Origin of the sequence: Nocardia sp. NBC_00403 (assembly GCF_036046055.1) — a bacterium.
Lineage (GTDB): Bacteria > Actinomycetota > Actinomycetes > Mycobacteriales > Mycobacteriaceae > Nocardia.
In genome coordinates, this window is the sequence record NZ_CP107939.1 from 7,629,526 (window position 1) to 7,687,196 (window position 57,671).

Below are 57,671 nucleotides of genomic sequence, written 5' to 3' on the forward strand. Positions count from 1 at the left end.
CCCTCGGCATGGTTGCCTCTTGACTTGAACTGCGCTTCAAGTCCGAAGCTGGTGTCATGACCGAAACACAAAACGACCAGATCTCACTCCACCCGCAGGTCCAGGCCTATCTGGCGCGCCTGGCCGGCTTCAACTTCGGTGCGCTGCACACCTTCCCGCCGGAGCAGGCGCGCGAAGGTCTCCGCCGACAGATTGCTCTGCTCGGCGAGCCGGAACCCATCGCACAGGTCGAGGACCGCACCATCCCGGGCGCGAGCAGCCGGATTCCGATCCGTATCTACACCCCGGATGGCAGCGGCCCCTTCCCCGTGCTCGTCTTCTTCCACGGTGGCGGCTTCATGCTCGGCGATCTGGACACCCACGACGGCTTGGCGCGCAGCCTTGCCAACGGCGCACAGTGCATCGTCGTCTCGGTCGACTACCCGAGGGCTCCCGAACACACTTTCCCCGCGGCGCCCGAGGCCTGCTACACCGCGACACAGTGGGTGGCCGACAACGCGGCGAGCATCAATGCCGATGCCGCGCGGATCGCCGTCGGCGGTGACAGTGCGGGCGGCAATCTGGCGACCGTTGTCGCGCAGATGGCACGAGACAACGACGGCCCGGCGCTGGTCTTCCAGCTGCTGATCTACCCCGATCTCGATTTCCGCAGAACGAATTTCAGCATCCGCGAGTACGCGGGCAAGTACGGCAACATCGGCCGCGAAACCCAGCACTGGTTCATGGACAACTACCTCAACAGCGCCGAGGAGAAGCTCGATCCACGCGTCTCGCCACTGCTGGCCCCCGACTTGGCCCAGCTCCCTGCCACACTCATCATCACCGCCCAATACGACGCACTGCGCGATGAAGGCGAACAGTACGGCGAACGCCTCGAAGCAGCGGGCGTGCCGGTCACGGTCACCCGCTATCCGGGCATGATCCACGAGTTCCTTCGGCACCCCTTCGACGACAGCAAACAAGCACGAGCCGAGGCCGCGGCGGCGCTCGCGCAGGCCTTCACCCGTTGAGGATCGAACAAGGAACCCGGCCGTATCGGCAAGCAATCACGGGCGGGTTCCGCTCATCCGATACACGCGCATGGCATCGGTCGATGCTCACGCCGACGCCATCGGCAGCTTCGCCACCGACGATTGGATACTGACCGGTCCCGAAGGCGGGCCAGGCAACCACCGCCGGCAGCAGCCAGCGCCTACGCGCCGACTTCGGCCGTCTTCTTGCCTTCCTTCGCGCCACGCTTCCGTTCCCGTTCCGCGACAGCTGGGGTGTCCCGCTTACTCCGTGCGGGTGGCGGCACCCGCGGTGCGTCTTGCGCTGCGCGGTATGCGGCCATCACCTCCGCCGAGATACGGCCGCGGTTCGATACCTGGTGGCCGTTCTCGGCAGCCCATGCGCGGATGGCGGCGAGTTGCTCGCCACCGGTTGCGGCCCGCTTCCGGCCACCGCCGGAAGACACCCGGCCCGTCTTGCGAGCCTTCTCCGCCCACGGCTCGAGTGCCGCCCGCAGCCTGGCGGCATTCGCGGCCGACAGATCGATGTCGTACACGCGGCCGTCGACTGCGAAGGACACCGTTTCGTCACCCTGTGAACCGTCGATGTCGTCGACCAGCGCCTCAATGATTCGCCTTGCCACTGTAGATTCCTTTCCGGTGACGCCCGTGCAGATCGCTGGCGACGCTAACACGGCAACCGTCGAAAACTCAGGACAGCGCACGCGCGATTCCCGTGTGTCGATCACGTTGTCAGATGTGCTTCGCAGGACGGCTATTGATCGACGTGCCTGCGGTATAGCGCTGCCACCATTGTTCGAGTAGCGCTGCCATATCAAGGCTCGGATCGATCAACCACCGGGCCTGCAGGCCGTCTGCGAGGGCGAAGAACATTGTCGCCGCGGCATCGGTGTCGAGGTCCTCCGACAGCTCACCCGCTTTCTGCATCTCGCGCAGTGCGCGCGAAAAACCCTCGGTGCCCAGCCGATAGCGCTCCAGCATGTAGTGGTGGGCAGGGTGGCGTGGATCCGCGGCGGCCGCCTGCATGTGGGTGAACAGCTCGATCAGTCCGGGCACCGTCGTGTTTCGGCGGACGATCTCCACGAATGCCGCGGGCGCGGGGCCGTGCACGGCGGCGAGGTCGGATTCGTCGCGCTTGCGCAGCACAGCGACGAACAATTCCTCTTTCGTCCCGAAATAGTGCAGCAGACCGCCCTGGCTCAACCCGACCGCCTCCGCGAGTTCAGCAATGGATGTGGCCAGGTATCCGCGCTCGGCGATGGTGCGCAGCGCGGCGTCGAGGATCTGTTCCCGCCGTTCGATGCCTTTTCCATAGGGACCCCGTTTCACCACGGGGTCAGTGTAGGCACGGACCCGACACACCTTGCCAGCAAAAACCGAGCACTGTACGGTTTTCGTTCAGACGCACTCCTCGCACCTGCCGTGCCTGCACAGAATGAACAGGAGCACCTCGATGCGACTCCGCCTCAGCAGCCTCTGCGTGGCCGCACTTGCCGCCGTCACCACGTTCGCGCAAGGCGCACCGGCCGCCGCACGACCGGAGCCGCCCGCGCGGGTCGCGCCGCTCGGCGAGGACTTTCTGTGGGGTGTCGCCGCCTCGGGATTCCAGTCGGAAGGGCATGCGCCCGACAGCAATTGGACCCGCTACATCGCGGCGGGCAAGACCGACGATCAATACCAGAACTCGGTCGACTTCTTCTCGCGGTACCGGTCCGACATCCAACTGGCCGAGCAGTTGGGCGCGCGGGTGTACCGAATCGGCATCGAATGGGCGCGCATACAGCCGCAGCCCGGCGTGTGGGACGAGAACGGACTTCGCTTCTACGACAACGTGATCGCCGCCATCACCGCCGCCGGGATGCGCCCGATGCTGACCCTGGACCACTGGGTCTACCCCGGCTGGGAAGTCGACCGCGGCGGCTGGAACAACCCCGACATCGTCGATGACTGGCTCGCCAACGCACGCAAGGTCGTCGATCGCTACGCCGCGGTCGATCCATTGTGGGTCACCTTCAACGAGCCCACGATGTATGTCCTCAACGAAACGCGCCACGGCGGCATCCCACCGCTCGCCGCCCCCGCTATGTTCGATCGGATCGCCCGAGCGCACAACAGCATCTACGACTACATCCACCACACCCAGCCGGCTGCGATGGTCACCAGCAATGTCGCCTACATTCCCGCCGCCGAGGACGCCGTCAACGGTTCGACGATCATCTCCCGTATCGCGGCAAAACTGGACTACATCGGCATCGACTACTACTACGGCACCTCCCCCGACACTCTCGCCGGGATGACCAACTTCACCGAACTCTGGAAGAACCCGCTCCAGCCAGAAGGCATCTACTACGCCCTCCAGCACTACGCCCGCCTCTTCCCTGGTAAGCCGCTCTACATTGTCGAAAACGGCATGCCCACCGAGAACGGCCTCCCCCGCGCCGACGGCTACACCCGCGCCGACGACCTCAATGACACCGTCTACTGGCTCCAACGCGCCAAAGCCGACGGCATGAACCTCATCGGCTACAACTACTGGAGCCTCACCGACAACTACGAATGGGGCTCCTACACACCCCGATTCGGCCTCTACACCGTCGACGTCCGCACCGACCCCACCCTCACCCGTCGCCCCACCGACGCCGTCCCCGCCTATACCGCCATCACCCGCGACAACGGCGTCACCCCCGACTACCGCCTCACCCGTGCCCCGAAATCCTGCTCCCTCGTCGACGCCGTCGCCAGCTGCACCGACCCGGTAGCCGTTCCCCGCTGATTTCTCCGTCACGCGCGTGATGATCACGCGGCACCCGCCGTGCGGCCGATCCGGCTCTCGCCGAACCGAAGCCGATTTCCGTTGGCACACATCGCGATACGGTCGCCGAGTTCACCGGTTGATGGCGTTGTCCTGCAGGTCCAACCATGACCTCCTCTCAACCCTGGGAACCGATGCGCATTCGTCGAGCATTCGCCCTTTTCGCTAAATCGATTGCAGGACAACACTTTTAGTCTTCACTCTGGCTGATCCCCACGACATTCCACCGACCCTTCGGCCCCGACATCTCCACCTCCGCCCACTAGCATCGAACTCCGGTCAACGTTCGAAGCGCCCGAGCAAACGACCGCGACATCGCTACCGCCGGATGAATGACAGGTCGGCCGTTGACCTTTGGGCGATTACGCATGGGAGACGATTCGTTCGACAGCGGAACCAATCTTCTGGGCCCTGCTCGGCAAGGGCACGCATGTTCACTCTGTACAGCTCTAGGATCGATAGGACGGTATTGATGAAATCGCGCACGTATTCGGGGTTACTGCCGGGGATCGCGGCCATCTCATGCATCTCCGCGGTGACAGTCGGCTATGCACCCACCGCATTCGCGGCACCGAACGCTCCATCGGATCCACTGTGCACGATCACATACCCCACTCCGGACGACTTTTCCGTCCAGGCATCCAGCGACGCGTTCGCCACCTCGGTCAACAGCGGGTCCATGGAACTGAAGCTGCACACCGACTCTCGGTCGCAGACCGGATATGATCAAAAATTCGCGGTTACCTGGGCGAACATCACTACCGGTCGCAATGGACAGGCCGATACTTCCGCTTTTGTGAAAGGCTCCGAGAACACTCTGTCCATCCCCGGCACTGTCACGAAAACGGGACGGATTGCCCTGGTACTGAGCGTGACGAACCACGGAACGGGCGATAACTACACCTACGGCGACTGTAGCGTGGAATACACGGTGCCCTAGTCGATCCGAAGCCTCCGGCCCGGCTCATCGAATCCTCGGATTCGATGAGCCGGTGCAGCAAGGCCGTTACGCGCAGGATTCAGCGCAGGTGTGTCTTCAAGAAATCGAGGGCATCGGGCAGCGAGGCCAAGAACGCGCCACTATGGTTCTTGCCCGGATACTTCCGCACGGTGATTCGAACGCCGGTATTCAATTCCTGCAGCCGGTTTCCGTAACTGTCGGTCTCCGCAGGAGGTACGTCGATGTCCGCGGTCCCGTAGCCGATCATGACATCACTGGCGAAGCGGTCCTCGGGGTATCCGGCCAACGCGGTGATATCCGCTTCGAATGTCGGCGTCGGCTCGTCGGGGTCGGCGACCAGTGCCGCGGGGCGACGGCCGTCGGCGCGGGCGACCAGATCGGCAAGGCATTCCGACGCCGCCTCTTCCACATAGTCTTTTCCGAAGTCGGAAAGGAAGGGAGTCACGCCGTCGGGGTGCAACTCCTGCAACGACGCAAGAAAGTACGCCGCGTAGCCCACCTGGTTCTCGGCGCCGGTCGAGGTTCGCTCGAACATCTCCCGCAGGCTCTTGCTCGGGTTGGTGCGCAGCCCCGTGGCTATCACCCCGTTCAGCCCTGCCGCGGAGCCGCCGCCGTTCGCGCCGTAGAGGGCGGCCGCGCTCATCGCGGCATGCGCCCCTTCCGACTGGCCGATGACCACCCATCTGCTCGACAATGGAACGGGTGTCGTGCGAATCGCTGCGACCGCGTCCAGTATCGAGCGCCCTTCGACATTCGTGTTGTAGTAACTGAACTGACCACCGGTGCCCAGCCCCTGATAGTCGGGAGCCAGGACCGCATACCCGCTGTCCAGAATCTGATTGAAGTAGGTCTTGTTGCGTTCCGATTGCGGCCTGCGCGAGGGTGCACAGGAATCGCCGATGCCCGCGGTGCCGTGCGCCCACACCACCAACGGCCACCCACCCTGTGGCGGCAGGCCTTTGGGCAGGTACAGCGCACCCGATGCCGGAGCGGGCGCGTCGCGCTGATCTTGTGTGGTGTAGACGATCTCCAACGCAACCGCGGCCTCGGCGAATGACCATGCGGGATCGAGCACTCCGATGCTGCGGAGCTGTCCAAGGTCCTGCGCCTGAGCCTGCGCCTGCGGCATAGCGATACTGGCTGCGGCGCAGATGCCCAGCGAAGCCGCAACGAGCGCTGCGCGCCGAAAAGACAAGACGGACATGCCGTCGAACCGTACCAGCACAATCCATGAATCACTTTCCCAACACGGCGATGCGATCACCGCGTCATCGACACCCCGAACCGACCATGCGGATTGCACGGCGAATCCTGCACGACGCAAGGCTCGACAAAACCCGACTATCTGTAGCCGAATATGTTCCGGCTCAACCAGTTTCGATGCGTCAACAAGGTCGTGACGGTGCCCGGGTACGCCTGGTACGTTCACCGTCATGCGTCATATACAAAGTCGCCTCATGGTTGGCCTGTGCGCAGTCGCCGCCGCTGTCACCGTCACCGCGGGGTGTTCCGCGCAGCAGGAACAGCATCACGACCCTGCCCCCGTCGCTGCGTCGTCGGCGGCGGCGCACCCGGACCACAATCCTGTCGGCGCGCAGCCCGCCGGGCAGCCACCCAGCGGGTGCCTGCCGCCCCCGATGGGGTCGGACGGCAAGCCGCTGCCCCCGCCGCTGGGATCCGACGGCAAGCCGCTGCCGCCACCGACCGGTGCCGATGGCAGGCCGTGCCCGCCCCCGATCGGTCCGGACGGCAAGCCCCTGCCCCCGCCGCCCGCCCACCCCTGACGATCCGCTCCCGCCTACGGGCGGGAGCTTCTTCTTGTGGATGTGTCCGACCCGGCAACTCAGTTGTCGGGCGGGAATTGCCCCTGCGCCTGGATCGACGTTCCATTCAGGGTGAACGTCACCACGCTCGGTCCACCCTGCGGGCAGCACAGTGCATCCTCGGGCTTCGGCCACCGATACTGCACCGAGACGGTATTCCTGGTCTTTCCGATCACCTCGGTGTAGCCGTACGGCTTGGACGTCGCTGTTCCGAGATACGTACCGTTGGTGAAGAACAGGACGTGGGTTCCGGGATGAATTCCCTGCCAGTCCACCGCCATCCATGACAAGACGCCGGAGCATCCCGCCTGGATCGGGTCGGTGCTCGCGCTCTCGATAGTCCATCCGCCCCCGGCCGGCGGCGGCGCCAGTCCGGCGATCGCGGAGTTGGCCAGTGCCGAGTTCACGTCGAAGCACATACCGTGCCCGCTGCCATTGGGAGCGGATTCCGCTGGGCCAGGCGCAGGTTCCTGCGCAGTCACGGGTTGCGGCGCGGCCTGTTCCGGTGCAACAACAGCAGGCCCCGGTGCCGTCTCGGGCTCCTGGGCAACGGGTTGCGGCGCGCCCGCGGGCTGCTGCGCGATAGGCTTCGGAGCGGCCGCCGGCACCGGTCGGTCGGCGGGCGACACTGTGGCATTCGCCGATGGGACAGGTGTTCCAGTGGTGGCCGATGGCGCCGAAGTCGCGCCACATCCAGCGGTGCCGATGACGACACTCGCGGCGATCGCTATAAAAGCCGACGTCTTGATGTTCATAGCCTCCCTTTCGACCAGTTGACCCGGATGGGGTTGTCTACATTCGATTGTTCGTCCGCAAAGAACGGCGTGGCTGCGTTCCCACCGCAGTAGCACGGTTCACATCGAGCACACGAATATCCCTGTGCCGCAATCATTTGCGACACATACCTGACATCGGATCGATGGCTGGGTGCGTTACGGATCAATCGGCGGTCACAGCGATGGACCGTGCCCCCAATTACTTGGTGGTCGACGACACCGGACCGCACGCCAACTCTAGAAGCGGCCCAACCCACGCGGTATCGGAAACATGTCCCTGTTTCGTCCTACGGCCTCAGCGCCACGGCCTCCGCCACCTAGAGCATCGCCGCCGGGATGGCGGAGATCAGGCCGCCGTCGACGAGTAGGTCCTGTCCGTTGATATAGGACGCTTCACCGGAAGCGAGGAAGGCGACCGCGGCGGCTACCTCCTCGGCAGTGCCCACACGGCCGGCGGCGACCGTCGCACCGACGGCAGCCTGGGCCTCGGCGGAAGCCTCGGCCCGGAAAGCCGGGGTGTCGATGTAGCCGGGGCTGACGGAGTTGACTCGGATACCTCTGGGCGCCAATTCGGCTGCGAGGGTGCGGGCCAGGTTGTGCACCGCCGCTTTGGTCGCCGAGTACAGAGCAGCGTCCGACACACCGCGGTGCACTGCAAAGGACGCGTTGATCACGATTGCCGCCTGGTCCGACAGCAGCGGAAGCGTCTTCTGGATGGTGAAGAACGCTGCTTTGAAGTTGATGTCCACGACGCGGTAGAACTCGGCCTCCGTGACGTCTTGGGCAGCTTGGAAAGCACCGATGCCCGCGTTGGCGAACACCACATCCAGCCGCCCGTACTGCTCGCGAATGGCTGCTGCCAGCGTTTCGAGGTCGGTGAGACTCGCCGCGTCACCAGGAATTCCGAGCGCCCGGTCGCCGAGCTGAGCGACCGCGGCGTCCAGCCGGGTTTTGTCACGCCCGGTGATGATCACTGTCGCGCCTTCGGCGACGAGCCGGTGTGCGGTGGCCAACCCCATGCCGCTGCTGCCTCCGGTGATCAGTGCGATCTTGCCGTCGAATCGGGAACTGTTCTGTGTCATGGGTTGAGCGTGCCGCCGCGCACCGGAGATATACAGTGCGCAGTTATCGTAGGAGTGGCAGTAGCACGTTCGGGACCGGTATCGAACCGCCCGTAGCTGTCAGGCGGGGGCCGCGAGGCGCAGGTGTCGTAGTCGTTCGAGTCGGCCGGCGGTATCGGTGCCGGGCTGTGGGTTGTACAGCACGAGGGACCAGTCGGGGTGGTCGGCGACTGTCAAGGTCGTCGCGTCGAAGAACAACGCACCAGCCTCGGGGTGGCGCAGCGCATTGACTGCCTGAATCGGCACGCCTACCTCATGGCGTTCCCACAGTTCGGCGAATTCGGGGCTCACCGCACTGAGATCGTCCACCACCCTTCGGAATTCGGAATCGCCGGGAAAGTGCGCCGCGTCGGCGCGATAGGCGGCAACGACAGCGGCGCAGGCCGACGCCCACACCTCGGGCATCGCGCGGTATCGCGGATTGGTGAAGAACGTGATCAGGCAGTTGTGGGCGGTGTTATCGAAGCCGAACACCGTCCGGGCGGTGTCGTTGAACGCCAGCACGTTCCAGTAGCGATCCCGCAGCACCGCAGGCCGTTGCTCCCATGCATCCAGCAGGTGCCGCATCTCGGAGGTGACCTCGGTGGCCTCCGTCCGCACGTCGGTAGACGGCGGGTTCAGACCGGCGAGCAGATACAGATGCGCACGCTCCGGCTCACTCAGGAGCAGGGCTCCGGCAATGCCGTCGAGCACTTCGGTCGAGACCGTGATGTTGCGACCCTGCTCGAGCGAGGTGTACCAGGACACCCCGACCCCGGCCAGCAGCGCGACCTCTTCGCGCCGCAGCCCGGGAGTCCGTCGCCTGCCCGCCGCCGGAATTCCGACATCCTGCGGTGCCAGCCGCGCCCGGCGGGTGCGTAGGAAGTCACGGAGCTGCTCGCGGCGGCGCTGCGTGGATTCACTGACCATAGGCCACGGTAACAACGAAAGTACGCGCGCGAGAAAACGCTGTGCGGGGGGCGGCGACGGCCGGTTCGGTAGCGAGATCGGGCGCGAGGATTATCCGAGTCGGTGCTCGTCGACGGAAGCACTCAGGCTCGTGCCGTTGAGATCCAGGTAGAGCAGGCGCTCGGTGACCGACAGCGTCATGGTGTTGCGGCGTCCGAGCGCGGCGACAGCGGCGTCGATGAAGTCGCGATCGAAGCTGTAGACGGGAATGGCTTCGGCACGATGGATCCGTTTGCCTGCGAGTTGGGCCAGTACTTTGGCCGGATCACGATGGGTATAGACGGCGGCGCGGCCGGCCAGCTTGCTGCCTCGGTGCAGACGCTCCGCGTCGGGGGCACCGACCTCGATCCAGGCGGTGAGCCGTCCGGTGAGATCGCGCACCAGCACCGCGGGCTCGTCGGTCGCGGAAATGCCGCCGTCGCTGAAGGCGATGCCGTCCTGGTATTCGAGGCAGTACGCCAGCAGTCGGGTCAGCATGTATTCGGCGGTTTCGGACGGGTGGCGCGCTATCCGCAACTCCAGGTCCTGGTAGACGTCACGGTCGACGTCGGCCAGTTGGACGGCGAAGTTGTGCAATGTTGCGCTGAGGGCCATAAGAGCAGAAGCCTAAACCTGATACGACCGCCCGGTTCCGGAGAGACCACCGCCAGTGGCCTCGACGAGCAGCTCCAGTGGCCGGTTCACCCGATGGGCGAGCAACGGGCCGCGCAGTGTGGCCCACCCGTACGGCCACCTTGACCAGGCGAAAGGGATCCCGGGGCCGAGTCGACACAGCCCCGGGGTCCGGCGACACCGATCAGATGGTTTCTGTCACGGCCGCGTCTTCGATAGCGGCATCGTCCGCATCCGTGCTGCCGTCTGCTTGCGCACCGTCCGCAGGCCTGGCTGGATCCGTCGTGCGGCGAGTGCGGGCAGCAGGTCGTGCGAACGCCGACACCGGGGTTGCGGGGAGACTCGCTTCGACGCGGCCCGGACTGGACCCGTTGATCACAGACGAAACTTGCGCGACTTGTCCCGGGATGGGCGCGGCGGCGGCGATCGGCTGTGCGGCAGGGAGTCCGGTCGGTGCGGCCACAGCCGCTGACGTTGTATTGACGTCGCGCAGTGGGATGGCGGCCTGCACACTCTCCTCGCCAGCTTCTGTGCCGTCATCCTGTTTGTCGAGCAGACCCGGCAGCGTTTGCATAAGCGGCGCCACCATCATGCCTAGCGGCATCAGCGCCTGCATCAACCCGTCCATACCGCCGCCCCCACCGGAACCGCCGGTGCCGGTGGCGGCGGTGGTGGTCGCCGCGGTGGCCGCGGTGGCCGCGGTGGCCGCGGTCGAGCTCCCGATCCCTACGGGATGTTTTTCGTCTGGGTCGGCTATGTCTTGATTGAACTGCGAGACCGAATCGACCTTGTCGAAGACGGCCTCCACCGCAGCGGCGACCAAACTCAACAAAGCCGTCTCCTGCCCGTGATTCAGCTTGCCGGTACCTACGGCTTTCAGCTCGCTGTTCAATTTGGCGACGATGGCCTTGATGTCACGCAGCGTCTTTTCCTGCTCGTCTGCCACGGCGCCGGACGCTGTGTGCACTTTACGTTCAAAGTGCAGCAACGACGCCTTCAACTTGGCGGTGAACGCCGCGAGCATCGCGTATATCTCGCTCGCCATACCCTCGCCGAAACTCCCGTCCGGCGCAGGCTTCATCAGGTCGTCCATGCGCGGCGGGAGGATCGGCCCGCCGCGGCCGAGCAGGTCGACCGCGGTTTGAATCGCCCGCTGGGCCAATAGAAGCTTCTTCTTGAAGCCGGCTTCCGCACCGGGCGGCGGCACCAGATGCACGGTCCAGCAATGTCTGTTCGGCGCGGGCTCGCCCGGCAAGATCTCGGGGTCGGCCGGATCACAGGGCGGCGCTGGGGGTGTGCTGCGCCCACGCTTGGGCGGAACGCCAGGTTTGATGTGCGGCGGCGCGGGATCGTCGGGATCTCGCGGCATCGGATCGGCGGGCCCGATGCGAGGCGGCGCGGGATCGCTGGGATCCCGCGGCATCGGATCGCCGGGCCCGGACCGGCCATACCTGGGATCAGGAAGTACCGGAGAGACCGAAGTACCGCCACCAGGCGGAACCCGACCAGGTTCAGGCAATATCGGCGAGATCAACGTACCGCCGCCAGGCGGAATCCGTCCTCGCTGGACGCCAGCCAGTTCCATACCGTATTCAGCATCGCCGTCCGCCATACCCGCCGACACCCACCTTCCGAATTTCTCGTTATCATCCCAGCTCCCCGTCACAGGGAAGGATCGCAGCGGCACGGGCGAGTCACGACACTGTTGCTGCGGCTACCAAAGCTGCGGTGGCACATACCGATCGGTCCCCGGTAGCATCCCCCAGGGAAACATGCTCGGCAAGGGGGAGGGGCGATCCGTCATGGGATCGAACGCGGTTCGGACCGCACTGGCATTGGTCGGGACCGTGGTCGTCGCGATCGGGGTCAGCGGGTGTGGGGCCGAACCGGACGTGCCGGTAGCGCCGGATCCGGTGGTCGACCTGGCGCAGCTCGACGTCGGCGGCAACGCGACCAAACCACACGCCTATGGCACGCCCAAGACGCTCGAACAGGCCAAGATCGTCGAAGCCGAGCGACTGGCGAACTTCATACCACTCGCCTCCGACATCGACCCACGCTTCGCGCACGGCTACAAGCTCACCTCGAAGGTGTTCTTCGATCCGAAGTACTCCGACCTGGGCAATGCCATCAAGCTCGAGAAATTCGCCGAGACCGCACCGAATTTCATCACCGGCTTCGCCAGCAGCGGCACCACCGACCCGAACGTCCAGGGCATGGATTTGATGAACGTGGTCATGGTTTTCCCCGACGAGCAGAAGGCCAAGGACGCGGTTGTCGCGCTGGAACGCTCCGACTTCGAGTACAGCAACCGCAACCAGGCCGTGGCGATTCCCAAATATCCTGCGGCCAAGGCCCATTGGCAGCCGCACGAGCAGTCGATCGGATCCTGGTTCGCCGCAGGCAAACTCGTCGTCTACAGCTGGGTCTACGACTATCTGCGGATCGCAGCGAGTGAAGTGGATCTGACCACCTTGGTGAGCCTGGTGGAAAAGAGCCTCGACGTGGTAGTTCCTTCGATCGCGAAGTTCACCCCGACCCCGCCCGACCAGCTGATGAATCTACCGGTCGACATCGACGGGATGCTCGGTCGCACGCTGCCCCGAATCAATGAGGAACTCTTCACCAATCCGCCCGGCGTCTACACCGGGCTCGCCGGACTGCACTTCAGCACCACACCGATCGAGGCCCGCCCAGCGCTGGAGGCCGCCGGTGTCGACCGGTACGCGCGGGACCACGCCATCATCTACCGGACCCGCGACGTGGCCGCTGCCAGGAAGCTGCTGGCGCATCAAGCCGAACTCAACAAGAAGCTCCGCAGCGTCGAGCCGCCGAATAACCTTCCACAGGCCAAGTGTCAGGAGTACATCGGCAGCGACAAATACGTGATCCGGTTCTACTGCTCGGTCTCCTACGACCGCTATGTCGCCCTGGTCTGGTCGGATCAGCTGGTCGATCTACAGCAACGAATGTCCGCCCAATACGCGCTCCTGGTGAACGCCGAATGAGGTTCTCCATGCAGAATTACCAGCGCCGAATCGGACCGGTGCGTACCTGCGCGATCGCGATGACCGCGGCTGCGCTCGTGCTGTTGGTCGCCGCGTGCGGATCCACCGTTCCCGGTGTTTCGGGGCCGGGCGAAATAGATGTCCGCAAGCTCGATGTCGGCTCGTATCCGACCGTGCCGTACCACGCGCACAACGACGACTATGCCCCGAGCTTCTTCTATCGGCGTGAAGTCGCGGCCATGCGGCTCGCCGAGTACGCCGCGACCGCCCACGACATCGACCCACGGTTGAAGACCGGATACTTCCCGTACAGCATCTTGCCGGGCGTCATGCCCGACAAACTGGGGCGTCCTGCGGATCTGGAACCGATCGCCACCCGAAACAAGCTGGTCAACGGATTCATATCGAATGGATCGGACAAGGACTTCAGCCTTTCCATCGGTGTCGCCCCCGACGATTGGCCGAAGAAGTTTACGGCGGACGAGACGATCATCACCTCGATGATCATGCAGTTCCCGGACGCGGGGCTCGCCGAGCGGGCGGCGAGAGAGTTCTACGAGGCCGACCTCGCGGTCGACCCGGACCAGAACCAAGCGGTGCCCTTGCCGAAATATGGTGAGGCGCACTCGTATTGGCATCCAGACTCGCCGTTTCTGCGGACCATGCTGGCGCGCGGCCCGTACGTGGTGGCGTTCCTGTTGTCTACTCCGGGCGTGGATCTGAACGCATTGCGCACGCTGGCCGAGAGGTCCTACGACAAACAGCTGCCGCTACTCGAGCAAGCGAAGCCGTTGTCCACCATGGAAATGCTGCAAATACCCTGGGATACCAGCCATCTCTACAGTCGCGCGTTGAACCCGAACAAGTCCCTGGTGCCGTCGTTCAGCACCCGCCAAGTACTCGTCGGCCGCCAAGGCATGCTGCACCTCAGCAAGGATCGCGAGCTGGCCGAAAATCGCCTCGCGGCGATGAACGCGGACCAATTCGCGACTGTCGAAAGCACAATGGTCGCGCACACCGCGGACGCCGCTACGGCCAGAAGGATCGTCACCGATCGCCTCACCCTGACTCCGGTCGCGCGCAACGCTACAACTCCGGCGAATCTGCCCGATTCGGCGTGCGTGGAAAACGAGCCGTCGAAGTCGTCGTATAAATTCACCTGCATCGTCGCGTATCACGAGTACGTGGGGTTCGTCTCCCACCGCAGCCTCGCCGACGCCCAGAAACAGGCGGCCGCTCAGTACGCACTTTTCGCGAACAGCTAGCCCGCGGGAAATGACAAGACCCCGCCCGAGCAATCGGCTCCTCCAGGCATCACAATCGGCCCCCACGGCCGACGCAGGAACAGGACGGCAAAGATGGCGATGAGCCCCGGCACCATCGTCGGCGGATATCGGATCCTGGGGGTACTCGGCGCAGGCGGCATGGGCACTGTGTACCTGGCCCAGCACCCCAGCCTGCCGCGGCGCGACGCGATCAAGGTGCTCGGCACCGAGCGCTCGGTAGACGACGAGTTCCGCGCGCGATTCGAGCGGGAGGCGAATCTCGCTGCTGGACTGGATCATCCGAATATCGTCTCCGTGTACAACCGTGGCGAGGAGCATGGTCGACTGTGGATCGCCATGCAGTACGTGGCGGGCACCGACGTCGCCGCGGAGATGACGCGTGACCCGCATGGCATGAATCCGCTACGCGCACTTCGGATCATCACCGAGGTAGGCAAGGGGCTGGACTATGCGCACCGAAAAGGCTTGCTGCACCGCGACATCAAGCCGGCGAACTTTCTGCTGTCCACCGCAGACGGCGACGAAGAGCGGGTCCTGCTCACCGATTTCGGCGTCGCGAAGGCTTCCGACGACACCAGCGAACTCACCCAGGCGGGCAGCTTCGTCGCGACCATCGCCTACGCGTCGCCCGAGCAGCTCTCGGGGCTGCAACTGGATCCGCGCTCGGACATCTACAGCCTGGCCTGCTCGCTCTACAAGCTGCTGACCGGGCAAAACCCGTACCCGTCGACGCAGCCGACCGTGGTGATGATGGGGCATCTGCACCAGCCGCCGCCGCTCGCCACCGCGGCCAACCCGGGCCTGCCGCCCGCCATCGACGACGTGCTCGCCCGAGCCATGGCCAAACACCCGGCCGACCGGTTCGCCAGCTGCCGCGAATTCACCGACGCTGCCGCCGACGCCATGCTCCCAGGCCGTGTCCCCGCCCTGACCAGTACCTCCCCCATTCGGGTCGGCGCACCCCTGCCACCGACCGATCCGCGAATTCCGGTGGCTCCCACGGAGCTCCGATCGATCCCCCAGCCTTCTGGCAAACGCTGGGGGGTGATCGCGGCGGCCGCAGCCGTCGTGGTCGCCCTCTCGATCAGCGCGGGCGTGCTGCTCACCGGCCGCGACAGTCCAGGTGCCGCCCCCACCGCAGGCCCCGCGACCGCGACATCCGCGCCGCCGCCGACGTCGAAAGATCAGGCCCGCGCCCAGAATCCCCGGTTCATCGGCACCCCGATCTTGATGGTCAACATCACCGGCACCGGCCGCACCGCCGAACCCGACATGGAAGTCTTCCTCGACACCACCCCGCCCACCAGTTTCCTGCACGACATCGGCCTCACCTACCACCCGTCCTTCGCCAAGCAGGGCGACGAACCATCCCCCCGACCGATCGGCAAGGACAGCCAGTACGTCGCCTTCAGCGCCGTCACCGAGGGCTACATCCTCGCCGTCCGCAGCGACGCCCGCGCAGGCGGTGGCGGCCTCCTCGGCCTCCCCGGCGCCCTCCTCGACACCCACGCGACAGTCCTTGTCGTCGACGACCCACAAACGGTCAACGCCATTCGCTATTGGAACTCCGACTCCGAACAGATCCTGCTGAACAAGCTGGTCCCGGTACTGAAGACAGGGATCAAGTAGCCGTTCGGGTGCCGACCTCCCTCGGGCATGTCAACGCCCTAACGCCGTCCATCCGCCGTTCGTGATGGGAGACATGCCGCTGATCCGCGGTGGCCGGCCGATGGCGTAGTTCTGCGCCGCAATTCGAGTAGTGCATCACTCACGCCGATGCGCGCAGTATCTGCGAATCTTCGCATTACCGCCATCACCAGGTGACGATTCCGAAGACCTCATCGATGGCGCTTGCCTGGCGGGGAAACAGAGTAGGGAGACGAAAATGTCGGTCAAATCCGATCCACGAGAAGGATGTCGCCGACGTCGCGGCGGCGGTGCTGGCCGGCGGACACGACGGCTGGATCTACGAGCTCACCGGCCCGCAGTCGCTCACCCAAGCCGAGCAGGTCGACATCCGTGGCACGGCGCTTGCGCGCCCGTTGAGCTTCGAGGAACTCGACGACGCGCCGGTCCGGGAGCAGATGGCGCAGTTCATGGACCCCGCCTTCATCAACGCCCTCTTCGACCTGATGGCCGCAACCGTTGACAAGCCCGCACCGGTCAACGCCAACGTCGAACAACTCACCGGCCACACCTCACGCGGCTACGCCCAGTGGGTCGACGACCACATTGCCGACTTCGCCTGAACGATATTGCCCTCGGGACGGATCGTGGTCGCTTGTCGACGGCGACGGGCGGGAAGTCGATGCCGACGAACTCCGGGCCGATGTGACGGCCGCGCTTGTCGCTCCCGAGCCCTAGCCGACAGCGAAATGCGTTGCCACGCAAAAGGCCAGATCCGGAAATCGACCGGACCTGGCCTTTGTTGGAGCGAAGCTGAGGCGGCTCGAACCCATGATCTCTGTCCGAGAATATGCCGGTGGCGATTACGCGGACTGCTGGATCGGCTGCCGAGGTCGCCCGTGGGCGAACCGACGCATGATCGGTAGGTCGACCCACTGATAGATGGCGGCGGCGGCCACTAGGGACAGCACGAAGCAGAGTGCGGTGCATCCGAGCCAGCCGAGGAGTCCGAATTGTCGTCCGCCGATGACCAGCCGGCTGACCAGGACCATGACGGGGAATTGGATCAGGTAGAACGCGTAGGAGACGTTGCCGAGCCACACAATGGGCCGGGATGCGGTGAACCCGGAGATTCCGCGCAGATCCCGAACCGCGACGGTGGCGATCAGGGCGCACATCGGTCCAACCACCAGGGCCGACATTTTGAAGGACACCGGCACCACGTACGTTGCGGCGTAGGTGACCGCAAGCGCGACCAGCGGCAGCGTCAGCCGGGTGTTGCGCCACCGCCCTTCGATCACCATGCGTGCTGCGATCATGCCGACGAAGAACTCCGGCAGCCGCGAGAGCGGAAAGTTGTAGCTGAACCAGTACGACCGCACGACCGGGATGTCTTGTTGGCGGAACCACGCCTGCGAGGCGTGCAGATCAGTCGACGGGGACACATCGCCGGGGACCAGGCGAGGGACGAACGGGTTGGCGGTGCTGGTGGGACCGTCGAGACCGAAGTGGTAGGCGACGTTCATCAGGATGATGAATGCCAGCAGACCGATGACCCAGGGCAGCAACCGGTCGACGCGGATGCGCCGCACCAACGGAAGAACCAGCGGGAAACTCAGATAGAACGCCAGGTCTGTCGCCAGCGACCACGACGGGACGTTGAGCCCGCCCACCGTGGTCCATTTCGGAAGCCAAGTGTGAATCAACAGCACGTTCGGCACCCAGACGACGATGCGGCTCAGTGGCACGGAGGCCACCAGGATGAACATCGCGGCTGCGACCAGATGGGTGGGATAGAGCTTGAGTATGCGGCGACGCAGGAAGGCCACCGTGGAGGTGCCGGGCCGGAAGGACCAGTAAATGATGAAACCCGACAGCACGAAGAAGAACGTGACAGCCGTTGCGCCGAACTGCATCGGCAGGAAGTTCTGATGGATCGTGCGGAACAGTTCCGACTTCTGGAACGGGTAGGTCGGTAAGAACACCAGCGCGTGCAGCAGGAAAACCGCCGCGGCTGCCCACCATCGCGCCCCGGTCAGGCCGGGCAGATTTCCGCCCGGCCGGATCGTGCTCGACGAGCCGGAGGTAGCGGGCGCCGTGGATGGAAGCGCCGAGGTGCTCGGCGCTTCCGTGTCCGAGGTCGTCACCGGGAGATCCAGTCACGCAGCCCTGCCGCCATGACCGCATCGCCCTTCGCAGTGGGGTGCAAAGGCATCCCGAGGAAGTCGGCGCGCGGATCGAACACCCCGTTGACCCACGGATCGTCCGAACATAGACCATGTCCCGCGGTGATCGGCTTGGCGTTGAAGAACTCCAGTTTCAGGATTTCCGCCGCCTCGCGCTGCGCTCGGTCGAGCCGATCCATGTACTCCACCACGGCCGCACCCCGGTCCTGGATGAAGGCACCCACGCCGAGAATGTTGACGCACAACTTCTGTGTTTGCGGGGGGACCAGTTCCGGATAGCCGACCAGCACGATCCGTGCCTGCGGCGCGTAGTAGCGAATGTAGTCGATGACGGTCTTGATGCGGTCCGCGTACTCTTTTCCGGTCACCGCCCGGTAGTCGGGGCTGCGGCCCTGCTCGGCGGCTTCGAGACCACAGCCGTCGGTCAGGTTGAGAATGCAGGGATCCATCGCGGTCCACAGCATGGTCTTGTTCGTGCCCCAGGTGTCGTTCATACCCAGCTGGATCGTCACCACTTTGGTGTTCGGACCGAACGCCCCTGCCTTGTCGGCCAGACGAGCCTCGTGCACCAGGTTGTAGGCGGTCTGGCTCTGGATCGAGGCACCCGAACACGAGACATCCATGAATTCCGGTGTCCCATGAATCCCCATCAGCTGGCTCAGCTGGGTCGGCCATGCCGACGGACCGCGCCGGCACTCCTTCTCATCACCATTGAGCCGAACACCGTTGGCGGTATAGGAATCGCCGATCACCACAAGCGACTTGCCGGCGGCCGGTGTCTTCTCCGGTTCGGCCGAGGCAACCGCCGCGCTACCGCCGAGCAGCGCGACGGTGAGTGCCGAAAGAACAACATGAAAAAGCTTGGTCGTCCGCAACGAGCCGCGGACCTTTACGCCGAACTGCATGAAAACTCGCACACCAATCTTCTCGGTCAGTAACCGGGATGCGGCTCGAAACCGGGGTCCGGCAGTGTCGGCGGCGCGGGCTTCTCCGCGGGCGCGGTCGGCTTGGGTTGCTCCTGCGGCACGGTCTGCTTGGGTTGCTCCACGACCGCGGGCGTCGTCGGCAGCGGGTTCGGCACCTCGACCTCGCTGGTCGGCGGGCTCACCGGAGGCGGCACCGCCACCGAACTCGACTGCGGCGCACTCGTCACGGGCGGGGCGACAACTGTAGTGGACGTCTTTGCAGGTTCCCCGCCATCCGAGTCGCTACACGCGGTCACACTCGACAAACCGATCACGGCAAGGGAGAGAACTGACATAACAACAGGAGATCTACTCACAAACATCCTTCATCATCGAAACAGCCTCGTAGACAGCCATGCTGAACCAGAAGAGTTGGCATCAAGTCCGGATCGGGCAACAGCCTCGAATTGGCATGCCGACTGTAGCCGAAGTTGTCGCTGTGTGCGACTGGCGACATCGACGGCGGACCGGACAGAGTGGTCCTGTCGACACCGCGCACCGCCGTTGCGCTGCACCATAGCCCACGACACCACAGGACGTCGCTCCGGAACAGCTCTTGTCCCGCGACACAGGAAACCGTCGCCGGGATAAGTCTTGCCTGCCCGGTACAACGCGTGCGGCAAAGTCTCGGCCGGATCCAGCGGACCGCGGTTCTGGGGTTGACCGGCGTCGCCTCCTCCACACCTGTTGATGCGCGCCGCCCCGATGACCGTGTCGACATCGCGCACGAGCAGGTTTCCGGTGCGTGTTCGTGAATTCCGGCGGCATCCACCGCTCGAAGCGTGAGTGAGGGGCATCACATTCTCCCACCTTGCTACATACCCCCTAGGGGTATACATTTTCCATGGGTCGAACGAACAAGATCGGAGCGTCCAGGGCGATGACCACGCAGACTCACACCAATGCGGGCGCGGACCGCACCATCACCGATATCACCCCGCGAGACCTCGACAAGACCATCACCCTCGGCGCGAATCTCTCGGTAGCAGACACAGGCGAACCGCGCCCCACCCTGGAGCCCACGCGCACCGCGATCGTGGACGGGTACGAGGCGACCCTGGATGACGAACTCGCGCCGAGCGAGGACCGGCTGCTCACCCTCACCGCGCGCAAGGACGGCGAAACGTTCATGGACCGGCAGCCCCACCCCGCCCGTCCATGGCCACTCGGTGATCCTGCGCGCGGGCGATCCGACCTCGCCCACATCCGCCCGAACGGCGAACCTGGTGACGGATCGACCGCACCCGATCCGGATGTCGCTTTCCAGACGGCCGCGCCCGGCTCCGGAACTTACTGTCTGCACTTGACTTCCAGCACGGTGACGTCCTCCGCAGCGCCGCCTCACCCAGCACACCACCAATTCCTGATCACTGAAACCTGCTGAGCGTGTGCATGTTCCACCGCTGCGCCGCCTTTTCCCGAAAGGAGCCCGACGTGTCCGAATGCCGCTGTCCCAGGACCCGTGATCCGCCCAACTCATTCCAAGGATGTGTTTCCGATGCGTTCCATGCCCATGATCACCACACTCTTCGGCCACCGTGACTACCTGCGACTGTTCACCGCTCAGGTGTCGGCTCTGTTCGGCACCGGGCTGACTACCGTCGCACTCGGGCTGCTCGCGTACGAACTCGCCGGAGCCGACGCAGGCGCTGTCCTCGGCACCGCTCTGACCATCAAGATGCTCGTCTACGTGACGATCGCGCCAATCGTGGCAGCCTACGCCGACCGACTCCCCCGCAGGCTTTTCCTGGTGGCGCTCAACGTGATTCGAGCCGTCATCGTGCTGACACTGCCGTTCATCGACCAGGCGTGGCAGATCTACGTTCTGATCGCGGTGCTGCAAACCGCCTCGGCCGCTTTCACCCCCACCTACCAGGCGATCATCCCCGACATCTTGCCCGATGAGCGCGAATACACCAGAGCGCTGTCGGCCGCGCAACTGGCCGCCACCATGGAAACGCTGCTGAGCCCGATGCTCGCCGCGGCGGCACTGACCGTCATGAGCTTCCACTGGCTGTTCCTCGGCACCGCAATCGGATTCGCCGTCTCGGCCGCCTTGGTGATCACCACCCGCATCCCGAACGCGACAACCGCCACGCAGGGCTCCTTCCGGCAACGGATCACAGTGGGCATGCGGATCTTCGCCGCGACACCGCGGTTGCGCGGCCTGCTCGGATTGAACCTTGTGGTCGCCGCCGCCGGATCGGTGATCATGGTCAACACCGTCAATTACGTGCGCGACATCCTCGGCGGCACGCAGTCCGGAGTGGCGATGCTCTTGGCCGCCAACGGGTTCGGCACCATGATCATCGCTCTCGCGTTACCCCGGGTCCTCGATCGAGTCGGTGCCCGACCGGTGATGTTCGCTGGTGCGGCCACGCTGATTGCCGGACTCGGCTCGGCCACCGCGCTGTCCACCGCCGATGCCGGTGACTGGCGGTGGGGCGCCGCTATCGCGGTGTGGGCCCTGACCGGTTCGGGCACCGCGGCGGTGCTGACGCCGACCGGGCAGGTCCTGCGGCGCTCGTCGCAACCCGCCGACCGACCCGCGCTCTTCGCGGCGCAGTTCTCGCTGTCACACCTCGCCTGGTTGATCACCTATCCGATCGCCGGATGGCTGACCACCGCCGCCGGTTTCACCACCACCTGGATAACGCTCGTGGTGTTCGCGGGCGCGGGAATCACTGCAGCACTGCGGATGTGGCCACGCCACGACCCTGAGGAGCTGACTCATCTGCATGAAGTCGGCACCATCGACCCGGCCCGGCTGTCCGGCGCCGACCGCGTGGACGAACGCTACTACCGACACTCCCACGTCTTCGTCATCGACGCCGAACACCGCCACTGGCCGACACCGGCGGGGCGGCAACTGGAAACTGCCGCAGCAGCCTAGCGATCGACACTGCTCGAGGCGAGATGCGAAGCGGGCACCTCGGTTTCGGGTGCCCGCTTCGTCATTCGACCGTTTCAATGCCCTTCTGGCCGGGGGAAACCGTCGGCGGAAAGCGCAGGCTGGTTGCGACCGGCGCGAAAACTGTCTTCGCCCACACACTGTCCAGTGGCCGATGTGGACAATTGATCGGCTGATCGACGACACAGCCGACGAGTCACGCAAAGTTCAGCGGGTTCCTCGCGGAACCGGGCGGCTTCGATCACAATCCAGCAATGCTGGGGAGGATGAGCGCAGTCGGCACACAGGCACGCACGAAGGCGAGCGCACTATGCGCTCGGATGGGCAAGCGCAGCAAGGCGATCGGCCATCGAGCCGGTTGACCAGCGCGTACTGGCGCGGTCTGAGCTTCTTGCCCTACCAGGCCGGCGACCACGCCGAGGTCGCACGGATGCTGGACCTAGCTGAAGATTCCGCGGTCCAAGCTGTCAACGAGGCCGAGCCTGGTCAACTTCTGGTAGCACTCGAGAACTTGCACCCAGTACTGGAAACCCGCGGCCGGGCCGCCTGGGATGCCGGCGAACTGGAATCCGCCGAGAGCTATTACCGATAGCTCACCGAACTCGATCCATGGGATGCGAACGTAAACGCATGACTGGCAAACTTCCTACGGGCTACCGGACGTAGGGATGAAGCGTGCAACTGCTACCTCCATGCCGCCCATCTCGGCGCATCAGCCACGATATACGCGCGAACGCAGGCGGCTCAATGAAGCACCGGCTACGTCAATTCAACCGCCGACTGTGCGCTGACGTGTCCCGGCCTGTCATGGCAATCGGTTCATCGAGGGGCGCAGCCTGTCGAGCGGGGTTTTCCACAGCCAGAGTGTCAGCGCCAGCAGGCTTCCGATTATTGCCGCTCCAAGCGGAACATGAACGGCCAGCATACTCGAAGCTCCCAATACGGCCTGCCCATTGACGACAGCGAACAGGCCGACGCAAAGGAGGACTGTCCACCCCGGCAATGGCACTATCCGCCATGTGACCACGCTGGCCACGGCCAACACGAGCGCGCATGCGGCAACGCCCATCGAGTTGACGCTGTGGTATTCCAATGCCGGATAGTCGCCGGTTAGGAAACGCCCTGCCAGCATTGCCTGAACGAATCCGTCCGCGGTTGTCACCGTAGCGACTATCCGTAGAATCAGATAGGCCGCACACGCACGACCGACCGGCCTGCCCCGGACGGTACCGCGCCCCGAGCACGCGGACGGTATCCGGCGACTGGCCGCTTCGGGAATCGTCATACCGATGTTCGAATGAATCGCGCGTGCATCACCGCTGATGACGCGACCAGTGTGCTGTAGGTGTAACCCTCGAGGGTTCCCATGCCGTCGAAGAGTCGCTCGCCGGCCCCGAGCAGGATCGGCACGATGACAATATCCAACTCGTCGACCAGCCTGTCCTTCAGGAACTGGTGGATTGTCCGCACCCCACCGCCGAGGCGCACATCCCTGCCTGCGGCAGCCTCGAACGCCCGCCTCAGAACCGCCTGCGGAGTGTCGTCCACGAAATGAAACGTTGTTCCTCCGGCCATCTTGACCGATGGCCGCGGATGATGGGTCATGACGAATGTGTCGTGGTGATAGGGCGGGTTCTCGCCCCACCAGCCGGTCCACGACTCATCCTGCCATGGGCCCCGAATCGGACCGAACATGTTGCGGCCCATAATCGTCGCGCCGATACCTGCGTCTCCAGCCGCGGCGAAGTCGTTGTCGATCCCCTCCTCGCCGCCTTCCATTCCGATCGCCGCACGAGCGGAGCGGGTGGCGAACGCCCAGTCGTGCAGCTTGCCCCCGCCCACGCCGAAAGGGTTGTCCAGGCTTTGGTGAGCGCCTGCGGCAAAGCCGTCCATCGATATCGTGAAGTTACGTACACAGAGCTTGGGCATGTGCAAGTTCCTTTCAGGAAACATTCTCAGTCGGGCCGCCTATCGGCCCTCGACTAGTCATCGAACGATCAGGAACCAGATCGACAAGCAAGAATGTGATTCATATCACAGCCATCGAGCATCGGTGCGTTCTCCGCGAATTGCAGAGTCCCGCTCCGCATTTTGGGCGAGTTCGCCCTTGTCGGCTCCCGACGCAGAGTTCGTCAACGGGTGGCGAAGGTCGCCATCATGGCCATGTCTTCGTGCTCGAGGGTATGGCAGTGCATTACGAAACGGCCCGGGTAGTCAGTGAATTTTACTGCTACCTCCGCCACTTCACGGGCCGCGAGGTTCACGGTGTCCTTCCATCCCGCATCGGACGGACGGGGTGGTCGTCGGTTACGTGAGAGCACTTGAAACTGGTTGAGATGTACGTGCACCGGATGGTTGAAATCGGTACTGAAACGCCAGATTTCGAGGTCACCGAGTCGAGGGTCCGCCGCGGGACGCTGGGCGTCGAAGGGCAGTCCGTTGATCAGCCAGCCTCTCATGTCTCCCATGTCGCCGCGACGGAAGTCGAAATGGCGAGTGCGGACAGCGGTTTTCGGGTCATGTAATTCGATGTCGGCAAGCGTGTCGGGGACATGTGAGGTATCCGCGCTGCGGTCCGCGATGATGAACCGCATGATCTCACCGGTCCTGCCGGTCCCGAGATCGTTGTGGATCGTGACAAGGTCGCCGAGGGCACATTCGGTGAAGTCCAATATGGTGTCGAATCGTTCGCCGGGGGCAATGTCGATGGCGGTCAAGACTTGCGGGTGGGCGAGCAACCCACCATCAGAACCGATCTGGGTGAAATATTCGGCGGCGGCGGCCTTGGATTCGATGCGGAGTCGGTAGACCCTGGCATTCGACGCGTTGAGCCACCGCAACCGATATCTCGCGGTTGTGACGCGGTGCGTTGGCCACGGGACGCCGTTGACCAGAATGACATCACCAAGGACACCTTGGGTGAACTCGGCGGTCACTCCTGGAGTACTTGTCATCGAGGGATCGATGCCGGGGTATATCAGTGCGCCGTCGGCGGCGAATGCGCGGTCGGTGAGCATCAGTGGAATATCCCTGGCGCCGGATGGCAGATTCAGTGCACGCTCAGCGTCATCGTTGATCAGATGGAAACCGGCGAGCCCTTTCCATACGCTGGCACCGGTGAAGTCCATCCGGTGGTCGTGATACCACAGGGTCGCGGCCGGCTGACCAACGGGATAGTCATAGTCGCGTTGTCCGCGCATGACCTGACCGGCCGCATCGTGACTTGTGTGTGCCGAAGCCCATTGGGCGGGGAGCAAATAGTCGGTCGGGAACCCGTCGGAGTCGTATGGAACGTGACCGCCGTGCAGATGCACCACAACTGGTACCGGCAGGTGATTGCGATGGGTGACCACAGTTCGGCGCGCACTGCTCGACTGCAATGTGGGGCCGGGGAACGTGCCGTTGTATCCCCAGATACGCGTGCTGTAGCCAGGCAGGATCTGCACGTCCGCAACCTGCTGAGTGATCGCGTAGTAGTCGGTCGTTGCGTCGCTGCGGGTCGGGGCCAGAACGCCCGGAATCGCCAGCGCCTGCCCGAACGGCTCGGGCAGTCTCGCGGTACTTGTCAGTTCAGAGCCGAGGGTTGTGCCGCCCGTGACCAACCACGACACGCTGAGCGTGCCTGCGCCGACAATTCCGGCGCCGGTCAGCGCGGCCCCGAGGAACTTCCGCCGGTTCGGTCGCCCCGTCATGAGGTCGACACTTCGGCAGCCGTGGTCCGCGCGGAGCGTGCCGAACGCTCGTGATGTTCGCCGACAATATCCGGGACGGTGGATGGCTTCATCGACTCGGTACCAACTGTCATTCGGTGCGTCGCTTTCATCCACCTACCGCTCTACTTGGATTCGCGAACCCGGGTCGGCCGGGTTGGCTCTTGAACGCATCGAATGGCGGACGCCCAGTTCGACCGCTCGTCATATGATGTACATCACATGACGAGTTCGCGGGTGTTCAGGTGGGGCGGAACTCGAATCAGGAGTGCGGTTCCTGGATGGAAACGATTGCGGCGCCGGCGAATCCTGACTTCTTCATCATCGACACGTCGAACAGCGGATGCGTAGTGCGGAATTGCCACACCATGAAGAACACGAGCAGCGCGATGGCGAGCGCGGCCAGCGTCACCGTGGTCGTCGAACCCCAACCGAGCGCGTTGCCGCGGGTCAGGCAGTAGACCCCGGCCACAAGTCCGCCGGTCAGCAGCAGCGAGCCGCTCAATCGCCTACAGCGACACTGAAATCGAGATACAAGGCCCGCCCGAAACCGACTGATGCCGCACGCCCAGCCCCACGAACATCCCATAATGCCGATGAGCATTCCACGCGCCCCCTCGGCCATCTGGATCCAGTATCACCAAAATTAGTTGCAAAGAGACTAGTACAGTGAATACTATGCCTTCAGGCGGACCGACGGATCGGAACACGAAATGAGCAAGGCAACAACAACATTGGCAATCGCCGACGGCGCCCGCGGCGCGAACAAGGCCAAAGCCGAAGGCAAGTCAGCAGGCCAACCTGCTGTCCCCGCCCCGGAAGAAATGTTCCGCCACACCCACTGCCACACCATCGACTGAGACCAGCCCGTCACCGCAAACCCCAGCGAGTAGCCCTGCCCCGAACGCCGGGCCACCACACGGTGACTCGGCCCCCTGGCACGACGACGCGGCGCAGCTGGCGGACCCCAGGGTCGGAGTGACCTCGGCACCCCTATCGCTGCCCGCGGCGAAGGGACCGCCGAAGGGCCGAAAGAGATTGCCTGATATGAACGAATCGTTGCGGGTCGATGCAGACCTACTGCGGGCGCTCGCTCCGGAACTCACCGCCCTCGCCGATTTGGCCCACAAAGAGCTGACACAGCTGAAAGCCACGCTCGAGGCGGAAGGCCAGTGCTGGGGCGACGACGAGCCAGGCCTGACCTTCGGCGAAAGCTACGTACCGGAGGCAGAAAAAGGGCTGGCCGGCTATGCGAACCTGGTCGAAAACCTGCACAGGACCAGCGGAGGTGTCGTGGATGCTGCCGACGCCTTCCACAACCATGACCAGGACATCGGCAACCAACTCCGCAATCTGCAGCGCGCCGGCGTCGAACCCGGATGGCACACACCCACCCCGTCGTTCGATCAACCGATCTGGCCCAACCCTGGCTCATCACCATCAGCGCTGCACCTGAACGGTTCTGCGTCGAATCCAGGACTCGGCACCAGCGCCGGCAACCTCAGCGGAACCTCCGATCGCCACTCTCGATACGAACAGCCGCAAATTCAACCGCAGCATCCCGACTATGACACCAGCCCTGGAAGGCGCGACGGGCAGCCGATAGACCAGGCTCCCGGCTCCATCGCACCACGGCCTGCCCGGGACTCCGCACCACCGCCTGCCCGGGACCCTGCACCACCGCCTGCCCGGGACTCCGCGCCACCCGATGCAGCGGGCGCCCGATCCGGAAGGCCCGAGCGCACCGCAGTCGCCGGGAAACCCTTGGAAACACCGTGGTCAGGGCCCTCAGCAGCCACACCGTGGCAGCGAAAAGTGGCCGGTACGCCGGGCTTGACCATCGGGGCCGGCGCGCCGGCCCCGCGAAGCGCACCCGGCGGTGTTCCGCCCGGCCGAGTGTTTCCGCCGCAGCCCGGAACTCCGGCACCGGGCGCGGCACGCCCCGCGAAGCGCACAAAGGCCGGCCGAAGCGCGAAAACTCGTCGGCCCCATCCTATTCCGATCCAGCCGAAGCACGTCGAGACCGACCAGGCAGCCATGGAGGTTGCGCGCGCGCTTGCCGCCAGACACGGCCTGCGGATCGTGGGGTTCGAGACCGCCGGCATCTCGGAACGCACGGTGCATGAGATCGCGGCGGCCGTCGACGACATCCTCGGGAAGTACCCATTCCTCGACCTCGGTGGGATCGAGATCACCGAACTCGGCGGCCACGCGGTGTCCGATGTGAAATGGGATCTAGCAGCGGGATGGATCATTCTCGACCGGACCGCGGTGGCCAACCCCACTCCGTCGGTACCCGGATCCGATGAACCGCCCATGTATTCGACCATCGTCAACGACCTCGGTCGGATACTGGAGGCGACCGCAGGTCCACGCACGCGGCAGCGAGCGCAGGCGTCATTGATCACCGAATACTGGCGAATCAGCGGGCCGTGGAACCGAACCGACACGCTGGCCCACATCGTTGCCGGCTACCGGAAGTGGCGCGCACAACTGAGCGGCCACAGCTTCTCGGGCAGTCGGTTCGAACCCCGCGCGGCGCTGGTCGAAGCGTTCACCGAGGTCGAACTGCGCGGTGACAAAGCCTGCGGACCGGCAAAAGTGCTGCACCAGTTGGTCGTCGAGAACGCGCGAGGACACTAGGGGCGCAGGGTGACAGGGCCACTTTTACCAGGAATCCCCCCGGGTTTGCAGGACATGGCCTTCGGGCACATGCCGAACGCGAGGATCGCTGGAATGTGGCGGGCCGCGGACGCTTGGTCGGATTCGGCCAATGGGCTTGCTGTGGTCCTCAGTGGGATCGAAGCTTCGGAAGCGCGCGCGGTGCTGACGGCTGATGGCGTCACCGCTGAGGCGATACGGTCGCAGTATCGGGGGCTCGCCGACGATACGCGACAACTAGTCGAGTTCAGCGACAGTATGGCGAGGCTGTTGTACGAGACAGCCACGATGCTCGAACTCGAGCAATACATGGTGCGTGCCGTTGCATTAGTGATGGCGGCGCAGTGCGCGTGGGACGTGCTGATGGGTCCCGCCGGTATCGCGAAAATGGCCACCGATCGAATCGCAGGCGAGACGGCGATGAAGGTGGCATGGCGCGAGATGCTGTCGCAGCTATGGCGCTTGATGGGGAAGTTCGCGGCGGAGCATCCACGACTGGCGATCGTCATTCGGGGTGCGGTTATCGGTGGCGCGACCATGGGCGGGGCCCGTGCGTACGCCGAAGGTCTTCAGGTCGTGCACGGGGATCGGAATGGGGTGGGTTGGAAGACGGTCGTGGCCGCGGTCTTGGTCGGCATTGCCGGAGGGGCGGCGGGTGGTTCCCTCGGCGCTGACGTCGCACCCAGGGTGCGTAGCTTGGGAGCGAACGCCGTTTCCAAGGCGGGGCAGATGGTTTGGCGTTCAGCGGCAGTGCTGGCGGCAGGCACCGCGGGTGGCGCGGCCGGTGGCGCGGCGGGTGGCCTGACTGCGGAGGGTCTGGCCACAGGGAAGCTCGAGGGCAAGAACCTGGCCGAAATGGTGCTGATGGGGATCACCAGCGGCACGCTCAGTGGCGTGGGCGCTGGAGTGCGGAGCGTGCGGGCCGGCGGCTACGCGGGCGCACCGGTCACTGGGAATGATCGCGTGCGGACGCCGTCGGATGTCACATCACACGTCCAACCCACCCCGCCACACGCTAGGCAACCGCTGACCGGATCCGGAGACGGTCACGCACCTCGACCGAAGTATCGCACCCCCGAGGTGACGGTGATCGGGAAGGCACTGTCCGATAGCGTTGGCCGCGACATCGATCTCATAAAGATGGAGCCGAGAGCAGCGCGCGACACAGCTGCCGACCGCTTGAACATCCCGGCCGCCGCACCCGACCGTGTCAGGCCAGCACTTGATTTCGCCAATTTACGGACCCCGACCAACCACGAACTCCTGCGTTTGACCCATGACCAGGCCATGGGGGCGGCGCGACCGAGCGATCCTGGAGGAGGGTCGACACCGCACCCGAAAGACACTGGCCCGCAACCAGGTTCATCGCCATCGCCGCGATCCTCACCCATACCGCCCCCATCGGGGGGATCACCTCACTCACCGCTCGGCCACGGCCCGATCCATCGATCGGCAGTAGTGACACCCCGGAGCACCGTTTTCGCACCTCCGCGCATTGTTATCAGAACGGGCGAGCCGACCGGCCACACCAACGCCGTCGAGCCGCGCGGCGCCCGCACCGGCCCGGACATGGCCGTGGAAGCCCCCGCCAGTCAACGGGATGTTCCTCCGACACCGTCGACGCACACCGTGGAGTTCGATCTCAACGTCGGTAGCGACGGCAAAGTTATGACAAGTCCCGATGAAGCCGGCGCAGTAGCAACTGCCGAAGGGGTCAATGCCCTTGCCGGCGAGCAGACTTCGGCAACCGAATCGAACATCTCGCAGGATAATTCGGTGCATCAGGGCGGGCAGGACGCCACCGGTACGGCACCGCCGAGCACGCACGGCGAGACGTCGCCGCTCACCCACGATGACGGCAGCGGGGAGTTCGTGCCCGTGCGCAACGAACGCGCCGACCTCGAGTTCCGGGCCGCATTCGCTCGCGAGCTGGCGCAACTACTGGGCACGGGGGCATCGGAAGCTGCACCTTTGCCGCCGAGTCCGACGGTTGGCGCGAACAGCTCAGGCGCGCAGGCAATCTCGCCGAGCATAGTTCCGGATCACCCGCCCTCGCCGCCGCCACAGGCCACGCCTGAGGGTAAAGGCCCTGTGCCACAGGTTAATTCATCGCAAAAGACTCTGGATGCCGCACCGGCGGCATCGCAACGCTCCGTCGTTGACGCGAGCAGCCCCGCCGCGCATGCAAGCCCACCGAGAACAGCCTCGGAGATCGCGTCCTCGACACCTGCGCGAGCAACCCTCGACAACAGCGCCGCCCAAGCAGCCCAGTCGAGGACAGTTCCGGACCCACCACCCCCTACGCCACGACTGATTCCCGAAACGAACGAGCCCGCTGCGCATTCAGCAACTCCCCACCCCATCTCCGACACAAACAGCCCCGCCGCCCGCGCAGCCGACCAGACAACTGTTCCGGATCACACGTCACCGATACCGCAAGCTCCAATCCTCGACACCCACAATCTCGCGGCACAAACCACACCAAGGACCGTCCCGTATCTCCCACCCTCGCCGCAGCCGCACTTCACCTTGCACACGAATAGCCTTGTGCCGACCACGAATACATCGAGCCCTACTCGCGACGTCATACCGGTCGCACCGCAGCAACCCGCCGATGATCCGAACTACCTTGCCGGACAGTCGGCTACACCGAAGCCGGTTCCAGAGGTCGGTCCGCTACCGCGGAGCCCCCACATAGATCCAGCCGCGACCTCGAGGGATTCACCGAACCCGCTCGGCGCAATGAGCGGTCGACAGGGCGGCAACAACGAGAAGCTCGAAGAGTTCATTTATCCGAAGCCGCTCACCGTCCAGGATCCTCATCCGGATGACTCTCCGAACCCGCATCGTCGAGACATGCGGGAAGTTCCGGAACAATCACCTCAGGACCCTGCCTATATGCCGATGCCGGGTGTTCCAGATCCGCCGGAGCAGGAGCGATCCGGGACCATCACGCCACCGATACCGCATGTCCCTGGTCATTCACCGGCGCGTTTGCCTGCCACACCTGGCGGCGGCACCGCACCGTTCACGGCCCCCGACAAACCGGAAGATCCGCGCACTCCGGTCTCGCCATGGACCGGGACGAAGACCCCTCCGAAGCTCACGCCTGCGCCCCACACCTCCGACCCGCTTGTAGCCAGACCACCTGCATCGACAGAAACGCCTCCCATGGTCCGCAGGGCCAATCGTTACAACGCTCCCCCGGACCGGGAAATCCCAGGCGCACCGACTGACCCGACAACCCTTCCCGGCATCGACGATCCCAGCCACAACCCCGATATCAGCGGACCTCCCCTTATCGAAGGCCCGCCACCCCGGCAAAGGGCAGCACAGGTCAAGCCGGTCAAGCCGGTCGAACGCCGACGTCTGGACCCGTGGGCCAAAGCGACGATGGACGGCAACTCCGACGACGGGCCGCCCAAGCGTCGGCGCGAAAAGCCGCCGACCGCATCAGCGCAGGACGCGTCGGCGGCGACCGCGTCCCAAAGCTCCACACCGGCGCCGGAGCCTGCATTGCCCGAGGATGCCCCGACCTCCGTGCCAGGATCTGCTGATCGATCCCGGCCGCCCGCACCGAACCCGGCCGACCTCGCCGAACCGGCGACAAACGAGGATCACCCCAAGCCGTCGCCGTGGCGACGGCTGCGCGGAGAGCAGTTCGATCCCGGGCAGCTCAACGCCGCGGCCAACGGTTCAGAGGCGGACGCATTCGGCGAAGGGACGAAGCCGGTCGGTTCGCCGCGAAAGGGGGACGCGCCGCAGACGGAAGCCGTGGCGTCGGGCGGCGGTGTGAGGAATCGGCCGCCGTCCGATGACGAGCGCCGGACCGATACGGAAACCTTCGTGGAGTTCGTGTCAGGCGACGAGGTTGTCGACCTGCTACGCCGGACCGATGAGCTGGTCGACCAACTGACGGCCGGCTCGGTGCCGGACACGGTGGCAGCCAGCAAGCTGCTCGTGCAGCGGATGGTCGGACTTACCTTCGGGGTCGAAACGCGCGAGCGGGGGCGGCTGTCGGTGCGGGCGAGCGATGGGCCGCTCGGCCCATCGCTCGAGTTCGAGCTGTCGGACGGTGCTGAGCGGCTGGCGTCGTGCTCCGTGCAGTCCCCCGACGACTGGAAGATGGAGGTGCAACATCTCGCACATCGGTACGGCGAGCTGCGCTTGCTGGCGAACAGCACCCTGAGGCTGGGCGTGGATCAGTCGACGAAGGTCGGGTCGATGCTGGAAGAGCTTGCCGCACAACTCGACTCGGCCGAGGACGGCTGGTTGCGGATCGGGGTTTCTCCGGTCACGGAAAATACGCACGAGTTGTCGGCTTTCCTAGGCAGGCGCGCAGTGGTCGGGACCACTCGGTTGACGCTGGAAGTGCCCGCTACCGATGGAGTCGCCGATGCGGCGCCGCGGATCTCGATGGCGATCGATCCGGCGCAGAACCTGAACACCGTGATCACCAGTGCGCGTGGCGTGGTTCGGGAGCTGACGGCCAGATGGCCGACGGGCCGAGCCGGTATCGCGAGGGACGCGGCGGAACAATTGCTGCGGGCGGCGGCGGCTCGACATGACGACCCGAATGCGTTGTACGAGTTCGAGATCGTGGGTCGCGTCCAGGCGGGTATCGCGTCTGTCGAGTTTGCCATCCGCGACCCCAGGACCGGAAGGGTGACGGATCGAGGTGACATCTCCATAGCCGCGCGTGGGCAGGAGTGGTTGTACGGCCCGATGGGGAATGCGGACCTGTGGGAACTCGTGATCGAGCCGGACGCGAACCGGGATCGTGTCGTCCAGGAAGCATTCGAGCAGTTTCGGGACGTCAGCTGGGGGCTGGCATGGCAGCCGGAGCAGGAGGATGTGGCGTGGCTGCTCGCCGAGATGATGGTCGGCAACGTCGTCGACCGCCCCGGCACCAGCGGGGTGTTGGTAGTGAAGCGGCTGGGGGTAGGCCCCGCTGAGGTCGTCGGCATCGAAGTGCATGTGCGTGGCACGCAGGCGCCGGTGTTGAGTCTGGTCGAGCACGCCCATCACTACGGCGTCGAGGTGCACGGCCCGGCCAGCTCTACCGCGTGGATGGTGCTGCACAATGGGACGCCCGAGTCGGCGGAGCTGGCCGCAGCCCTTGCCGATCGTGGCACCGATGTGTCCGATCAGGATGTGGAGGTGGCGACCGATCCGCTACCACCGGGTTTGGGTGAGGCGCTGCGGTCGGCGACCACAGAGTTCGCGGATCTGCTGGTGCGCGAATCGCGCAAACGTTCCGGTGGCGACCTGGCGCTCACAGCGGTCGAGATGGAGCTCGGACAGGTCAGGTTGGAGGCCGTCGAGCGTTTTCATACTGCGCTGCCGCAGGATTCGGCTCAGGACGACATCGCGGACCGGAACGAGCTGTCACCACAGGCGGCCGCACCGCAGATCCAGCCGCTCGGTGGACAGGACCTGCCTATCGACGAACCGGCAGCGGAGGTGGGCAACAATCTGTTGACGGTGGCCGTGGACGCCCTGTTCGAAGATCCGCGAGCGTACCAGCTGTGCTTCGATGAACTCCCCGAGACGCAGCGGACAGCCATAGAGTTACGGCTCAAGAATCGGCCTACTGCTGAGCTGGTTGCGACTTTGGGGCAGAACCACGAAACCATCTACCACGAGGCCATCCATCGCTTTCGTGGACTATTGCTCGGTTATGCCGAGGCGCGTCCCGAGGCTGCTGCGGAACTGGCGTTGATCGAACGGTCTCAACCGGAAATTCTCGAGGTCATTGTCCAAAAGATTGAAGATCCCCTCCACCAGAAGCGCATCGCACTGCGATTCCTGCACGGCATGCCGCCGGCCGATGTCGCAGCCGAGACCAGGGAGGACGAAACATCTTTCAGATTGCGGGAGTATCGCGCCATTCAGCTGGTCGCCGGACTGCTCCGCCAGCACAGAGCCGTGGAATCCGGGAACAGCACATTCGTCGGGACTGTCCACCGCACGGACCCCGACCATCCACAGTCCTACGCCCTCCGGCGCTTGGTGTACGGCTGGGTCGGCAAAACCACAGGAGTGCCCCGCATAATTGTGGTCGAAGGACTGCTCAGGGAGCCGGGTCCGACCGCAAGAGCAGCCCTCTCCAGCCAGCGCGGCGAGATGGCGTTCCTCGGCTACATCGCCAGGAAGTTCGGCATCGAAATCACATCCCTCGAAGAAGATGTGCGCGAGCAGGCCAGGGTCCTGATCGCGGGGAGCTCCCCTGAGGCAGTGTTCCTGTATTACGTTCTGCGGCAGATACCGCAAGGGATACGTGCACAGAATGTGTCCCAAGCAGATATCGACGAGCACGTGCGCGGCGCTGTAGAAATGTACGCCTGGATCCTGCCCGGCATCGTCGACCTCTACGCCAAATTCCAAGAACTGATGGAACGCTATTACTCCACGCAAGGATTTCCTCGTCAGTTCAATAAAGACGACCAACTTTGGCTGGTCGCGGAGACCGTGGATATGGTCGAAGGCGGCTTGACGATCTCCGAAGTGCAACTCGTGGCCGCGGCATGCCACGAACGAAGAGAAATGATAGCCGCGAAAAAGATACAAGATCTCGTGGACCATGACATAGCCGTCCTCGCAGCCTTCGGAATAGTTCATTTCGATCTCACGCGGCGACAGATGCCAGACTTTGCGGGAGACAACGACTACGAACTCGAGTCCGAAGTGCCACGGCCGGCGGGGAAAGGCGGCGCGCCTCCGAGCCGGGCCGCATTGGGGGTCGACGGGGGGCAGGCACTGGACCTGGATCTAGCGGTCGCGCCCATACCCGGCGGGCTGCAGCCGTGGGTGTTCGCCGGATTCGGTCCAGGAGATGCCCCGCACCCCGAGAAGCTGAAGCAGCCGAAACCCGCTGCTGACCCTCCCCGGCTCAACGAACCCGGCTCGCCGACACAGCAGGGCGGTCCGGCTGACCGCACTGGCAACAAAAGCTCCTCTGCCCCAAGACCACCGGGCGCTGTTGCGCTGGACGAACTGCGTAATCGGCTGAAGGCGGCGGGCTGGCCGGGGCACACGATCAACCCGATCGCACTTACCTTCGTCGAGGTCTGGGTGCACGCCGCGCAACGCTACCCAGATGCGGAGACGGTCGCGGCGCACCTCGAGGTGCGGATCACGGTCACGGGCGCTGCGGGCGACAGCGTCCTGCGCGTCGAAGTCACCGACACACAGCCCTTCCAACCTCCACTCGACAACACCGGCAGCCTGTCCACTCCGGAACGCTTAGGACAGACGATGGGCGCCTCGCACCTCAGCCACGCCGCCGGCGTCGTTCTACTCGGCGACGGCGGACATACGACTTGGTTCGAGTATCGGGAGTCGCAGCCACTGCGCACAGCACCAATGGGGGTCCTCGTCCCGGCAATCGCCAACCCCAGAGCGGGCGACGAACCGGCGACTGCGATCGCACCCCCAGAAGTGCCGGGCGTACTGCAGGCCGATCGGTACCGCTTCCTCGACGGCACCGAAGGCAACCCCACCGAAGGCAAGGCAATGTCCGGTGGCGAAGCGGTCACGCTCTACAACGCGGCACGCACACATGGTGACCTCGTGTCAGGGAGCGAGTACGACATGTACACGTTAGGAGACTTCGTCGTCCTTGTCCCTAGGTCCAGCCCCAGGGTCGACTACGTTCTCTGGAATCAGCTGGAGCTCCTCGAGGCTATCGCGTCCTTCGTGGATGCACCTCGCGTGCTCTACAAGGACAAACACAATCGCTTCCACATCATGCGGCGCATCCACGGCGAGCCGATCGACGCCCGCGACTACCCAGCGGTCGCTGCAGAACTCGATCGACTGCGCGCGCAGTATGCCCAGGTGCCTCTGGAGAGGCTGCCACGACTGCCCCGCTCGTACCCGAAATCAGGGGATGTACCTGGATTCCTGATGATGCTGGCCGGGTATGAGGATCGCGTCTATCAGGGCCTTAAGCAGAATCCACGCTACGCTGCGAAATTCACGGCCCTCAAAATTCCGGCGTCCTTGCTCGAGGGCTTGGCTGAGGTGTTCGCGGAGGCCGAACCAGAACAGTTCGCGCTGATCCACGGTGACCTGATCCCCAGCCACATCCTGAGAGGATCCGACGGAGTTGCTGTCTTCAACTACCGTCGGGCCCGCTACGGTCCACCGTCATTCGACGCAGCTGTCATCGAGCACCGATGCCGTGGCAATTCCCTCGATCTCTTGTGGTGCTTCCCCCGCCTGCTTCCGTACTTTGTCTATCTCGATATCGCCCAGGTGTTGCAGGACTACGTTCTCCTGATCGATGGATTGTACTACGGCACAATTGATTACGATCAAGCTCACAAACTCGCCTTGAATGTGTACATGGCACTCTTCACAGCCGATTCGGCCTGGGGCACCTGCAGGGAAGACTCGCTCGCCTATCTGCAGAACATGGTGGAGGAGTCGTTCAACCGACCACGCAACACTGCTGCCATCTCAGAGGCCGATACCCATGCACCCGGGGATCTCGGCGCTGACGCGCCAGGACAGCGTCGGGGCGACGGTGCGACCACCATCGTCGGCGCGCATCACCCGGCCCTTAACGAGCCCTCAACAGGGGAATCACACGGCTCGAGCAAACCCGGAGCCGAATTGGAGTCGGCCACACAGGACGACTTCAGCACTGTCGCTCGGCTGCCGGAGGCGGAGCAAGGCGACCAAGGGTTGGCCGTCGCCGACAGTGGCGACGGTAAGGGAGAAACGGTTGTCTCCGCAGATATCGACGCGACGAGGCTTTCGGTTCCGGCGCTGATTGTTCCGCAGTTCGGAGGGTACGATCTTCTCAGCGGACGCAAGGGGCAACCCATGTCACGCGACAAAGCATGGGAATTGCGAGAAAAAGCAATAGCTTCCGGCCAGCACCGGTTCGGGTATAGCAACGATGTATATCTGTACGGTCAGGTCGCGGTCCGCATACCCAAGGTCTCCGCCGACTTGTTGGATAAGGTGATCTGGCCTCAGCATCAGTTCATCACCGCGGTTGCTCCCTATACCGCCCGTATGCCCCAGCTGCTGTACGTGGAGTTGGATTCAGCGGGAAAGGTTGTATTCGAAGTCTATCGCAGGGTTTTCGGCCAGCCGGTCGATAGCTTGGCCGCCCCACCGGTCGCCAAGACGATAGAGCAGTTCCTCGAAGAAATCGCACAGGCACCCCTGAGTAGGTTCCCGCCACTGCCGGGATACTGGCCCGAATCCGGCGATGCCGCCGGATTCGTGCGCATGTACGCCGAAGATCTCCAGCAGAGATACCAACCATACTGGACCACGGAACCCTACCGTTCGATATTAATCGAACTCAAATTCGGTAACAGTTTGATCGAAGGCCTGGAATCAATAATCCGGAAAATGCGCTCCGAGCCATTCCAGCCGCTCCACGGCGACCTGACGATCCAAAATATTCTCGAACAGGTCAAAACTGGCCGGCACAGATTCCCGGCTTCCGATATCCCGCACACTCACCTCGTCATTGATATCGACCTTGCAACCTATGGCCCCCTGGCCTTTGACCTAGCCATCGTTTTCCATCGGAACCCGGGCATTGGGATGGAGACGCTCGCGCCCCGCAGTACGCTCTTGCCGTATATCGCCTACCTCGATATGGCACGCAGCTTCCACGATGTCGTGCGGCTAGTCGATGCGGCACGCTCCGGCACGATGAACCGTCGTGACGCGGAGAGCCTGGCCCGGAATCTCCTGGTGTCACTTGGCAGAACGTACAAAATCTGGGGCTTGTCGAGAACGCCACTGCCGACGGTCTCGGAACTACTGGACAGAGTCTCGGCCCCAGGATCAACCGACAACGTCGTTCCTGGCTTCCGCCGGCGGTAGCAGAACCCCTTGGAAGAATTCAACCTTCGGAGGTGCCCTGTGATGTACCGGCCGACGGCGAGATGAGGAGGACTGTGTGGCATACGAACCGAGCGGACTGACCGCCGAACACCCGCTGGCCCGTGAATTGGTGGCGCACGGGCCATCCGGGTGGCAACGGGCCGACGCGGTATTCGCGATTACGGTGGCGGACGAGATCGCCAACGTCGTGTATTTCGACGGCGAACAAATGGTCTCGATGAATCCGCCGGAGTCGATGCTCGCCGTCGTTCGCGAGCACCGTGCCGTCGCGGCGGGGTCGAGTGCGGGGCCATGGTGGCGGATGCTGCTGGTGTTGGCCAGTTCCGGCGAGATGGAAGTCCACTACGACTACGGCGACGAGCCGTTCCCTGCGGGGCAGATGTTCGGCCCTGAGGCATATCGCGCGGACCTCGAGGCGTATCCGCGTGACAGCGTGCCGGTGTGGTTGGCCGCGTATATAGGTCATGACGACCGACAGCGGCGCACTCCGCAGGAGGCGGCGGCCCAAGCTCGCGCCGATCGGGCCGATCAGGTGTGGGCAGTGCTGGCGGAGAACGAGTTTCCGCCGTTCCCGGTGATGTGGGCGCGGTGGGCGACGGTCGCGGCGGCGTTTGTTGCCGCCAAGTCGGATTGGGGTCCGCGGATGCTGCCGTGGACTGGCGTATTCGAGGGCTCCGCGGGGGGTGGGTCGACGTTGTATGCACTGCCGGCCGGGCGGGCCGTGCTGTCGGGTGGGGTATGGAATGCGCCCACCTTGGATGCGGTATACAACGGCGGCGCGCCGATGCCGAAACTGTATGCGGGTGCGCCGGATTGGGTGGCCGACTCGGTACTGGATCCGCGAGCGGCTTCGGGATTGCTGTCGTTCTGCTACTGGTGGGAGGCCGGTCGGTGGTATCGCGGGCAATCCCCCGGCGCCGACGATTGCGCCACTGCGGTGCCGGGTGTGTGGACGGCCGACACCGGGATAGGGATCGTAGCGAGGCTGGTCGCAGACGGTCCGGATAACGGTTCGTCCGATGCGATCGCAGCCTTGATGGCTGCCGCCGAGATGGGTGCGGTCACCCGAGCGACGCTGGTCGAGGTGTTCGGCGATGATGGGCGCTTCGATATCGACGGTGCGCTTTATCAGTATTCGCTCGCTGGGCTGGTGTCGACGGCACCCGATCAGATGCCAGCGGAAGCGGCGATCGCTCGGGTGCGGGACTACATCACCGGGCACGCGCTGGACACCGAGGGATATCCGTTGTTCCAGTTGGTTGCTGAACGATTCGACGTGGGGTGGATGGTGTACGTGCCGGTGGCCGAAGGAGAAATCGCGATCGGACGGGCGATCTTCTACATCGGCGACGACGGGGTGCTCGAGCCCTCGTCGTCTTCCGTCGCTCCTGCGCATTACATCGCCGACTTCACACAGCGGTTCGCCGACCGCCATGGTTCAGTAGCTTGAACCGAGTCCGAGTCCGAGTCCGAGTCCGAGAAGAGCAGCCGCCGATGGAGCAATGGGAGCGAGATGGGTTGCGCTCGGCCAACTTCGGGATGTGCAACCAGGTCGAACACATCCTGGATACGCTCGCGAAGCAACGTGCGCAGGTGTCCGAGGTCTACGAGCAGTTGGCGGCGGTGCGGGCTTCGGCGTGTTCGGCCGACGGTTTGGTCACCGTGACCGTGGATGGTGCGGGTGTCCTCACCGATGTGCGGTTTGCGCAGGAGGCGTTTCGTAGCACTCCGGAGAAGTTGGGCAAATCTGTCACCGAGGCGGGACGGGAGGCGGCGCGTTTGGCGACCGAGCAGAACGAGGCGATTACCGCCCCGATCGCCGCGGGTGCCGATGCGATGCCTGATCTGCCGGACCTGGTGCCAGGCGCGCCGAGCCTACGAGATTCGGGCGCTCCTCGGCGCCGCGACCCGTAGGTGAGTGTGCGCCGGAGAGCGGATGACGGGACGTCTTCCGCACCGGGTCACGGGGCTGGTCCCAGCATTGGGTTACACCGCCATTGTGACGGGTACCCCACGATGCAGGTCAGGTTGTCGCGATCAGTATCTGCTCCGAGCTCGGCGGGCGCAGGCCATCGGCGCCTGACAGCCGGGCGGCTGACTGTTCGGTTGGCCTGGAAGACCGGTATTCCGGGGAAGAATCCAACTCCGCCCGACGGCTACGGCCGCTGGGAACAACACGGCCACACGGTGCGGTTCTTCCTCGAATTCTACACTGGCACAGAATCTTTGACCAGCGTCGCCCGCAAACTCGACGGCTACCAGAGTTTCCCCTCCGACGCCTTCGGCATCCTGCTGTTCTCACTGCACTCGGCGCGCCGCGAGACCGGGCTGCGTGCCGCGCTGGGCCGCGCACTCGCTGGCAGCGATCCCGGTGTCGTGATCGCTACCACCGCCCGCCATCTCGCGCACCCCGGACGGCCCCGCAGGCCCGGTATGAGGAGCTGCCTTCGAGGTCAACGACCCGGAAAGTCTGCAACACGGGCGATTTCACGAACACTCGCGCCACCCACGCGCAGGATCATGATCTCCTCGGGCTCTGCGAAATTCAAGAAACTACCCGACAACGGCGTCAGGCTGATCGACGGCATTCCGCCACTATCGCGGAACCACCGCGAACCCAACCGCCGAGGACACACCGGCTCGAACTGCCGCGTCCTCGCTCGACCGCCCACGCGCGATGTTCACCCAAAACTGTTGCTGTTGTCCACGTCTGGCAGCTTTCGGACGCCCAGGCGACCGCAGCTTCGGTCGTGTTTCGCCCGATCCGACTGCCGCCGCTTCGGCGTGCCCATCGCAACTCCTCACCCTAGAGGTGTTGCAACAATCAGTTGAATCCACCCAATGACGGAAAGGCGAAATGATGATAACCAATTGCGCGTACCAGACAGCTTTACGCGCAGCGGACAACCCGCCCCAACGGTGGGCTCGACGACCAACAGATCGACCGAGCAATCCGATGGACCCGATGGACCGGAAATGACTCCGACCGAATAGGCACTGCCCCACCGAGCGCATGCACGACCAGGATCAACCGGCCCCGCGCGCCCGCCACCGAACTCGAGGAAACAACCGAACTGGGCACCGGCCGATTTGTGCACGGCTGCGGGAGGACCTGGGCCTGATGCTGGTGGAGCCGAGTGTGGTCGAACAGAGATATCACGCCGTGATGGAAGTTCTAGCGGGGATCCAGGTTGTCGGGGTCGCGGCCCGTTACCGGGTCTCGCGCCAGTCGGTACACACCTGGGTCGAACGCTATCGCGAGGATGGGCTGGCGGGACTGGCCGATCGGCTCATTCCACCGCTGCCTTGGCCTGCGGCCAGATGCGAGCCAGGTCGATCAGGTACGCGAGCTCGGCGTCGAAATCGTGTGCGACCACGGGCAATGGCGGTGCGCCGGTGCCAGCGGGCGGTAGGCCCGCCTTTCTGGCCTGCGCCGCCCGGATCAGCCGATGGGCGTAATCGGTAATCCCCCGGTCCGATTCAGGCTCTCGCACGGTATTGCGTTGCGTTTCATCGGTTTCGGCCGGGAGATAGGCGCCCAGGTGGAGCATTGCGTCGCGGATCTCCACAGTCATCCGCAGTAGACGGGTGGCTGGACCTGAGCCGTGCCGCGCATCGACGGGCATCACGATCTCCGGGACCGCCGCGGTGAGATCACGCCACAGCGGCAATAGCCGACGGCAGGTCCTGGTGGCGCGATCCATACCCGCCCGCAGCACCAACTCCGCGACCAGCGGTATCGCGAGCAGTGTCGAATCGATCGCGACCCACAGGGTGAACGCAGCCTGGACCAGCGACAGTTGTGGTCCGTCGGGCCATCCGGTGGCCAGCTCGGACAGCGAGAGTGCCTGCACACCCCAGAGAACGGCATTGCTGCCGATCAGGCCGATACACACGATCCGCGCCGCGCGCGGGGTATCGACAGCGCGGAGTGCGCCGAGGCAGCTGCGAGTGAACACGAATGTGTTGTAGGTGAGTGGTACGGCGAAGGCGCAACCGATGCCAAGTCCATCCCCCACGAGACGCAGGTCGACCGATCTTCCCGAGCATCTCGCCGATGCCGCGGCCAGGACTATCGAGGCCGTCGCGGCCGAGGCGAGGAGCGCGACGTTGCGCTGGTGCCGCCATACGGTATCCGGCTCGGAATCGCCGCCGGCAAGCCGACCGATGCTGTACAGGTATGTGGTGGTCATGAGAATACAGCCCAGGGCAAGCTGATTCGCCGGGTCATCGATGGTCGGCGTCGATGCACACCGGTATATCAGCAGGGTCGCGATACTCCACAAACCCATATGGTTTACGAGCCGATCGACAACAGCGCCGCCGACGAGCCAGAACCGACCCGACAAGAGAACCGTGACGTAGCCGATCACCGCCCAGGCCACGACTTCCGGTATCGGTGACGACATCGATGCATCCTCTTGGTCCGGCGGAACTCGTGCCCGTCGGAGGATACTGCCGCCTCGGCCGCACTACCGCGCGGCGCCGGATCAAGGCCCGAGCCCGGTGCAATACCCGACCCAGGCCCTAACGCTTGAACTCCTACCCGGCCAGTCCCACTCGAGCGAATCAGTTCATCAACACGGAAAGTTCGTCTATTCGATCAGGTAGGCCGTTGTCGGATGGGTGGCGCTCCCGAATTCCGGGCCCATGATCATTGGCCGCCCAGCAGTGCTGGTCTTCCGCGCGTCCTCGGCGAATTCCTGCCAGGTCGTCGGCACGTCGTCGTCGATGACGGGATCCTCCAGGCTGACGTCGTAGTCATCGTCGTACTCGTCATCGCCCAACTGCTCGTGCGGGGTTGATTGATCGTCTGTCAACTGAGCCAGCTCCTTCTCGTTCCCAACATCACCCGATGAGGCAGACCCGACTGCGTGAACAGCACATTTGTGGTGATGCCAAGGCAATCATCAGGACACCTTCGAACAGGCTTTTCATGCCGCCTCCCGCCTATAGACGCCTTCGAAATCCATTGTGGTTGCAGCTGATCCAATCCCTACTGCGAACATCGACCGAGCAGAATACGCCAGCCAGAACACGAGCATGTGGCAGCGGGTTTCCACCCCGCCCCTCGGCGTTGTCGTCACGTTCCGGTCAAGGGCCCGAGCCCGGCGCAATACCGGACCCAGGCCCTTGACACTTGAACTCCTACCCGGCCAGTCCAACTCCCAAAAACTACTGAGAAAAGTCTCGCTCGCGGGAACCGTGTCCGCTGTGGTCACGCCGCCAAACTATCCGACGTCGGTACCACAGCGCTCAGACGAAGCGCGCGTCGTTCGAGGGGCTGAAGGGACTGATCCACTGAGTGCTTCAGGCAGCTGAGGCGATCACTTCTCGGAGAAGATGGCGGCGAGACGCCAGACCCTCCCACGAATCGCTGCGGCAGCCGGAAACTACGTAGTTACTGCATGACTGATACTGGACCCTTACCGGGAGCGGATACCAGCACCCTCATGATCATCGTCGCTGCAAGCGCCGCTGCGAGCAGCAGCTTCCGATAGAAGGGGCCTACAGGCAGCGATTCAGCGGTAGAAATACGGTTGACAAGAGTGAAAAACATAGACGGTGACAGCACTGGATTCTCCCCCGAATACGCACCCGCACAATCATTTACAGCGCGGCGCTCACACCCAGCCGTCCGCGCTCATGTCCGGATCGACGCGGCGCAGCGCTGATGCCAGCCATTCACTCCGGCGGTGCTCGACCGGCATCGCGGCCAGCCCGTGTGTCGCCTCCCCGACCGCTTCGGCAGTGTGCCCCAGCAGCGCCAAGACGCCACCGCGCTGCACAGCCCCGAATCCACTGCTCCACCAATACATCGACGCGGGAGGTTCGATGCCGTCCGCCGCTTCGGTAGCCGCGTCGGCCAGAGCCAGCGCGCGTTGCGCTTCGCCCGTCTCGCCATGCGCGGCCAACAGCTCAGCTCGCCGCATTCGCCCGTAGGCCGTGACGATGGGGTGCGCGTCCCGTACCGCCAGCGCGGCGTCAGACAGGGCGACCACCTCGCCGTAATTCCCCGCGCTCACAGTCACGTAGCCGAGAAAGCCCAGGCTGTGCGCAAGCCGGTCCGGGTCGCGGGACGCCTTCGCCAGGCTCACGGCCGTGCCGAGGCTACGCCGAGCGATAGTGTCAGCTCCGATCGCGTGCTCCAGCCATCCCCGATACTGCACGATCTCCGATGCGATGCCCGCCGACGCTTCGGCGCGCGCTGAACGCGCCTGGTCCGCAAACGTCTCGGCCATCTCCGCCATACCTCGGACGGCGGGTAGAACCGTCAAAGCCCCAGCGGCGTCCTCGATTCGGCGTGTAGCCGCCAGCACCACCCCCACGTCGGACAGGGCGGCGGTGTCCACACCGGCTGGCATTCGCGCCACCGCCGTCAGCCGTCCCAGGTCCACGTCCAACACCCTGTTGTAAGCAGCGGCGACACCGGCGGGCACCGGGCGCTGGCCGGTCTCGATCAGCGACAGGTACGCCTTGCTGTAGTAGCTCCGCTCGGCCATCGCGCGCAGTGAGATACCCGCCGCCTCGCGAGCGGCACGCATCAGCGCACCGGGTTCCATAAGACCAGCCTAACGTGCATTGTCCGGTTGTAGACGGCTGTGGACGCCGAACTGCCCGGTTCCCGAACTATGCACGCCTAGGGTGTTTTTCAGCCCCGCCGCCACGTCGATACCCCTCATCGGTAGTCCCCGGCGGCGAGTGCCTACCAACCAGACGATAGATGCGCCCGAACGGTGAAGCGGGTCGGGGGTGTCGGGCTGGCAGCGGCTGACCTCGATCATTTCGTGGCGAGCGTGATCGCTCCGATTCCCGGTTCTGCGACCACGTCGTCGCCGGTCGTCAGTCGATGTCCATGGGCGCATTCCAGATGCAGCCGAACTTCGGCGCCGCAGTCGCGGTGGCGGTAAACGGTGGCCGCGCCGCAGTCGTCGGCGCGGTAGGTGTCTCCCCATTCGTGCAGAGCGGCGAAGACTGGTAACAGCGCTCGCCCTTGCTGCGTGAGGCGGTATTCGTATCGCTCGCGCTGTCCCGGCACCCGGTAGGCCGCGCGATCGATCAGGCCGTCGTGGACCAGGGAATCGAGTCGGCGGGACAGGACGGGCGGGGAGACGGCCAGGTGCTGCTGAATGTCGTGAAACCGGTGCAGGCCACGGAAGATCTCACGCAGGATCAGCAGCACCCACGGTTTCCCGACGACTTCGAGGGTGCGGCCGACGCTGCAGTTGACCGGGTCCTGCTCATGCCAGTGCATGCCACCATCCTATTTGACTTTCATTTGGAAAGTCAGCCATGATCATCTGACTACTGTTATGAAAGCCAGGAGGCTGTCATGCCACTCGTTCGAATCTCGTTGCGCGACAACATCACTGCAGCGATGCAGCGGGCCATAGCCGACGGTGTGCATGAAGCGCTGGTGTCACAGATTGGCATCCCGCGAGATGACCGCTTCCAGATCATCGAGCCGCGTCCGGCCGATGCGTTCGTCTACGCCCCGCAGTATCTCGGGATCGAGCATCGTGACGTGGTTTTCGTGCAGATCGCGCTGGTGGGCGGTCGCTCGGCAGAGCTCAAGCAGGCGCTGTACCGGGCCATCGCCGACGAGCTGGCAGCGGTCGGGGTGCGTCGGGAGGATGTCGTGATCACCCTGGTGGAGAACAGCAAGGAGGACTGGTCGATCGGTAACGGTGAGGCGCAGTTGCTGGACGTCGAACTACTCGAGCGGCACGGGGCGCTACCCGCACCACACTGATTCGGCGTCGATTGGCCGCACATCCGGAAATGCCGCTGGGCGGGCGACTGGTGAACGAGACGCGCTGCGGCTCGAGACATCCCATAATGCCGCGTACCGCGCTGATCGAACCGGCCACGGGGCACGCCCGAAGATCAACGGGCTGAGACCATCTCGGCATCGGCAACACACTGAAAGCTGTCCGATGCCAGATGATGTGACGCAGATCCAGCGCGGTGACCTGCAGTACGTCAGGTATGTGGCAGATCGTGATGGCTGGTTTTCTGTCAGATTGCCGACGCAAGTCACCGTCCAGGTTCACATGCGTTTCGAACGGCGCCGACCACCCAAAACGTGGCCGGGGGACGAGATCATCGCCAGGTACCGTTGAGCGGTGAACCCAACCGATGCGCGACGCCTCAAAGACGGTGATCTCGAGACCCGCGAGGAAAATCTGCGGCACCTGCTCGCGCGGGCTGCTGACGGCGACACATCCGCCAAGGAAACACTGTGCGCGCTCGTCCGCGACTATCCCGACTACCACCGATCGCTCTACAGCCGGGCCTTGAACCAGGCGGCGGTCTTCGGCGACGACACTCTGAAGGCACCGCTGCTCGCATCACTCGCCGACACTCGGTACAACTGCCAGGCATGGGCCGCGATGGGCTGCGCGACGCTCGGCTTCCGCGACGCGGTTCCCGGATTGGTCGCGATGCTCGACCACCCACAGCAGATGGCTCGAGAGCAAGCGGTGATCGCTCTGGGCACCCTCGGCGACGAATCGGTCGTCCCGGCGCTCACACCCCTGCTGCGGGACTCGATCGCAGGAATGCGCGAACGTGCCGCCGAGGCCCTCGGCATGATCGGCGGCGATGCAGCCCTGGCTGCCCTATGGGACGAACTCGAGAACCGCCGGTACTACCGCATCGGCTATATCGCCAGCGCGCTGGCCAAATTCGCCCCGGACGTCATCCCGAGGCTGTGCGAGGCGGCCGCCAGCGACGACCCGGACCAGCGATACTGGGCGGCTGTCGCGCTCGGTTCGACCGGCGACGATCGTGCCGTGCCGACACTGGAACGGCTGATGGCCCACGACCGGGGCTCAACAGTCTTCGACGGCATGGTGAGCGTCGCCGCGAAGAAAGGCCTGCGCACGCTACGACGAATCCAAGCCGCAATCGCCGCCCGCGAATCCTGAAAGTACAGCAGCCGCGCTGATGAACTCGGCCCAGCAGCCCTCGTCAACCCCGCTCTCAGCGGCGACAAACACGACCCGCTACGACCAATCCAGGTGAACCCGCACCGAATACAGGGCGTTCGCAGGAGCGTGCACGCGATCTCGGCCCCACCGATGAATTTCGCGCGGATCCGTCGTCAATGTCTCTGGATACCGAACGAGATGATCATGCGCCTTCCCTCAGGAGTGGCTGCCAGGTGATCTCGCCGACGTAGAGAGGAATTCAGGCATGACGAGACCGTTTCGATTCGGGGTCGTTGCCCCGCTCAGAACTGACGTGCCGACGTGGCGAGATCGCGTGCGCCGCATCGCCGACAGCGGCTACTCGACGCTGCTTGTGCCCGATTTCCCGCAGATGCAACCGGCGCCCGGTCCCATGCTGGCCACCGTCGCGGCCCTGACCGACCTCCGCGTGGGCACGTGGGTGTACGCCTCTCCGCTACGCCCGGCCTGGCTGACGGCGTGGGAAGCGCACTCGCTGTCGCTGCTGACCGAGGGTCGCTTCGAGATGGGCATCGGCACCGGCAGACCGGGAATCGAGGACGAGCTGCGCGACAAGGGAATGCCCGTCGTACCGCCGCCGTACGAGCGGCTGGCACAGGTACGTGAGACCGTCAGGACGTTGCGAGATCTCGACGGCCCTGACCTTCACACGCCCGTGGCGATGGCCGTACTCGGTCCGAAGGCCCGGGCGTTGGCGGCCGAGGTCGCGGACACTGTCACCTTCGTGCTGGGGGATCAGCCTCGGGGCGAAGTCGCACGGCTGGCAAGCGATTTCCGCGCTGTCGCGGACGTCGAGCTCGCACTCGCCGTCCCGGTTATCGGTGACACTGTCGCACCGCACATGGCGCGCCCCGACACCGACACTGCTGCGCTTCGCGCGGCGGACGCACTGACCGTACTTCCGGATGACCCGGCGGCCGCCGCAGAGGAAATCCAGCGGCGACGGGAGGAGATCGGCTTCTCCTACTTCGTCTTCGGCGCCGACTTCGCCGAAAGGTTCGCTCCGATCGTAGCCGAGCTCGCCGGACGGTAGTCGGGCGTCGATCACGCGAGCCCGGCGGCGTGTCTCGAATACGCGCGCCCTGGCGACGCCGTCGCCTTTAGCACCCCACGTCCGCTCGTGCCGCATATCGGGCGCACCGAAACTCGGCTATGCGCTTTTCGGATGCCCTGGATCACCACCCCCACCGGCCCATCCGAAGAACCCGATACAAACCAGAATGCAAACCGTGGGGTTTCGGTGGGGTTGGGCCAAATGAGACAGGTCAGGCCCGGTCAAAAACCGAGCCTGACCTGGTGTTTCTGTGGACAATATGCCACGGTATGCGAACCAGGACGTCCTCACCGGCAAGCTCAGTCCATCCGTTCACAGGCCTCTAACCAGCGCGAATACGCGGTGCCAGCCGAGCGGCCGAAGGCCAATGCTCTCCGCCGACCCTATGGAACCAACTTCTACTCAGGCGTGGGCCTGGCCTCCAGCGGGTCGGTTTTACGGCGGTTGCCCCGCCGAATACTCGCACCTGGGCGGAGAGTTCGGCGGGGACGTCGAGGACGGTTTCACCGTCGTGGACCAGACGGTGCGCCGCCACCACTGTTCGAGCGTCGGTTCCAGGCTCATTCAGTGGCGAGGACCGGTTGCCGGGTGAAGGACGGTTTCCGGTCGTAGAGGCCGGTAATCACCACACCGACGACGACAGCCAGTAGGCCACCGATAGCGACATGGATCCATGCTGTGTGCAGTCCTGACGGTGGTGTCGAGTGGAAATAGAGAATCGAGCGCAGGCCGGCCACGATCGGCTGCATCGGTTCGAATTTCGCGATCACGCGAAAGAACGCGGGAGTCGCTTCGATGGGAATTGTGCCCGCTGAGGATGTCATGGCCATGGCAACGAAGAAGAACATATTGATCAACGGGGCGAGAGACCCGAAGATCGCGAAGACCGTCAGGGCGCCGAGGGCAACGGCGTCGATCGTGGTGGCGGAGAACAGATACAGCTGCCACGGCGAGGCGACAGGCATGTGAAGTGTTTTGGTCGCCAGGAGCTGGACCAATCCAGCGCTCAGAGGTGCCGCGATCAGCGCCACGCACCATTTGACAACCAGCATGTGTAGTCGGGACAGGTGGGTGTAGCGGCGACGTTGTACTTTCGGTCCGAGCTCAGTGGGCTGAAACCCGCTGGCGGAGTCCACCACCGGGTGGATCACCGAGGCGCCGACGAAGCCGAGAAGAACCAAGACCACCGCGTAATAGAAGACACTGGTCCCGGCCCCGGTGTGCGCCGGTAGTGGTGTCAGAGGCGCGGTCGCGACCGAGAACGGGTTGGCCAGCGCAGTAGTGGCGGCAGCGGTCGGCGCGTTCTGCGGCAACTTGGCACCCAAGTCCACGTTTACTGCGGCGACTACTGGCGCGAGGTACCCGGTGAACAATCCAGTGCTCATCGTCGCGGCAGCCGGATTGGTGTCAAGATGGATCACCGCGTGCGTGGCAGCACCTGGCGATCCGCTGGCGAGCCGGGAGATCTCGGCATTGAAATCGGCGGGTACGCGGACCGCTCCGAAGATCTTGCCGCCATCCATCTGCTCGCGTTCCTGCTCGGCGGTCGTCGGAATGAGCTCGATTGCCTCATGGTCGACGCCCTGTGTGATAGCCGCACCGACCTGATCGGCGGCGCCGATACTGCTGGCGGTCTGAGGCTCGACGACCATGGCGACCGGAAGCCCGCGCAGGCTTCCGATCGGGTCGAGGGTACCGCCGAGATAGACCGCAGGCAGAGTTAGTGCCAGGATCAGCATCACGACCAACGGCGGGAACCAGGTGCCGGGGTGGCGGCCGAAGTCACGAGTGATCTTCAGGGAATTGCGGAATTCGACGGTTACCAGAGAGCCCCCTTTCCTGCGAACCAGTTTCAGGACAGGGCGTTTGGCGGAGCGCGCCTCGAGTTGTTCGGCAAGGACCTGTCCGGCGAATTTTCCGCGGGCGGCGGGGTTGGCGTATCGCACCTCGGGGTTCATACCGGCGAGGCGGTCGGCGAGGCGGTCGGCCCAGTCTCGCGATCCGGTGCTGCCGAGTCGCGTTTCTCGGCGATTCGGCGGCTGATCTCGCCCCACGACAGGGGCAACTCGTCCGCCGGCGCATTGAAAAACACGAAGGTCGCATCCCGCATGACCCTTCGCTTGCGCGCGACAGTCGACTTATGGGGCTCGGAGCCCGCATAGGCGTAGATTGCCGCCTTGTCGTCCCAAGCAGAGTAGGTCCAGAAGGTGCCCTTCAGCATTTCTGCTTTCAAGGCCACACCCAGCGCTCCTGGAGAACGGCGGGCCTGCCACCACAAGGTCAGTGACGCGATGAGGAAGCCGGGGGCGTTTACCAACGACTTGACCTCGAGGCGCGAAGCCATGCATTGGACCTCGGGGGTGGTGGGGTTACCGACCGTCTTCCACGGAAGCGTTGGCATTGGCTGCTCTTTTCGATCAGGAGGGCGGCGGCGAACTGCCGTCTTCTCAAAGGTTGTCGAGGTTTCAGCCTCGGTTCGCGGTGAGAATTCATCAACGGCGAACTGCTTATAATGCGGTAAGCCACCGTGATTGATAGGAAAACCGCATGGACCTGCGCGATCTGGATCTGCGCGACATCGAGATCTTTCTGATGTTGTCCGCCGAGTTGCATTTCGGCCGGACCGCCGAGCGGTTGCACCTCTCACCAGCCCGGGTCAGTCAGGTGATCTCGAAACTGGAACGTCGCATCGGCGGCAAACTCTTCGAAAGATCCAGTCGCACAGTGACATTGACACCGATCGGACGACAGCTGCGTGACGACTTGCAGACCAACTATCGTGACCTGCGGGCCAGCCTGGGCCGGGCGGCCCGCTCAGCCCGCTACGGCGACGCAGGCATACTGCGGCTGGGAATCACCAGTAGCAACCTCGGCAACGTCCGCCCGCTGCTGAACACCTTCCAATCCCAGCATCCCCACTGCACCTTGCACATCGAGCACGTCCACTTCGGCAACCCCTTCGGCGCTCTGCGTGGCGACGACATCGACGCACTGGTGAGCTGGCTTCCCATCGAGGAGCCCGATCTGGTGGTGGGCCCGACTCTCTATGAGGAACCGTTCATGCTGCTCGTTGGTGCGGATCACCCACTGGCACAACGTGAATCGGCCTCATACGAGGATCTGGCCGACTACGGCGTCTTCGGAGTGCCCCCATCCGACCCGGTCAACCTGCCCCCCGACTACTGGACCGCCGCCGCCGTTCCCTACTTCACCCCCAGCGGCCGCCCCATTCTCCGCACCGCCCACGCCGCCAACTTCCAAGACCTGATATTGCTCGTAGCGGCGGGCAAGGCCATCACCCCGGTGCACGCCCACGCCGCCCGCTACTACTCGAGACCCGACGTCACCTACATCCCCATGCCCGATGTACCACCCGCCCGTTGGGCCCTGATCTGGCGCCGATCCGCCGAAACCGACCTCATCAAAGACCTGGCCACAGCCGCCATCCTCACTGGCGGTCATTTGCAGATTCCCGATGCGGAGGACGAAGCAGCAGACCATTCGGTCGCATCGGCCGGATCCCGCGGCAGCACCTCATGAAGCCCGAGTTTCAGCCCATGAGCTGTTCTCAGCACCGGATTCCCGGAGGTGCACAGCGTCTTTCGACGCGCACGTGACTCCCGCGTCCGTTGCATCAGGACGCGAATGGCGTCGTCGGAATCGTCCGCCAATCTCGACACCACGGAATCGGCGTGCGGATCGGGCCAGTCGGCGGCCACATATGCCGCTGTCACTCGCACGTCCGGTCCTCGCGTCGCGCGGCGATCCGCAAGGCCTCCGCGGCACCGGCCTCGGCGATCATCTCGCGAGACTCGCCGCCTTGGCGGCCAGCATCGCGATTCGATCGCCCATACGCGGTCAGGGAAACGCTGTGTCGCGGTGAGCATCTCGCTGTAACCAGCCGCGTCGGTGCCGTACCGGCCGGCGGCCAGTGCTGTGGCATTGTGGTCGATGACTTCTATGGTGGCTGAGCGTTTGTGTGGGTCCATCCCGATGATGACCGTCACCGGGGTCCTTCCTCGGTTCGAACGAACAGGTGTCCGTGCGGGAAGGCACCGCTACTTCGAGCCAGGGCAGACCCCTTTTCAGCCACGCCCGCACGGCACCCGGTGGAACGCAAGCCATTAGTGAGCCACACCAAACGACACCGGGGGCAGCCGCTTAGGGAACCTCCCACCGGGTACCTGGACCCGATCCTGGCGGGGAACGAGCCCTACCGCCGGTCTTTGAGCACCGTCGTGGGGTGTGTAGGTGAAGGAGTAGGAGATGGTGTCTTGGGACGGCTTCTCTGGGACACCGTTGGGCAGATAGATCAAGCAAGTCCGCGAGGCCGGGGTACCCGAACTCGAACCTTTCCTGGTCAGCCTCGACCAAGACCACGACGCCGCGCCGCCCCCCAGCCAGCATCCACCTCGGACCGACGCATGCCCCGATCCGCCGAAAACGGGCCGAAACCGTGCGGTAAGCGTGGGGTTGGTTCAAATAAAACAGGTCAGGCCCGGTGCTAGACCGGGCCTGACCTGCGATTTTGTGGACCTTGAGGGACCTTACTCGAACACGAACACGCAGGTAGAAGCCCTGGAAGCCCTGATTAAGAAGCTGCCTGACACCACGACAACCACCCAGCCGACTGCGGAACGGCCCGCTCCACGGCGGGCACGGCAACTCGATGCCGACCAAGTCGCGGAACTGATCACCGGATACCAGACCGGATCCACCGTGTACGAACTCGCCGCCCGGTTGATCGATGGTCTCGGCGAGGTGATCCGCGAGCAACAGCCCGATCTCGTTGTCGTCCAGGGCGATACGACGACAGCGCTGGCCGGCGCGCTGGCCGCCTTCTATGAGCGTGTTCCAGTCGCACATGTGGAGGCCGGCTTGCGCACCGGCATGCCGAACAACCCTTTTCCCGAGGAGATCAACCGCAGGCTCATCGCTCGGGTCGCACGCTGGCACTTCGCCCCCACCGCCCGCGCTGCCGAACATCTGCAGGCCGAGGGCATAGTGGAGTCGACGATATTCACCACCGGCAATACCGTCATCGACAATCTGCTCTGGGTCCCGTCCCAGGGTGCGGGGCGCAACCACTTCGGCACCGACCTGCGCCACATCCTGCTCACCCTGCACCGCAGAGAAAACCAGGGCGACACAATGTGCCACATGGGCAGCGCTATCCGGCGGCTCGCCGATCGCGGCGATGTCGAGATCGTGGTGCCGCTGCACAAAAGCCCCGCCGTCCGAGAGGCACTACTGCCCGAACTGACCGATCACCCCAACATCCGGGTCGTCGAGCCCCTTGACTATATGGACTTCTCCGCCACCCTCGCCGCCTGTGACCTCGTGTTGACCGACTCGGGCGGCATCCAGGAGGAGGCGCCCGCCCTCGGCAAACCGACCCTGGTCTTGCGGACTACCACCGAGCGTCCTGAGGCCGTGGAGGTCGGCGCGGCAAAGTTGGTTGGCATCGAACCCGACGCGATCGTGGACGCGGCAGCCACCCTACTGGACGACCACGCAGCGTACAAGCGAATGGCTAACGCGGGCAACCCTTTCGGGGACGGCCACGCCGGCGACCGCATCGTGGCCCAACTGGCCGCGGACTTCGGACCCGCACCGGTGAACGCCAGAGTGATCCCCGATCCGGCGCTCACCCGCCGGCAGCACCGAACCACCCCGGTAGGTGGTTGAGGCAGACCCTGCTGGTTTTCACCAACCCACGCCAGGGGTCCGAAAGGCGGCGCGCGGGCCGCCCCTGGCCCGGCCGCGTCGCGGTCGCCATCTTTCGGCACGAGCTGTTGACGGTCACGATTACCGAACATCAGGCAACTCGTACCAGCCGACAGCGAGCCAGGCCAGCCCTCCGCACATGCCGAAGCGTCGACGGCCGCGAAGGCATCAGTACCGCTGGCCGGTATGCGCGGCCAAGGACAAGCTCGTTACGAGATCACTTGCAGCGCAGGGTGTTACGTAACGATCGAGTGATCGCGTGCCGGTCCGGGCGTCCAGATCGACGCGTGGTTGTGGATGTCCGCGTCGAAGGACTGCATCTCCCGCGCGTGCCGCGACGATGGGAATTCGGCGCTCATCGGGTACGCGAGGCCGGATGTCTCTATGCTCCAGTAGGTTTGATCTCCGATCTGGTTGCTGACGGTTAAGTTGGCGAACATCTGTCAGGTGGGCTTCTGGGAAGCTGTTCTCGATCTGCCGGAGCTGGTGCCAGGCGTCGATGTTGGCTGGTGCTGCGGAATCTCAGTACCGATCCCCGTTGCGCACTGTAGAATTTTGTACGGCAACGAGTTCGAGTACGGCAGGCAGAGCGCACACCTTCTTTCCACGCCGAACGGGACAGGGGATTTAGATGTCTCCCAGCATCGGTTATTCCGACGTCTTCACTCGCTCCACACTATGGCAATGCGAAAGTCGTTCTGGGGCAAGGCGATTATCGCCAGTCACTGTTCTATGACCAATGCCGACATCAGTCGTCGCGTTCCCCGTTTCAGAGACCACCTCTGACCGGTTGCGCGATGAGATGTCCGGTCGTCAGGTGATGGCCTGCTGAGCGTGCGATGTGGCAGTCTTCCCCGCCAGGTGCTGGCCATACTTCGATTCGAGTGAGCGCTCATGCCGCTTGCGGGGCGCTCGGCAGGGCGAAACCGTTGCCGCACAAACTATCCGCTATTCCGTTGATCGCGCGGGGCCGTCTCTTCCGTGGCCTCGAGCTGCTGACCAAGACCGAGTCTTCATTCTGATTGTCGAGTGACAGACCCGACTATCGAGTGACAGTCCAGCATCTCCGCACTGCCTGCCGATGTGCTGCCCAGCCTGCCATCGATCGCCAGTAGCCGTCATGTGCCACCGCAGCGGACGCGACCCCGATACGGGTGCCGTCTGGGCGTATGTCGTGTGGGTGTGCTGCCGGTCAAGGAAGAAGTAAGGAGGGACGACATGCATCTGACTCCGCACGAGCAGGAGCGCCTGCTCATCCATGTAGCGGCGGACGTGGCCCGCCGACGCCAAGAACGTGGCCTGAAGCTGAATTACCCGGAAGCGATGGCGCTGCTGACGGTGTACGTCTACGAAGAGGCGCGGGCGGGGACGCTCGTACAGGACATCATGGACTCCGGTCGTCAGCAGCTATGTCGTGATCAGCTGATGGAAGGTGTCCCGGAGATGATCAAGGACGTCCAGGTGGAGGCGACCTTCCCTGATGGCACGAAACTCGTGACGATCACCAACCCTATCCAGCCACACCAGGCGGCTCACCCCTGTGGGCCAGTACACATGCTGAAGGTCGAACCCGTTCAGGACACGACAGTGCAACCGGTGCATCCGGGAAAGGTGGAGTACCCAGACGGGGAGCCGCCGATCGAATTCAATGAGCAGTTGAAGGATTCGACGAGGAAGGTGGATGTGTCCAACCCCGGAAAACGTCCGATCCAAGTGGGCTCGCACTACCACTTCGCCGAGGCCAATCCCGGCTTGGACTTCGATCGTCAGGACGCCCACGGCATGCGGCTGAACATGGCGGCCGGGACCTCCCAGCGTTTCGAACCCGAGTGCGGCCCCGTCGAGGTCGAGCTCGTGCCTATCGAGGGTGAGCGTGTCGTGCTGGGCCTGCGCGGCGAAGTGAGCGGCCCTCTCGATCCTGCGCCCACACAACGAAACGGGAGGACCTCTCGATGACCATGAAAAGGGAAGCGTACGAGAATCCACTGACCCGCGAGGAGTACAACGAGCTGTTCGGGCCGACGGCCGGCGACCGGATCCGGCTCGCGGACACCGCCTTATCCATCCAGATCACCGAGGACTGGGCCGGCGGGCCCGGCCGTAGCGGGAACGAGGTCGTCTTCGGCGGCGGCAAGGTGATTCGTGAGTCGATGGGCCAGTCCAGCATCCCCCGCGATCCCGGCCCGCGCGATACGCGCAGGCCTGCGGACACCGTCATAACAGGCGCGGTGGTATTGGACCACTGGGGAGTGGTCAAAGCGGATGTGGCTCTGCGCGACGGCAGGATCCAGGCGCTGGGCAAGGCATACAACCCCGAGACGATGGACCCGATGCACGGTGACGATGGGACTCCCTCCGACATCGTGATCGGTCCGGAAACAGAGGTCATTTCGGGCAAGGGCCGCATTCTCACCGCCGGCGGCGTGGACACCCATGTGCACTTTCTGTGTCCGGAACAGATTCACGTAGCCCTCGCGGCTGGTGTGACCACGTTGATCGGCGGCGGAACCGGTCCCGCCGAGGGGTCCACCGCCACCACCGTGACGCCCGGCAAGTGGCATCTGGCCCGGATGTTCGAGGCGCTGGACGACTTCCCCGTCAACATCGGTCTGCTGGGCAAGGGCAGCACCACATCCAAGACCTCGCTGTACAACCAGGTGGACGCCGGTGTTCTCGGCTTCAAGATCCACGAGGACTGGGGAGCGACCCCCGCGGTCCTCGACGCGTGCCTTCGGGTCTGCGACGACACCGGCGTGCAGCTCGCACTCCACGCAGACTCGCTGAACGAGGCCGGCTTCGTCGACGACACGATCAAAGCCATCGGCGGGCGCTGCCTGCATGTCTTCCACATCGAGGGCGCCGGCGGCGGCCATGCCCCCGACATGATCAAGATGGCGAGTCACCCCAATGTCCTGCCTGCTTCGACCAACCCGACCCGACCCTTGACGGTGAACACCGTCGCAGAACACCTGGACATGATGATGGTCTGCCACCACCTCAATCCGGAAATCCCGGCAGATCTGGCCTTCGCCGACTCACGGATCCGCCCTTCCACCATGGCGGCCGAGGACCTGCTGCACGATATGGGCGCGATCTCCATAATGTCCTCCGACGCCCAGGCCATGGGCCGCATCGGTGAGATGATCATCCGTACCTGGCAGACCGCGCACGTGATGAAGAACCGTGTCGGCTTCCTGGATGGAGACAACGGCTCGGATAATCACCGCGCCCGCCGCTACATCGCGAAGTACACCGTCAATCCCGCGATAGCCCACGGCATCGACCACGAGGTCGGCTCGGTCGAGGTCGGCAAACTCGCTGATCTGGTGCTGTGGGAGCCGAAGTTCTTCGGCGTCAAACCACACCTGGTCCTCAAGGGTGGCCAGATCGCCTACGCCCAGGTGGGAGACGCCAACGCGTCGATCCCCACGCCGCAGCCGATCCTGCCGCGTGCGGTGTGGGCAGCTCAGGGCCGGGCCCCCGCGGCCAATTCGTTCAACTTCGTCACACAGCGGGCCCTGGACAAGGGGCTGGCCCAAAGGCTCGGCGTCAGCAAGCAGTTCCGCGCCATCGAAGACACCCGGGGCCGTGGAAAGAGCAGCATGCTGGAAAACAACGCCACGCCC

45 protein-coding genes and 2 pseudogenes (1 of these 47 running past the window's edge) are annotated in these 57,671 nt (G+C 64.4%); 25 read left to right on the forward strand and 22 right to left on the reverse strand.

The annotated features are described in order from the left end of the window. Positions 1-56: 56 nt before the first annotated feature. Entirely contained in the window at positions 57-1,010 is a 954-nt protein-coding gene (locus OHQ90_RS34205; protein WP_328404662.1) for an alpha/beta hydrolase, read from the forward strand. Between the two features lie 182 nt (positions 1,011-1,192). On the opposite strand, the gene OHQ90_RS34210 is transcribed toward OHQ90_RS34205, so the two are convergent. Together OHQ90_RS34210 and OHQ90_RS34215 are read right to left on the reverse strand one after the other, a co-directional pair. Beyond that, entirely contained in the window at positions 1,193-1,633 is a 441-nt protein-coding gene (locus OHQ90_RS34210) for a histone-like nucleoid-structuring protein Lsr2 (protein WP_442941244.1), read from the reverse strand. Between the two features lie 109 nt (positions 1,634-1,742). Further along, on the reverse strand, positions 1,743-2,342 hold the full coding sequence (locus OHQ90_RS34215; RefSeq protein WP_328404664.1) for a TetR/AcrR family transcriptional regulator: 600 nt from the start codon (positions 2,340-2,342) through the stop codon (positions 1,743-1,745). Positions 2,343-2,463: 121 nt separating this feature from the next. On the opposite strand from OHQ90_RS34215, the gene OHQ90_RS34220 reads away from it, so the two are divergent. Both OHQ90_RS34220 and OHQ90_RS34225 read left to right on the forward strand, forming a co-directional pair. Next, positions 2,464-3,783, forward strand: a complete 1,320-nt coding sequence (locus OHQ90_RS34220; RefSeq protein WP_328404666.1) for a family 1 glycosylhydrolase — start codon at positions 2,464-2,466, stop codon at positions 3,781-3,783. Positions 3,784-4,252: 469 nt separating this feature from the next. Beyond that, positions 4,253-4,762 (forward strand): hypothetical protein, encoded by a 510-nt coding sequence (locus OHQ90_RS34225; protein ID WP_328404668.1) that lies wholly within the window; start codon positions 4,253-4,255, stop codon positions 4,760-4,762. Between the two features lie 79 nt (positions 4,763-4,841). Here OHQ90_RS34225 and OHQ90_RS34230 read toward each other — a convergent pair whose 3' ends face one another. After that, complete coding sequence (locus OHQ90_RS34230; protein WP_328404670.1) at positions 4,842-5,987, reverse strand: alpha/beta hydrolase family protein; 1,146 nt, start codon at positions 5,985-5,987, stop codon at positions 4,842-4,844. Positions 5,988-6,216: 229 nt separating this feature from the next. Here OHQ90_RS34230 and OHQ90_RS34235 point away from each other — a divergent pair, with 229 nt between their 5' ends. Next, positions 6,217-6,567 carry a hypothetical protein gene (locus OHQ90_RS34235; protein ID WP_328404672.1) on the forward strand — a complete coding sequence of 117 codons (351 nt, stop codon included), beginning with the start codon at positions 6,217-6,219 and terminating at the stop codon, positions 6,565-6,567. Between the two features lie 59 nt (positions 6,568-6,626). Here the strand turns inward: OHQ90_RS34235 and OHQ90_RS34240 are convergent, their stop codons facing one another. The 5 genes from OHQ90_RS34240 to OHQ90_RS34260 all read right to left on the reverse strand — a co-directional run bounded on the left by OHQ90_RS34240 (position 6,627) and on the right by OHQ90_RS34260 (position 11,486). Further along, positions 6,627-7,013, reverse strand: coding sequence for an LppP/LprE family lipoprotein (locus OHQ90_RS34240; protein ID WP_328404674.1), 387 nt, complete (start codon positions 7,011-7,013; stop codon positions 6,627-6,629). 686 nt (positions 7,014-7,699) lie between these two features. Then, a complete protein-coding gene (locus OHQ90_RS34245) occupies positions 7,700-8,464 on the reverse strand; it encodes a glucose 1-dehydrogenase (protein ID WP_328404676.1) in 765 nt (254 codons plus the stop codon). Between the two features lie 99 nt (positions 8,465-8,563). Further along, positions 8,564-9,412 (reverse strand): helix-turn-helix transcriptional regulator, encoded by an 849-nt coding sequence (locus OHQ90_RS34250; protein WP_328404678.1) that lies wholly within the window; start codon positions 9,410-9,412, stop codon positions 8,564-8,566. 90 nt (positions 9,413-9,502) lie between these two features. Next, positions 9,503-10,045 (reverse strand): YaeQ family protein, encoded by a 543-nt coding sequence (locus tag OHQ90_RS34255; protein ID WP_328404680.1) that lies wholly within the window; start codon positions 10,043-10,045, stop codon positions 9,503-9,505. A 202-nt stretch (positions 10,046-10,247) separates the two neighbouring features. Further along, positions 10,248-11,486: a hypothetical protein gene (locus tag OHQ90_RS34260; RefSeq protein ID WP_328404682.1), complete on the reverse strand. Its 1,239-nt coding sequence runs from the start codon at positions 11,484-11,486 to the stop codon at positions 10,248-10,250. Positions 11,487-11,865: 379 nt separating this feature from the next. Between OHQ90_RS34260 and OHQ90_RS34265 the strand changes: the two genes are divergently transcribed. The 4 genes from OHQ90_RS34265 (at position 11,866) to OHQ90_RS34280 (ending at position 16,606) form a co-directional block, all read left to right on the forward strand. After that, positions 11,866-13,071, forward strand: a complete 1,206-nt coding sequence (locus OHQ90_RS34265; RefSeq protein ID WP_328404684.1) for a DUF7373 family lipoprotein — start codon at positions 11,866-11,868, stop codon at positions 13,069-13,071. Between the two features lie 8 nt (positions 13,072-13,079). After that, entirely contained in the window at positions 13,080-14,336 is a 1,257-nt protein-coding gene (locus tag OHQ90_RS34270) for a DUF7373 family lipoprotein (RefSeq protein ID WP_328404686.1), read from the forward strand. Positions 14,337-14,429: 93 nt separating this feature from the next. Further along, positions 14,430-15,986 (forward strand): serine/threonine-protein kinase, encoded by a 1,557-nt coding sequence (locus OHQ90_RS34275; RefSeq protein WP_328404688.1) that lies wholly within the window; start codon positions 14,430-14,432, stop codon positions 15,984-15,986. A 191-nt stretch (positions 15,987-16,177) separates the two neighbouring features. Continuing rightward, entirely contained in the window at positions 16,178-16,606 is a 429-nt protein-coding gene (locus tag OHQ90_RS34280; RefSeq protein ID WP_328404690.1) for a hypothetical protein, read from the forward strand. 240 nt (positions 16,607-16,846) lie between these two features. Here OHQ90_RS34280 and OHQ90_RS34285 read toward each other — a convergent pair whose 3' ends face one another. From OHQ90_RS34285 to OHQ90_RS34295, 3 genes are read right to left on the reverse strand one after another with little or no spacing between them, the layout of a single operon-like run. Continuing rightward, positions 16,847-18,130 (reverse strand): acyltransferase family protein, encoded by a 1,284-nt coding sequence (locus OHQ90_RS34285; RefSeq protein WP_328404692.1) that lies wholly within the window; start codon positions 18,128-18,130, stop codon positions 16,847-16,849. Next, entirely contained in the window at positions 18,127-19,086 is a 960-nt protein-coding gene (locus OHQ90_RS34290) for an SGNH/GDSL hydrolase family protein (RefSeq protein WP_328404694.1), read from the reverse strand. Before OHQ90_RS34290 ends, OHQ90_RS34285 begins: the two co-directional genes overlap by 4 nt. Before the next feature lie 14 nt (positions 19,087-19,100). Then, positions 19,101-19,322 carry a hypothetical protein gene (locus OHQ90_RS34295; RefSeq protein WP_328404696.1) on the reverse strand — a complete coding sequence of 74 codons (222 nt, stop codon included), beginning with the start codon at positions 19,320-19,322 and terminating at the stop codon, positions 19,101-19,103. A 692-nt stretch (positions 19,323-20,014) separates the two neighbouring features. Between OHQ90_RS34295 and OHQ90_RS34300 the strand changes: the two genes are divergently transcribed. The 3 genes from OHQ90_RS34300 to OHQ90_RS34310 all read left to right on the forward strand — a co-directional run bounded on the left by OHQ90_RS34300 (position 20,015) and on the right by OHQ90_RS34310 (position 22,637). Beyond that, positions 20,015-20,518: a hypothetical protein gene (locus OHQ90_RS34300; protein WP_328404698.1), complete on the forward strand. Its 504-nt coding sequence runs from the start codon at positions 20,015-20,017 to the stop codon at positions 20,516-20,518. Positions 20,519-20,647: 129 nt separating this feature from the next. After that, positions 20,648-22,027 (forward strand): MFS transporter, encoded by a 1,380-nt coding sequence (locus tag OHQ90_RS34305; RefSeq protein ID WP_328413305.1) that lies wholly within the window; start codon positions 20,648-20,650, stop codon positions 22,025-22,027. 328 nt (positions 22,028-22,355) lie between these two features. After that, positions 22,356-22,637, forward strand: a complete 282-nt coding sequence (locus OHQ90_RS34310; RefSeq protein WP_328404700.1) for a hypothetical protein — start codon at positions 22,356-22,358, stop codon at positions 22,635-22,637. A 213-nt stretch (positions 22,638-22,850) separates the two neighbouring features. Here OHQ90_RS34310 and OHQ90_RS34315 read toward each other — a convergent pair whose 3' ends face one another. The 4 genes from OHQ90_RS34315 to OHQ90_RS34330 all read right to left on the reverse strand — a co-directional run bounded on the left by OHQ90_RS34315 (position 22,851) and on the right by OHQ90_RS34330 (position 26,260). After that, positions 22,851-23,207 carry a hypothetical protein gene (locus OHQ90_RS34315; RefSeq protein ID WP_328404702.1) on the reverse strand — a complete coding sequence of 119 codons (357 nt, stop codon included), beginning with the start codon at positions 23,205-23,207 and terminating at the stop codon, positions 22,851-22,853. 119 nt (positions 23,208-23,326) lie between these two features. Beyond that, complete coding sequence (locus tag OHQ90_RS34320) at positions 23,327-23,974, reverse strand: dihydrofolate reductase family protein (RefSeq protein WP_328404704.1); 648 nt, start codon at positions 23,972-23,974, stop codon at positions 23,327-23,329. 203 nt (positions 23,975-24,177) lie between these two features. Further along, complete coding sequence (locus OHQ90_RS34325) at positions 24,178-25,737, reverse strand: multicopper oxidase family protein (protein ID WP_328404706.1); 1,560 nt, start codon at positions 25,735-25,737, stop codon at positions 24,178-24,180. A 280-nt stretch (positions 25,738-26,017) separates the two neighbouring features. Continuing rightward, entirely contained in the window at positions 26,018-26,260 is a 243-nt protein-coding gene (locus tag OHQ90_RS34330; protein ID WP_328404708.1) for a hypothetical protein, read from the reverse strand. Between the two features lie 208 nt (positions 26,261-26,468). On the opposite strand from OHQ90_RS34330, the gene OHQ90_RS34335 reads away from it, so the two are divergent. The 6 genes and pseudogenes from OHQ90_RS34335 to OHQ90_RS39650 form a co-directional block, all read left to right on the forward strand. Next, the gene (locus OHQ90_RS34335; protein WP_328404709.1) at positions 26,469-26,615 is read left to right on the forward strand and encodes a hypothetical protein; all 147 of its coding nucleotides are present in this window, start codon (positions 26,469-26,471) and stop codon (positions 26,613-26,615) included. Between the two features lie 187 nt (positions 26,616-26,802). Beyond that, positions 26,803-28,398 carry a hypothetical protein gene (locus tag OHQ90_RS34340; protein ID WP_328404711.1) on the forward strand — a complete coding sequence of 532 codons (1,596 nt, stop codon included), beginning with the start codon at positions 26,803-26,805 and terminating at the stop codon, positions 28,396-28,398. Positions 28,399-32,262: 3,864 nt separating this feature from the next. Further along, complete coding sequence (locus OHQ90_RS34345) at positions 32,263-38,271, forward strand: phosphotransferase (protein ID WP_328404713.1); 6,009 nt, start codon at positions 32,263-32,265, stop codon at positions 38,269-38,271. A 76-nt stretch (positions 38,272-38,347) separates the two neighbouring features. Beyond that, a complete protein-coding gene (locus OHQ90_RS34350) occupies positions 38,348-39,742 on the forward strand; it encodes a hypothetical protein (RefSeq protein WP_328404715.1) in 1,395 nt (464 codons plus the stop codon). A 44-nt stretch (positions 39,743-39,786) separates the two neighbouring features. After that, positions 39,787-40,206, forward strand: a complete 420-nt coding sequence (locus OHQ90_RS34355; RefSeq protein WP_328404717.1) for a YbaB/EbfC family nucleoid-associated protein — start codon at positions 39,787-39,789, stop codon at positions 40,204-40,206. Between the two features lie 102 nt (positions 40,207-40,308). Beyond that, a pseudogene (locus tag OHQ90_RS39650) lies at positions 40,309-40,503 on the forward strand (hypothetical protein); the annotation flags it as partial. A 242-nt stretch (positions 40,504-40,745) separates the two neighbouring features. Here the strand turns inward: OHQ90_RS39650 and OHQ90_RS34360 are convergent. Continuing rightward, on the reverse strand, positions 40,746-40,880 hold the full coding sequence (locus tag OHQ90_RS34360; RefSeq protein ID WP_328404719.1) for a helix-turn-helix domain-containing protein: 135 nt from the start codon (positions 40,878-40,880) through the stop codon (positions 40,746-40,748). A gap of 533 nt (positions 40,881-41,413) precedes the next feature. Between OHQ90_RS34360 and OHQ90_RS39655 the strand changes: the two are divergent. Further along, positions 41,414-41,605 (forward strand): annotated as a pseudogene (locus OHQ90_RS39655) (helix-turn-helix domain-containing protein); the annotation flags it as partial. Here the strand turns inward: OHQ90_RS39655 and OHQ90_RS34370 are convergent. The 4 genes from OHQ90_RS34370 to OHQ90_RS34385 form a co-directional block, all read right to left on the reverse strand. Then, positions 41,583-42,701 carry an MAB_1171c family putative transporter gene (locus OHQ90_RS34370; protein ID WP_442941245.1) on the reverse strand — a complete coding sequence of 373 codons (1,119 nt, stop codon included), beginning with the start codon at positions 42,699-42,701 and terminating at the stop codon, positions 41,583-41,585. The pseudogene OHQ90_RS39655 and the gene OHQ90_RS34370 overlap by 23 nt on opposite strands. Positions 42,702-42,887: 186 nt before the next feature. Then, positions 42,888-43,112 (reverse strand): hypothetical protein, encoded by a 225-nt coding sequence (locus tag OHQ90_RS34375; protein ID WP_328404723.1) that lies wholly within the window; start codon positions 43,110-43,112, stop codon positions 42,888-42,890. An 804-nt stretch (positions 43,113-43,916) separates the two neighbouring features. Further along, positions 43,917-44,855: a helix-turn-helix domain-containing protein gene (locus tag OHQ90_RS34380; RefSeq protein WP_328404725.1), complete on the reverse strand. Its 939-nt coding sequence runs from the start codon at positions 44,853-44,855 to the stop codon at positions 43,917-43,919. Positions 44,856-45,073: 218 nt separating this feature from the next. Further along, positions 45,074-45,547, reverse strand: coding sequence for a winged helix-turn-helix transcriptional regulator (locus tag OHQ90_RS34385; RefSeq protein WP_328404727.1), 474 nt, complete (start codon positions 45,545-45,547; stop codon positions 45,074-45,076). A gap of 78 nt (positions 45,548-45,625) precedes the next feature. Between OHQ90_RS34385 and OHQ90_RS34390 the strand changes: the two genes are divergently transcribed. From OHQ90_RS34390 to OHQ90_RS34400, 3 genes are all read left to right on the forward strand, one after another. Then, complete coding sequence (locus tag OHQ90_RS34390; protein WP_328404729.1) at positions 45,626-46,045, forward strand: tautomerase family protein; 420 nt, start codon at positions 45,626-45,628, stop codon at positions 46,043-46,045. Between the two features lie 373 nt (positions 46,046-46,418). After that, positions 46,419-47,222 (forward strand): HEAT repeat domain-containing protein, encoded by an 804-nt coding sequence (locus OHQ90_RS34395; protein ID WP_328404731.1) that lies wholly within the window; start codon positions 46,419-46,421, stop codon positions 47,220-47,222. A gap of 268 nt (positions 47,223-47,490) precedes the next feature. Next, a complete protein-coding gene (locus OHQ90_RS34400; protein ID WP_328404733.1) occupies positions 47,491-48,297 on the forward strand; it encodes an LLM class flavin-dependent oxidoreductase in 807 nt (268 codons plus the stop codon). 581 nt (positions 48,298-48,878) lie between these two features. On the opposite strand, the gene OHQ90_RS34405 is transcribed toward OHQ90_RS34400, so the two are convergent. Both OHQ90_RS34405 and OHQ90_RS34410 read right to left on the reverse strand, forming a co-directional pair. Continuing rightward, complete coding sequence (locus OHQ90_RS34405) at positions 48,879-50,276, reverse strand: ABC transporter permease (RefSeq protein WP_328404735.1); 1,398 nt, start codon at positions 50,274-50,276, stop codon at positions 48,879-48,881. Next, complete coding sequence (locus OHQ90_RS34410) at positions 50,273-50,662, reverse strand: hypothetical protein (RefSeq protein ID WP_328404737.1); 390 nt, start codon at positions 50,660-50,662, stop codon at positions 50,273-50,275. Before OHQ90_RS34410 ends, OHQ90_RS34405 begins: the two co-directional genes overlap by 4 nt. Before the next feature lie 203 nt (positions 50,663-50,865). Between OHQ90_RS34410 and OHQ90_RS34415 the strand changes: the two genes are divergently transcribed. The 4 genes from OHQ90_RS34415 to OHQ90_RS34430 all read left to right on the forward strand — a co-directional run. Further along, positions 50,866-51,858: a LysR family transcriptional regulator gene (locus OHQ90_RS34415; protein WP_328404739.1), complete on the forward strand. Its 993-nt coding sequence runs from the start codon at positions 50,866-50,868 to the stop codon at positions 51,856-51,858. Positions 51,859-52,848: 990 nt separating this feature from the next. Then, positions 52,849-54,006: a non-hydrolyzing UDP-N-acetylglucosamine 2-epimerase gene (gene wecB, locus OHQ90_RS34420; RefSeq protein ID WP_328404741.1), complete on the forward strand. Its 1,158-nt coding sequence runs from the start codon at positions 52,849-52,851 to the stop codon at positions 54,004-54,006. A gap of 1,221 nt (positions 54,007-55,227) precedes the next feature. Then, a complete protein-coding gene (locus tag OHQ90_RS34425; protein ID WP_328404743.1) occupies positions 55,228-56,001 on the forward strand; it encodes an urease subunit gamma in 774 nt (257 codons plus the stop codon). A gap of 2 nt (positions 56,002-56,003) precedes the next feature. Then, positions 56,004-57,671: the 5' portion of an urease subunit alpha gene (locus OHQ90_RS34430; RefSeq protein WP_327121181.1), read on the forward strand. It continues 150 nt past the right edge of the window; only the first 1,668 of its 1,818 coding nucleotides appear in the window; it begins with the start codon at positions 56,004-56,006; the stop codon falls past the right edge of the window.

What these genes read in the sequence shown, in the direction of transcription:
- OHQ90_RS34250 (WP_328404678.1), bottom strand. Translation starts at nt 9,412, where the DNA reads ATGGTCAGTGAATCCACGCAGCGCCGCCGCGAGCAGCTCCGTGACTTC.
- OHQ90_RS34245 (WP_328404676.1), bottom strand. Translation starts at nt 8,464, where the DNA reads ATGACACAGAACAGTTCCCGATTCGACGGCAAGATCGCACTGATCACC.
- OHQ90_RS34205 (WP_328404662.1), top strand. Translation starts at nt 57, where the DNA reads ATGACCGAAACACAAAACGACCAGATCTCACTCCACCCGCAGGTCCAG.
- OHQ90_RS34265 (WP_328404684.1), top strand. Translation starts at nt 11,866, where the DNA reads ATGGGATCGAACGCGGTTCGGACCGCACTGGCATTGGTCGGGACCGTG.
- OHQ90_RS34380 (WP_328404725.1), bottom strand. Translation starts at nt 44,855, where the DNA reads ATGGAACCCGGTGCGCTGATGCGTGCCGCTCGCGAGGCGGCGGGTATC.
- OHQ90_RS34225 (WP_328404668.1), top strand. Translation starts at nt 4,253, where the DNA reads ATGTTCACTCTGTACAGCTCTAGGATCGATAGGACGGTATTGATGAAA.
- OHQ90_RS34320 (WP_328404704.1), bottom strand. Translation starts at nt 23,974, where the DNA reads ATGCCCAAGCTCTGTGTACGTAACTTCACGATATCGATGGACGGCTTT.
- OHQ90_RS34415 (WP_328404739.1), top strand. Translation starts at nt 50,866, where the DNA reads ATGGACCTGCGCGATCTGGATCTGCGCGACATCGAGATCTTTCTGATG.
- OHQ90_RS34390 (WP_328404729.1), top strand. Translation starts at nt 45,626, where the DNA reads ATGCCACTCGTTCGAATCTCGTTGCGCGACAACATCACTGCAGCGATG.
- OHQ90_RS34325 (WP_328404706.1), bottom strand. Translation starts at nt 25,737, where the DNA reads ATGACGGGGCGACCGAACCGGCGGAAGTTCCTCGGGGCCGCGCTGACC.
- OHQ90_RS34385 (WP_328404727.1), bottom strand. Translation starts at nt 45,547, where the DNA reads ATGCACTGGCATGAGCAGGACCCGGTCAACTGCAGCGTCGGCCGCACC.
- OHQ90_RS34310 (WP_328404700.1), top strand. Translation starts at nt 22,356, where the DNA reads ATGCGCTCGGATGGGCAAGCGCAGCAAGGCGATCGGCCATCGAGCCGG.
- OHQ90_RS34405 (WP_328404735.1), bottom strand. Translation starts at nt 50,276, where the DNA reads ATGAACCCCGAGGTGCGATACGCCAACCCCGCCGCCCGCGGAAAATTC.
- OHQ90_RS34360 (WP_328404719.1), bottom strand. Translation starts at nt 40,880, where the DNA reads ATGCCGTCGATCAGCCTGACGCCGTTGTCGGGTAGTTTCTTGAATTTC.
- OHQ90_RS34305 (WP_328413305.1), top strand. Translation starts at nt 20,648, where the DNA reads ATGATCACCACACTCTTCGGCCACCGTGACTACCTGCGACTGTTCACC.
- OHQ90_RS34410 (WP_328404737.1), bottom strand. Translation starts at nt 50,662, where the DNA reads ATGGCTTCGCGCCTCGAGGTCAAGTCGTTGGTAAACGCCCCCGGCTTC.
- OHQ90_RS34270 (WP_328404686.1), top strand. Translation starts at nt 13,080, where the DNA reads ATGCAGAATTACCAGCGCCGAATCGGACCGGTGCGTACCTGCGCGATC.
- OHQ90_RS34335 (WP_328404709.1), top strand. Translation starts at nt 26,469, where the DNA reads ATGAGCAAGGCAACAACAACATTGGCAATCGCCGACGGCGCCCGCGGC.
- OHQ90_RS34235 (WP_328404672.1), top strand. Translation starts at nt 6,217, where the DNA reads ATGCGTCATATACAAAGTCGCCTCATGGTTGGCCTGTGCGCAGTCGCC.
- OHQ90_RS34275 (WP_328404688.1), top strand. Translation starts at nt 14,430, where the DNA reads ATGGCGATGAGCCCCGGCACCATCGTCGGCGGATATCGGATCCTGGGG.
- OHQ90_RS34400 (WP_328404733.1), top strand. Translation starts at nt 47,491, where the DNA reads ATGACGAGACCGTTTCGATTCGGGGTCGTTGCCCCGCTCAGAACTGAC.
- OHQ90_RS34230 (WP_328404670.1), bottom strand. Translation starts at nt 5,987, where the DNA reads ATGTCCGTCTTGTCTTTTCGGCGCGCAGCGCTCGTTGCGGCTTCGCTG.
- OHQ90_RS34255 (WP_328404680.1), bottom strand. Translation starts at nt 10,045, where the DNA reads ATGGCCCTCAGCGCAACATTGCACAACTTCGCCGTCCAACTGGCCGAC.
- OHQ90_RS34300 (WP_328404698.1), top strand. Translation starts at nt 20,015, where the DNA reads ATGACCACGCAGACTCACACCAATGCGGGCGCGGACCGCACCATCACC.
- OHQ90_RS34260 (WP_328404682.1), bottom strand. Translation starts at nt 11,486, where the DNA reads ATGCCGCGGGATCCCAGCGATCCCGCGCCGCCTCGCATCGGGCCCGCC.
- OHQ90_RS34220 (WP_328404666.1), top strand. Translation starts at nt 2,464, where the DNA reads ATGCGACTCCGCCTCAGCAGCCTCTGCGTGGCCGCACTTGCCGCCGTC.
- OHQ90_RS34355 (WP_328404717.1), top strand. Translation starts at nt 39,787, where the DNA reads ATGGAGCAATGGGAGCGAGATGGGTTGCGCTCGGCCAACTTCGGGATG.
- OHQ90_RS34340 (WP_328404711.1), top strand. Translation starts at nt 26,803, where the DNA reads ATGAACGAATCGTTGCGGGTCGATGCAGACCTACTGCGGGCGCTCGCT.
- OHQ90_RS34370 (WP_442941245.1), bottom strand. Translation starts at nt 42,701, where the DNA reads ATGTCGTCACCGATACCGGAAGTCGTGGCCTGGGCGGTGATCGGCTAC.